Below are 57,671 nucleotides of genomic sequence, written 5' to 3' on the forward strand. Positions count from 1 at the left end.
TGTATGTGCCGCCGCCTTCGCTGGCAAGCCAGCTCCTACACAGGTATGCGTTGCCCCTGTAGGAGCTGGCTTGCCAGCGAAGGCGCCAGTTCAGGCACCGCCTAACAACAACCCCTGCTCCCGCTCACACAACTGCACCACATAATCCCACAACACCCGCAACCGCACCGATTTGTGCAACTCGCGGCGAGTACTGATCCAGTAGCTGCGCTGGATGCTCTCGTCTGGCAGCAGCGGCACCAGGTCCGGGTCGGCACTGGCCATGTAGCACGGCAGCACGGCAATCCCCAGGCCTGAGCGCGCGGCCTGATGCTGGGCGATCACGCTGGTGCTGTGAAACACCACCCGCGGGTTGCGGCAGAAGCTGTTGAGGAACATCAGTTCCTGGCTGAACAGCAAATCATCGACATAGCCAATCCACCCATGACGCCCCAGGTCCTCACGACTGCGCAACGGCGGTGAGCGATCGAGGTAGTCCTGGCTGGCATACAACGCCAGGCGATAGTCGGTGAGCTTGCGGGTGACCAGCATGTCGGCGGCCGGGCGCTCGAGGTGGATGCTGATCTCCGCCTCGCGGTTGAGGATGCTGACAAAACGTGGCACCGCCACCAGTTCCACTTCCAGCCCCGGGTAGCGTTCGAACAAGCCGTTCATGCGACTGGCGAGGAACATGATGCCCAGCCCTTCGGTCACCCCGACGCGGATCTTGCCCAGCGGCGCGCTGGACTGGGTGATTTCCTCCTGGGCCAGCAACGCCACGTTCTCCATCGCCTCGGCGTGTTTAAGCAACGCCTCGCCCGCCGGGGTCATCTCATAGCCCTGGGCATGTTGAACGAACAACGCCGTGCCGAGGCTCTTTTCGATGGCCTCGATGTGCCGCGCCACGGTGGCATGGGTGGTGTTCAGGCGGCGGGCGGCCGTGAGCAAGCGCCCGCTGCGTTGCAATTCGAGAAAAAACCGCAGGTCATTCCAGTCGAACATGAATCGTCCTTGTTCTTTGGCGTTCGGGATGCTGTTTAAAAACGCACAGCGGCTGCGCAAAAACTAACATTCTTTTGACGAAAGCTAACAACTAGGATGACAGACAACAAGAACAACAAAACGAGATCAGGGATGCAGACTTCTCTGGATGAATACGATTACATCGTGGTCGGGGCCGGGCCGGCCGGGTGTCTGTTGGCCAATCGACTGTCGGCCAACCCGCAACATCGCGTGTTGCTGCTCGAAGCCGGTGGCCGCGACAACTATGCGTGGATTCACATCCCCGTGGGTTACCTGTTCTGCATCGGCAACCCGCGCACCGACTGGTGCTTGAAGACCGAAGCGCAACCGGGCCTGCAAGGGCGCGCCCTGAGCTACCCGCGCGGCAAGGTGCTGGGTGGCTGCTCATCGATCAATGGCATGATCTACATGCGCGGCCAGGCCGCTGACTACGACCGCTGGGCCGCCGACGGCAACCCTGGCTGGAGCTGGCAGGACGTGTTGCCGCTGTTTAAACAGAGTGAAAACCACTTTGCCGGCGCCGCCGAATTTCACGGTGCCGCGGGCGAATGGCGAGTCGAGCGTCAGCGCCTGTCGTGGCCGATTCTCGACGCCTTCCGCAGCGCCGCCGAACAAAGCGGCATCGCCAGCATCGATGACTTCAACCAGGGCGACAACGAAGGCTGTGGTTACTTCCAGGTCAATCAGAAGGCCGGCATCCGCTGGAACGCGTCCAAGGCCTTTCTCAAACCCATTCGCCAGCGTCCCAATCTGACCGTGCTGACCGGTGTCGAAGTCGACCGCGTGCTGCTGGACAATGGCCGCGCCTCGGCGGTCAGCGCCCGCTGGCAAGGCCAGGCGAAAACCTTCAAGGCGCGCAAGGAGATCGTCCTGTGTGCCGGCGCGGTCGGCTCGCCCGGCATCCTGCAACGCTCCGGCATCGGCCCGCGTGCGCTGCTGGAACGGCTGGGCATTGGCGTCGCCCATGAGCTACCCGGTGTGGGTGGCAACCTGCAGGATCACCTGCAACTGCGGCTGATCTACAAGCTGGAAAATGCCCGCACCCTGAACCAAATTGCCGGCAGCCTGTGGGGCAAGCTGGGCATGGGCCTGCGCTACCTGTATGACCGCAGCGGCCCACTGTCCATGGCGCCGAGCCAGTTGGGCGCCTTTGCCCGCTCGGGGCCGGAGCAGACTTCAGCCAACCTCGAATATCACGTACAACCGCTGTCGCTGGAGCGCTTTGGCGAACCGTTGCACGCTTTCCCGGCGTTCACTGCTTCGGTCTGCGATCTGCGCCCGCAAAGCCGTGGCCGGGTGGACATCCGCTCGGCCAACCCGCAAGAAGCACCGCTGATTCAACCCAATTACCTGAGCCATCCGCAAGACCTGCGGGTCGCCGCCGACGCCATCCGCCTGACCCGGCGCATCGTCGCCGCACCGGCCCTGCGCCCCTTCAATCCCGTGGAATACCTGCCCGGCGCCAGCCTGCAAAGCGAAGAACAGCTGCATGAAGCCGCCGCGCGGATCGGCACCACGATTTTCCATCCGGTGGGCACCTGCCGTATGGGCAACGACGCCGACGCCGTGGTCGATGCGCAGCTCAAGGTCCATGGCATCCCCGGCCTGCGCATCGCCGATGCCTCGATCATGCCGCGCATCACCTCGGGCAACACCTGCTCGCCGACGCTGATGATTGCCGAGAAGGCGGCACAGATGATTCTCACTTCTCCGGTAAGCACGCCCTCTGTGGGAGCGGGCTTGCCCGCGATGACGGTATGACATTCAACATTAACTTTGACTGATCCGCCGCCATCGCGAGCAAGCTCGCTCCCACAGGACTCGCATCAGCTTCACGGACACTGAGCATCACCCCTGAAATGGAACACGCAACACCAGTGGAACAACAAAAACAATCACTGTGAGGGATACCGGTATGTCAGAACACGTTCAGTCCCTGGAAGCCGTGCGCAGCGCGGGCACCAGTCAGGAAACCCAGAAAGTCATCTTTGCCTCGTCCCTCGGGACGGTCTTCGAGTGGTACGACTTTTTCCTCTATGGCGCCCTCGCGGCGGTGATCAGCAAGCAGTTCTTCGCCGGGGTCAACGACACCACGGCGTTTATCTTCGCGCTGATGGCCTTCGCCGCCGGCTTCATCGTCCGGCCGTTCGGTGCGCTGGTGTTCGGTCGGCTGGGGGACATGATCGGGCGCAAGTACACCTTCCTCGCCACCATCATTCTCATGGGCCTGGCAACGTTCTGCGTCGGATTGCTGCCGACCTACGCCAGCATCGGCATCGCTGCGCCGATCATCCTGGTGGTGTTGCGCATGCTCCAGGGCCTGGCCCTGGGCGGTGAATACGGCGGCGCCGCGACCTATGTCGCCGAGCACGCGCCCATCGGCAAGCGCGGCTTTCACACCAGCTGGATTCAATCCACCGCGACCCTGGGCCTGCTGCTCTCGCTGCTGGTGGTGTTGGGCTGCCGCTACTTCACCGGCGATCAGTTCGAAGTCTGGGGCTGGCGCATTCCGTTCCTGTTTTCCATCGTGCTGCTGGGCATCTCGACCTGGATTCGCCTGAGCCTGCACGAGTCGCCGGCCTTCGTGAAAATGAAATCGGAAGGCAAGTTGTGCAAACAGCCGATTCGCGACTCCTTCGGTAAATGGGAAAACCTCAAAGTGGTGTTGATCGCGCTGTTCAGCATCAATGCCGGGCAAGCGGTGACCTTCTACGCCGCGCAATTCTATGTGCTGTTCTTCCTCACCCAGTTCCTGAAAATGGACCCGGCCGTGGCCAACGGTTTGCTGATTGTCAGCGTGATCATTGGCGCGCCCTTCTTCATCTTCTTTGGCTGGCTGTCGGACAAGGTCGGGCGCAAACCGGTGCTGATGATCGGCCTGCTGCTGGCCACTGCGCTGTATTTCCCGATCTTCAAGACCCTGGCCCACTACGCCAACCCGGCCATTGACCAGGCCAGCCGCCAGGCACCGATCACCGTGATGGCCGACCCGGCCACCTGCACCTTCCAGTTCGACCCAGTGGGCAAGGCGAAATTCGACAGCCCGTGCGACAAGGTCAAGACCTTCCTGGTCAAGCAAGGCCTGCCGTACCAGAGCGCGCCGGCCCCGGCCGGCAGCGGTGTGCAGGTCAGCGTCGGTGACGTGAAGATCGAGGGTTTCGACGAAGCTGCCCTGCGCGGCGCCGTGACCCTCGCCGGCTACCCGCAACAGGCGGACATGCAGCAGATCAACAAGCCAATGATCGTGGCGCTGATCGTCGCACTGATCATTATCTCCGCGATGTGCTACGGCCCGCTGGCGGCGTTGATGGTCGAACTGTTCCCGACCCGCATCCGCTACACCTCGATGTCGCTGCCCTACCACATCGGCAACGGCTGGTTCGGCGGCTTTTTACCGACCGTGTCGTTTGCGCTGGTGGTGTACACCGGAGACATCTTCTACGGGCTGTGGTATCCGGTGGTGATCACCGGGGTGAGCCTGGTGGTGGGGATGCTGTGCTTGCGTGAGACACGCAACGTCGATCTCGACAAGAACTGAGGTCATTGCTCGCGACGAGGGAGCGCCTCCCTCGTCGCGGCGATCAGCCCCAATCACACTTCGGCATCGAGCAGTTCGAACTTCACCTGATCCGGATAGAACGCCACATACTCACGAATCTGTTCGACAGACACCTTGGGATTCTCGTAACTCCACGCCGCGTTGGCAGCCTCATGCCCTGGTACCTGCAAACTGAAATAGCTGGCATCGCCCTTGTACGGGCAATAACTGGTGTGGTCGGTGCGGGCGAAATACTTCTCGTCGATGTCCTCTCGCGGCACGTAGTACACCGGCGGATAGTTGGCTTCCAGCAACACCAGGGCCCGCGCCGAGGCGGCCACTTGAATACCGTGAAACCTTACCAGCAGGCAGCCAGGCTGCTCGGCGATGGTGATGACAGGGCTAGGACCGGAGCTTTTCATGGAATGCGTTCCTCATGACGGTGATGGACCTGCAAATCGATGATGTGGGAGCGTGGCTTGCCCGCGATGGGCCGCGCAGCAGCCCCAAAACCCGAGACCACGATTCATCAGGTATAACCCAAGTTTCCCCCTCGCGACGGCTTCGCAGCCGAACGGGGCGACACACCAGGCTGTACATCCATACAGATAAAGATTGCTCCATCGCCCATCAACCGCCATTCTGTGCACCCCTGGCACATTGATCGACGATGGTGGTTATGCGGTTGTACCTCTGTGAAAAACCTTCCCAGGCCAAAGACATTGCGGCAGTCCTCGGCGCCCGGCGCCGGGGCGATGGCTGTTGGCTGGGAACGGACGTCACGGTGACCTGGTGCATCGGCCATCTGCTGGAAACCGCACCGCCGGATGCCTACGACGCACGCTACAAGCGCTGGGTGCTGGCGGACCTGCCGATCATTCCCGAAAAGTGGAAAATGACCGTCAAGCCGCGCACCGCCAGCCAGTACAAGGCGGTCAAGCGTTTGCTCGGTGAAGCATCCGAACTGATCATTGCCACCGACGCCGACCGCGAGGGCGAGATGATCGCCCGGGAACTGGTGGAGCATTGCCGCTATCGCGGGCCGATCCGCCGACTCTGGTTGTCGGCCCTGGACGATGCGTCCATCCGCAAGGCCCTGGCGGCACTTAAACCAGGGAACGAAACCTTCAGCCTCTATCACTCGGCCCTGGGGCGTTCCCGGGCCGACTGGCTGATCGGCATGAACATGAGTCGGCTGTTCACCTTGCTGGGGCGCCAGTCCGGCTATCAGGGCGTGTTGCCGGTCGGCCGGGTGCAAACGCCGACCTTGCGCCTGGTGGTGGATCGCGATCGCAGCATCGCCGACTTTGTGCCCGTCCCCTATTGGGCCATCGACGTGCAACTGCTGCACAACGGCACCGTGTTCACCGCGCAATGGCGCGCGCCATCGGAGCTTTGCGATGATCAGGACCGCTGCCTGAACCAGGCGCTGGCCCAACAGGCGGCGGCCGCCATGCGCGGCGCAGCCAGTGCGCGGGTGATCAAGTTGCGCACCGAGCGAATGCGCGAAGTGGCCCCGCTGCCGTTCGATCTGGGCACCCTGCAGGAGGTCTGCTCGAAGAAACTCGGCCTCGGCGCCCAGGAAACCCTGGACATCGCCCAGGCGCTGTACGAAACCTACAAAGTCATTACCTATCCGCGCAGTGATTGCGGCTACTTGCCCCTCAGCCAGCACAGCGAGGCTCCAGCCATTCTGGCGGCGTTACGCCAGGCCGATCCGGCGTTGAACGCCTTGCACGATCACCTGGATCCGCAACGGCGTTCACGGGCCTGGAACGATGCGAAGGTCAGCGCCCACCACGGCATCATCCCCACCGCTGCAGCGAAGAATCTCGACAAGCTGGCGGGTAAACAACGTGCGGTCTACACCCTGATCCGCGCGCGGTATCTGGCGCAGTTCCTGCCCAATCACGAATACGACCGCACCCAGGCCGACTTCGACTGCGCAGGCGAGGCCTTGCGCGCTGTCGGCAAGCAGATCATCGAGCCTGGCTGGAAACGCGCCCTGCCCGAAGCGCTGGCGCAGGCCAAGGGGCGCGAAGCTCCCGCGCCGCAGACCCTGCCCAACCTGGCCGAAGGCATCGATTGCGCAGTGGCCGGCGTGCAACTCAAGGACCTCTGGACCCAGCCGCCGAAGCCGTTCACTGAAGGCGATCTGATCAAGGCGATGAAGAATGTCGCCAAACTGGTGGAAGACCCGTTGCTCAAGCAAAAACTCAAGGACACCACCGGCATCGGCACCGAAGCGACTCGCGCGTCGATCATCCAGGGCCTGCTCGACCGTGGTTATCTGGTCAAGCACGGCAAGGCGCTGGCCGCCACTCCCGCCGCATTCAGCCTGATCGACGCCGTACCGCGGGCCATCGCCGATCCGGGCACCACGGCGATCTGGGAACAGGCCCTGGACATGGTGCAAAGCGGGGAAATGAGCCTGGAAGAGTTCGTCACCAAACAGGCGGCGTGGATGAGCAAGCAAGTCAGCCGTTGCGCCGGGCTGAGCCTGACCATCAGCGGCCCGCCGCCCACCGGTTCCGCCGCAACCCCCTGGAAGAAAAAACGCAAAGGCACTCCGCGCAAACCAGCGAGCGGCACCAAGCGCAGGTCAAAACCGGCAAGCAATACCTGAACCCGCCACCGAACCCTGTGGCGAGGGAGCTTGCTCCCGCTGGACTGCGCAGCAGGCCCAATGATTTTGTTTGAAAGCGAGAGCCGCTTCGCGACTCAACGGGACGGTGCGGCGATCCGACAAGCTCCCTCGCCACGGATCGTGCGACGCCGGCCATAATCAATTGTGTCCCTTGGCCTGTCAGGAGCCACTTCAAATGTCCTCGATAGAACTGCACGCCGCCCAACGCGATGAGCTGGAAACCATCGAGAACCTGATGCAGTTCTACGCCTACGACTTCAGCGAATGGTTGCCGTTGAAACTGGGCGAATACGGTTTGTTCAACATCCTGCCCATGCCCGACTACTGGCGAAATCCGGCCACCCGGCCCTTCCTGATCAAGGTCGACGGTGAACTGGCCGGTTTTGTGACCGTGGATAACCAGGTCCATCTACCCGGTGCCGAGTACAACATCGGCTATCTGTTTGTCAGTCGACGCTTCCGTGGCCGGGGTGTCGCACGATTTGTCGTTTCCACTCTCTTGAGCCGATTCCCCGGTCAATGGCAGATTTTCCACATCGAGGCCAACCAGCCGGCACGCCTGTTCTGGGCCGCCGTGATGCCAGGGCTCGCCATTGGCGGATTCACCTTGCATCAGCAGTTGGTGGACCGCCATCCCTGCACTTTTTACCGCTTTGAGTGTCCGCCTTTGTCGTCCTGACCGACACGTCCTCGGCTGCGCCTGCTAATTCCGAACAGCTTTGTCCGACAATATGTAGTGACCAAAAATAATCACTACAAAACCGTTGACGCCTTCGATTTGCCCTTGCATGATGCAGATGTCTCCCCGATCGGGAGTACAGGCAACACGTTTGAGCAAGCTCGTCTGACCGCCGAGCTGTTTTTCCCGGTTACACGCTGCCCACAAGGCAGATTGAAGAAGCTGACCTGGCCTGAACGTCCAGTACAAGGGCGAGAAGTCTTGGCGAGCAATCCTCATGATGCTTGTGGCCGACCCTGAAAACGTCGGCAGTGGCCTTAAGGTTTTCGCCGCTTCTCTTCGTTGTGACGCTATTGCGTAGCAGTTATTCAACACGACTACATGCAACAGACGCAGGACCCCGCCCGATAAGGCGGTCGAACGCTGACGTCCTGGTTTCGGTGCCAGGGATCAACTAACCGATGGGCTACCTGTACTAGCGAATCAACTTTGAAAGATCACCAATTGGTCAAGGGGCTTTATGATGAATCTGAACAATCAACCAACTATCGATGAACTGGCTCGTATCTTCGCTGCAAAGAAAGACAGCCACGACAGCCATATTCTCTGGATCAGCAAGTGTGGCCAGGTTCATATCGACTGCCTGTCGCCGCATGCCCATGAAGCAGAGTTCGACCAGAACAACCAGAACCTGCTCGCCCGACTGAAGATGTACCGTCGCGGCCAGGGCTATGTCGGCAAGAAGGCCGCGGCCGACAAGGACTTCATCGGTAATGTTCTGCAAACCCTGAAACAGGCCTGGGCCTCGATGCAGGATCAGAACGAAGTTCGGGTGATTGACCGGTTCTACTAATTGAAATGAGTCATCACTGACTTATTGATAAACAAGACCTGCTCCCGATAAGGAGCAGGTTTTTTTTCGACCAGACGCGGCCTCTTGTAGGAGCTGGCTTGCCAGCGATGGTCGTCAACGATAACGCGTGTAAACCGGATAAACGCGGCGTACTTGAGTCCATCGCCGGCAAGCCGGCTCCTACAGGGTTTTGTGGTGTTCAGGAAAAATCGGTGCCTGACACCAGCTCCACAAATGCCAACGCCGCCGCACTGTGGTAGTTGTTCTTGCGTCGCAGCAACGCGGCGCCGCGTTCAGGCGCTGCGCCCAGCATTGAAAGTTTGCGCAATGCCCGATCCTCAGTAGCAATGGGGTCCGGCAGGATGGTGGCGATGGCGCAATGGCGGATGACTTCCAGCAGCGTATTGACCGAATTCACTTCAATCACAACCTTGGGCGTGATGTGCGCCTGAGCGAAATACGCATCGATGCACGTGCGGGTGATGTAGTCGGGGGTCAGCAGGGCGAACTCAAGGCGGGCGATCTCTTCAGCAGACAACGCCGCCTGATGCTCATATAGCGGATGATCGCGCCCAACCATCAACCCCAGGGTTTCGGTAAAGGCCGGGATCGATTCGATGTCGGTGCTTCTCGCCTGATCGAACGCAATCGCGATGTCCAGCGAATCATCCGCCAGCCCCACCTCGATCTCGTCCATCGACAGCTCGAAAATCTCCAGATGGATATTCGGGTAACGCGCCATGTAGTCGCGCACCAGCGGCCCTACCAGATAGGCCATGAAGGTCGGTGTCATGGCCAGGCGCAGGTTCCCGCGGGACAGATCCTTCACGTCGTGCAACGCACGCTTGCCCGCCTCCAGCTCCACCAGTACCCGCCGCGCGCATTCAATGTAAGCCTCGCCGGCATCGGTGGGTTTGACCGTGCGCGAGGTGCGGTCGAACAGGCTCACACCGAGGGACTCTTCCAGCTGGCGGATCTGCTGCGACAAGGTCGGCTGGGACACATGCAGCACCTCGGCGGCGCGGGTGAAACCACCCTGGTCGGCCACCGCCAGCAGATAACGCAGATGTCGAAGCAACATGGGACTCTCCATCTATAGGCAGTGCTTATGGCTTGCATTGTATATCGGTCTTGGACGCTATGGATTGATCGGCAGAAGATGGCCCCACACCCAAGCGACACCCCTTCCGATAGGAGAATCACCATGCAACAGTCCCATGCCTACAACGACCCAAGCCTGGCCCTGACCACTTCTGTCCTGGACGCCAAGGCGCGCAAAAACCTGTCGTGGCAGGACCTGGCCGACGGCACCGGCTTGAGCCTGGCCTACGTCACCGCCGCCCTGCTCGGTCAACACCCGCTGCCGCAAAGCGCTGCCAAAGTGATTGGCGACAAACTCGAACTGGAAGCCGACGCTGTCGCCCAACTGCAGATCATCCCACTGCGCGGCAGCCTCTCGGGCGTGCCGACCGACCCGACCATCTACCGCTTCTACGAAATGATCCAGATCTACGGCACCACCCTCAAAGCCCTGGTTCATGAGCAGTTCGGCGACGGCATCATCAGCGCGATCAACTTCAAGCTCGACATGAAGAAAGTCGACGATCCGGAAGGCGGCTCCCGCGCCGTCATCACCCTCGACGGCAAGTTCCTGCCCCTGCGTCCTTTCTAAGTTGATACCGGCCCGCACACCCTGTGCGGGCCGAACCCTGCTCATCCATGAGGAAGCGATCATGAAAGCGCTCATCGACGGTTTTTTGAAGTTCCAGAAAGAAGCCTTTCCACAACGCACCGACCTGTTCAAACATCTGGCCACCACCCAACATCCCGGCACGCTGTTCATCACCTGCTCCGACAGCCGTGTCGTGCCGGAACTGCTGACCCAACAAGAACCCGGTGAACTGTTCGTGATCCGTAACGCCGGCAACATTGTGCCGTCCTACAGTCCGCATCCGGGTGGTGTGTCGGCCACGGTCGAATACGCCGTCGCGGTGCTCGGCGTGACTGACATCGTGATCTGCGGCCATTCGGACTGCGGCGCCATGACGGCCGTGGCCAAGTGCACCTGCATGGATCACCTGCCCGCCGTCAGCGGCTGGCTGCAACATGCCGAGTCGGCGAAAGTGATCAACGAAGCCCGGCCACACACCAGTGAGGCGGCCAAGGTCAGTTCGATGGTTCGGGAAAATGTCATCGCCCAACTGGCCAACATCCAGACACACCCGAGTGTGCGACTGGCCCAGGAAAAGGGCCTGTTGAACCTGCATGGCTGGGTGTACGACATCGAGACCGGTTCGATCGACGCACTGGATGCCGGCAGCCGGAGCTTCGTGTCGCTGGTCAAGCATCCGGGCACTTGTGCCGTATCGGCCAAGACGATCAAAGCCGCGTGATCAGAACCGCGCTCTGATCAAGAAAGTGACCGCCCTTGCAGCGGTCACTGGTTCCGTCAGCTCAGCGTTTGACGCCCAGATCGACCTGGGTCATGCGGCTGCGAATGGTGAACACGCCATCGCCCGAGAGAATCGCACTGCGTGCAAACAGACGCCCGCTTTCCCAGTTCGAAAGCCCCAGTTCCGGCTTGTTCAACGCGTACTGGCCGTCGACCCAACGGGTAATGCCATTGCCGACAAAGGGCGCGTTGACCGCGTGATAGAAACGCTCCTGGGCCTCGGCACTTTCACTGATCAAGGACACGGTGAATTGCGGGCTGTAGCGATTGAACAAGGCAATGGCGCTGTCCAGGTCGTCGACGATTTTCAGGCTGACTTCCGGGGTTTCTTCCCACTCCCACTCGCGGCCCAATTGGTCTTGCGCCAACGGCTCGGCCTGCGCCTCGGTCTGATAGCCTTCGGCGCGGTACACCTGGACCGTTGCAGCCAGCCAGTCTTGTGGCAAATGCGACTCGCTGCCTTCAACGATGTGCAGTTTGCACCCCTGCCCCCGTGCGGTGCCGGCCTGTTTGAGTGCGTCGAGGAACAGCGGCACCAGTTCGGCGGCACGGTCGCGGTGAATCAGGCAGACGTTCAGGGTGTTGCAGACCTTGCGGTCCAGGGAGTTGCGCACCACGGCGGCAAAACGCGGGGCGTCGGCATCGGCGTTGGCGATCAGCCACGCACCACCGGTGCCGTGCAGGCTGACCGCCGTGCCGGCCTGCTGCGCGATGCTGCCCAACTGGCTGACGGCGCGCCCCGAACCACGGGCCACTGCCAGTGAAAGGCGCCGGTCAGCGAACATCGCCCATCCGGCAGCGTGGTTGACACTTTCCACCAGCGACACCGCACCGGCCGGCAAGCCGGCGTCGCTCAGTGCAGGGTTCAGTGCATGGGTGACGATCGCCTGGGCCGTGCCCAACGCATCACTGCCGATGCGCAGTACCGCGGTGTTGCCGGTGCGCAATACTCCGGCCGCATCGGCAAACACATTCGGCCGGCCTTCGAAGACAAATGCGACGATGCCCAGCGGCGAAACCACTTGCTCGACTTTCCAGCCATCATGTTCGACGCAACTGATCACCTTGCCACGGCTGGCCGCGGCATCACGCCAGGCGCGCAGGCCGGCGATCATGTCGCGACGCATGCGCTCATCGGCCAGCAAGCGGGTGGTCGAGCGACCGCGCGCCTTGGCCCGTTCGATGTCAGCCAGGTTGGCGGCTTCGATCAAGGCCCAGCACTCCGGGGCTTCCAGGCGTTGGGCAAACAGATCGAAGAAGGCGCTGATGGCTTGATCGGACACCGCCGACAGCGCGGTGAATGCCGCCTCGGCGCGCTCGATCGCGACGCTGGCCGCTTGCTGGTCCGCCACGGGGATCAGCAGCAACTCGCCGCTGACCTGCTCCACCAGCAGGTGGTCACCGGGCTGGAAGCGCTGCGCCAGTTCGGGGCTGACGACAGTGACACGATTACCGGCGAAAGGGATGGGCGTGCCAGCGACTAGACGTTCGAGCGCAAGAGACATGAAGCGGTTACACCATGCTGTGGGCGGTTGGAAAATGTATAGCAATTTCCCTGTGGGTGCGAGCTGTGGCGAGGGGGCTTGTCGGAGCGCCCCGTTTGAATGCGCAGCGACTCGATTCGCGGCAGCTATCAGTACCCCTCTGCTCTCGCCCGGTTTCCGGAACATGAGTGATTTGCCGACGCTACGACACAGGATCATGACAACTCGAAGTTGATCCTGGCTATATCGAGTTGCTCCAGGGCCTGAGTTGAATAGTTCTGCGGACTCGATCGGTCTTATCCACCATGCGGGACTCCTCACCGTTGAGTGACATCGTCATTGCGTCCTCTCCCCCGTCGCTCTTGCAGCAACGTTCTCGGCAACACAAACCCTTCAAAGCTGCGCTGTGTAATCGGGTTGTTAGCCTTCTCCGCCCCAATCCGATAACGCATCAACCCCTCGGCGACAGAAAAGGTCAGGTCAACGCTGGTGTCGGTGCGGCCATTGAGGTGCCCCCGACTGAGCAGGCGGAACAACGACCACGGCCCGCGATAGCTCAGGCTGGCGGTGTTGCCGGTGCTGTGCACCAGGGTCAGTTGGCTGCCATTGGTGTTGCCCAAACTGTTGGGCCACACCAGCCCGGTGCGTTGCGGTGCGCCGTGTTGGTAAGGGATGAGTTGGCCATCAACGCTGAGCATGCTGCTCAGGCGGGTGGCGCTCAGGGCCAGGGGTTCGATGGTGAGTTGCACGGCCAGGTGGCCGTCTGGGCTGAAGAAGGTTTCGCGTATGCGCTCAGCCTTTTCAAGTTGCTCAAGCACTTCCTGACGCACCCAGTGGCCGCTCTTGTCCCCGGTGGACAGACTGTCCAGATTGTCCTTAAGGAACACATTCAAGTACTGGTCCTGGAACTGTTGAAGACGTCCTTTCGGTCCGAAGAAGGCGATGAAGTCCTCCAGCGAGGCATCCTCGCCACTGGCCTTGAACGGATAGCGTCCGGCCAGGCGGTCACGATAGAAGCTGTAAATCTCACTGTCCCAACGTTTTTCCAGTTCGCGCAATGCGGTGATAACCAGCACTTGAACGCTCTGTGCGGCCAATCGGTTGACGTGCCGGTTCAATGGCTCGGGCAGACCCGAAGCGATGCGTTGCAAGTTGCGGATCGGGTCAGGATCGGACCGGGAAAACCGGGTAAGCACCACGCCCAGTGCCGCCTTGCCAGGGCTCGGCTGATCCTGCACACCTTTGACATAGTCGTAGACGGCATTGATCGCGCCCAAGGTTTCTTCGTAGTAGGACGGCTTGTCCTGCTGAGCATTGAGCAGCCCGGACAACCCGGCAAACGCCCGGTGAATGCCCAGCGCCTGGTTGCGCCCTGCTTCATCGCCGTCGGACAGCTCCTCCTTGCCGGTGACCGGCGGGTAGATCAGCGTGTTGTCGCGCACGGTTTCCAACAGGCGGCGCAACGGCGCGGCCGGGCCGGTGACCTGCCCCAGCACTTCGAGGGTTTGGGCCAGATCGGTGAAATCGGTGACGGCGAACTGGTTCAGCGCGCGGCGCCAACTGTCGACATAGTCGGCGCTGTACAAGGCCCGCAGCCGTTCGGTCAGCACCCGGCGGTCGGCGTTGGAATAGTCCAGGCTGCGGCGCTCGCCCAATACCCATTGGTCGATCAACGCCAACTCGGTAACGTTCTGGCTGTTGGGTTCGAAGTAGTCACGAAAGCCCCGCGCGGTCAGGAGTGGCGGCAGCGTCAGGTGCTCATCCAGCGCCGCGCCGCTGTCGCGTTCACTCAAGGGGCGGTATACCACGTCGAAGGCCGGGCCGATCTCGTTGCGCAGGTCCAGTTCGCCATGCAGGCGATCCTGCGCCTGTTGCCGCAGGGTCATGTACACCCGCTGTGCCATGGGCAGCTTGCGCAGTTGTTGTTGGGTTTGTGCGATCAGTTCGCGGTGCTCGGGCAGCTCGACGTCGGCATAGGTCAGCGCGTAGGTCAGGTGACGCATCAAGGCCGCCTGCCGCTGGCCCTGCCCCGGATAAGCCTGTTGCCATTGCTGGGCCATCCATTGCGCGACGATGTCCGGGCGGCGGTTGTTGCGGTCCTCGATCATGCGGTACACACGCAAGGCGGCGAGCTGTTCGTCGCTGCCCGGTTCGGCACGGCGGATGACCTCCACTGCGCCCTCGGCGATTGCTGGCAGGAAGCGCCGGGACAACAGGCTGAGGTAGGCCTGATCGACCATCGGCCCGATGGCCTGACCTTGGTACAAGCCCATGTCGGCCAGCTGCGGCCAGGTGGCCCGGTAGTCGCCGTACACCGTGACGGCGGCACGGATCTCGTCCAGGGGCACCAGCAGGTTCAGCCCGGTGGGGTCGGCCTGCAGGCCACTGGCCTTGGTGCTGAAGGCCTGGCTTTGGCTCAAGACCTGGTCGGCCTTGTCGCGGTTGATGCCGTAGTAATACCACCAGCCGCCGACCAGCAACGCACTGCCCAGCCCGGCCAGCAGCGAACCACTGAGCAGCAGGCGACGTTTGCGCCGCGCCACCTTGAAGTTGTCGCCGGCCAACCCAGCCTCCGGGTAAACCACCCGCTGCAACAGGTGCTGGGCGAAGTACACCACCGAATGCCCTTGCGGCTTGGCCGAACTGACCGGTGCGGGGAACCCGTAGGCCCGCGCCGAGGCCTCGACAAACAGGTTGGCCACCACACCGCGCTGGTACACCGACGACAGGTACACGCCACGGACCAGCGCGGGGGTGGTGTAGCGGTCACTGCCCAGCACATCGCCAAGAAAGCGCAACAGAATTTCCCGTGAGCCGCTGAGCTGGCGCATCAGGCAGAACAGCCGCTCACGCACCTCGGCCGGCTCGGGATCCCCCATGGCCCGCATGACCTGCATGTTCAACGCAGCGACGAAGCGGTCATACGCAACCGCCAATTCGCCCAGCCACGCATCGAAATCCTCGACGGCATCCAGGCTGAAGGTAAAGCCCTGCACCTCTTCCCGTGCCGATGCAGGGAGCTTGGCGAACAGCTCTTCAAAGCCGTCGAGCAAATCGAACTTGCTCAGCACCACGTACAACGGCAGGCGCGTGCCCAGTTCATGGCCCAGCTCATTCAGGCGTGCACGCAGCAGATAAGCCAGGTTGCGACGTTCATTGGGTGGGCGCTCGAACAGGCTGACCATGTCGACCATCAGCACCACGCCGTTGAGCGGGCGTCGGCTGCGGCTGCGCGCCAGCCAGTCGATCAGGTGGTGCCACAGGCGTTTTTCGGCGCCAACCGGCAGCCCAGTGGGCTGTTCGACCGGGGCGACCATGGGCTCGACGACGGTTTCAGTGTCCGCTGCCTCATTCTCGATGGGTGCGACGGGAGCCGGCGTAGATGGCGGTTGCCGCTCAGGCTGGCTGATGAACTCGCCGGGCGGGTCGATCAGCACCGCCTCATCGCCGATCCACCAGTCGATGTCGAACGCCAGATCCGGGTCTGCGGCCACCCGCGCCGCGCCACTGCGCGCGGTGCGGGTCAAGGCAAAACTCTGGCTGGAGCGGCTGATAAAACTGGACTTTCCCGCGTTCTCCTCCCCCAGCACCAGGTACCAAGGGATCTGGTGCAGGCTCCGGCCCTGATGGTTGTCCCGCACCCGCGCCAGGTTTTTTTGCAGTGATCGCTCCTGGGCTTGCAGATATACCAAGCAAGGATCCTGCACCCGTTGTGCCTGTTGGTCGCGTTCCTGCTGCAACCGGCGCTGGCGACGGTGCACAAGCCAGGTCCACACCAACAGCGGCAGCACTACCAGCACCACGCTGATTGCCAGGCGCAGCGGCCAGGGTGCCAGCGGTTGCGTGTCGCGCCAGGTCCAGTTCGGCCCCAGCCACCAGAGCCAACCCAACACCACAACCATCGCCAATATCCCGGCCGTGATGACAATCAGCGTCCCATGGCGCTGAAGAGCGGAAAACCCGCGCGCCAACGCACCCGGCCTCTTGTTCATTACTGTTCGCCCCTGAACTTTCCCAAGATAAAAATCGTCCCCGCGCCGCATATGAAAACGCTATTTACTTTGAAGCATTTCATTCGTAATGCCGGGTAGACAGTAACAGCGCCCACAACTAACGATCAATGTTAAATCCAAAAGAAACATAATTTTACATCTACACCATTAATTAGCTTGACGAAGCCGCCCCGCCACTAGAAGTATCCGCACATATTTATTAATTGGCACTCAACCAAGACAACACACAACTTCCTACAGAACTTTCCTACAACTAATCATTACAACTTAAACCCACTCGACGGACGAAACCATGTCACTTAAAGCTCGCTTTTCAGAAGAACTCCGCTACCTGCAAGAGTTGGGGCGTGAGTTCGCTGAAGACGATCCGCGCCTGGCACCGTTCCTGGGCGATCAGGCCTCAGATCCAGGCGCCGCGCATCTGCTTGAGGGCTTCGCCTTTCTAACCGCCAAGCTGGTCCTGAAGATCGAGGACGATCTGCCGCAGCTTACCCACCCGCTCCTGCAGCAGCTGTACCCCAACTACCTGCGCCCGTTGCCCAGCCTGACCCAGGTGCGCTTTGACCCGGTGCTGCACGCCCTCAGCGGTCCACAGGTGATTGCCAAAGGCACGCCGTTGTTTTCGCAGCCGGTGGACGGCGTCAGCTGCACCTTTCGCACCTGTACCGATGTAACCCTTTATCCCTTGCAGATCAGCGACGCCAGCGTCTCCCACAGCGTGCAAAAGTCGATACTGAGCATCGAGCTGCAGGCCCTGTCGGACCAGCCGTTGAGCGAGATCAACGGTGATCGTCTGGACTTCCACCTCGGTGGCGGCGACCTCAACGCGCTGACGCTCTACCAATGGCTGGCCCAACATCTGCACAAGATGGTGCTGTGCCTTGACGACAAACGCTTGGCCCTGCCTCCGGATGCGTTGGGCTTTCCCGGCTTCGAGCCCCACGACGCACTGCTGCCCGGCCTGGAGCAGCAACTGGAGGGCTACCGCCTGCTCCAGGAGTATTTCTACTTCCCCCAGCGGTTTCACGGCTTCAGTGTCAGTGGGTTACGCCGCCTTTGGCCCCAGGCAACAGTGGGCCCGATTCGCCTGGAGCTGCACTTTTCCACCCCGCTGCCGGCCTTCGTCCAGGTCAACCCCGATACGCTCTGCCTGTACTGCACCCCTGCCATCAACCTGTTCGACTACCCGGCCGAACCGATCCAGCTGGATGGCGAAGCACTGCACGCGCTCGTGCAACCACGCGGCCCACGCCCCCACGCCTATGAAATCTTCAGCATCGACCAGGTCAGCGCCCGGCGGCGCAAACCGCAAACCCCGGCAGACAACTACCGCGTCGACTTCGCCCCCTATGAGTCATTGCAGCATCAGGTGGAACCGGCCGGCGAGCGCACGGCCCGCTATTACAGCCACATCATTGAACCGGAGCTGCTCAAGAACGGTGCCAAACACAGCCTGCGCCTGATCCATGCCGATCAGCGCCCGTACCTGGGCGAGCGTGAAGTGCTCAACATCCAACTGACCTGCAGCAATGGCGACCTGCCTCGTCAGTTGCAAGTGGGCGAACTCAACCGCACCACCCAGACCACGCCCTCGTTCGCCACCTACCGCAACCTCACTCGCCCGACCCGCACCTATCCGCCAATGCTCGACGGCCAGGTGCTGTGGGCGCTGATCTCCAACCTGGCCTTGAACAACCTGTCGCTGTCGTCGCCGGCGGCGCTCAAGGCGGTGTTGCAGGTGTATGACTTCATCGCCCCTCATGACCTGCCCCACCACCGCGCCACCCAACACCGTCTGGAAGGCATTCGCCAAGTCAGCACCGCTCCGGTCGACTGGTTGATCAAGGGCGTACCTGTACGCGGCAGCCGCACCACCCTGACCATCGACCCCGCAGCCTTCAGCAACGCCGGTGATCTGCACCTGTTTGGCAGCGTGCTCTCGCATTTTATGGCGCTGTATGCCAGCACCAACTCGTTCCAGCAGCTGGAAATCGTCAACGCTGCCGACCACACCGCCTTCACCTGGCCGATGCGCACCGGCCAGCAACCCATCATTTAATCCGCGGAGACCGGCATGCCGACCCTGCCCCCCACCACTAGCTTCTCCAGCACCCACGGTGACGCCCGCGAAGGCCGGCCCGAAAGCGAACTGTTCTGCCATCACGATCCGCTGGAATTCCAGTTGCGCGGGCACAGCCTCAACCCGCTGGTGGATGTCGCCATGCCGCTGTTCGGGCTGGTGATGCGCTTGCGCAGGACCGAGGTCTACCAGCCGGTGGAACAGCTACAGGGGCACCTCACCAACCAGATCAAGGTGATGCTGGAAGAACTGCGCCAGCAGGGCTACAGCGAAGCCGAACGGCGGGTGTTCTCCTACGTGCTGTGCGTATTTGTCGATGAGGCGGTACTGGCCACGCCTTGGGGCACTGGGTCGGTGTGGCAGGCCAAATCGTTGCTGAGCACCTTTCACCAGGAAACCTGGGGCGGCGAGACCTTCTTCACCCTGCTGACCCGCCTGCAGGAAACCCCGGAACAATACCGCGATGTGCTGCTGCTCATGTACCTGTGCCTGTGTCTGGGTTTCAAAGGCCAGTGCAGCGTGCAGACCCAGGGCGACCAAACCTTGCAGCAGCTGATCAGCCGATTACAGGGCGTGATCGGCGCGCTGCACGATCCGGTGCCTGCGCATCTGACCCGGCCGTTGGACAACGTTGCGCCGCGCCACTACCAGATGAACCGGCAATGGCCGTGGTGGACCCCTTGGGCGGCCGCCGGGGCGGTTTGCCTGGGTGCGTATGGGTTCTTTGCCATCCGCCTGAACACCATGACCCAGCAAGTCATGCAATCACTGGAAGCCATATTGCTACGTTAGTGGCTGTAGGCAATTTCATTGTTTTTCGTAGTGCCCGTGCAGTTTGACGCTCGATAAAAATCAGCCTCACGTACAACTAAGGAAATTTCCCACAACAAATACGGAAAGCATGAAGGCGACAGCCAGATAACGCCTCTTTAAAGTTCAAGGCCTCTGAAAACCTGCCCCAGGGATTGCCCGCAGGAGTTGCGATGCCTAACTTGCGCGAAGTGCGCTTTACCTTCAGCTCAACCGCCAACATCGACTTCGATGTGGTCTCGTTTGAACTCACCGAGGGACTGTGCGAACTCTATTGCCTGACCGTGAACCTGGTCAGCACCTCGGCCACTGCCGACTTCGCGCAACTGCTGGATCAACCCGCCGCACTCACGATCTGGCAAGGCGAACAACCGGTGCGCCACGTGCACGGCCTGATCAGCCGCTTCGAGCAGGGCAAGACCGGCTTTCGTCGCACCGCCTACCGCGCCGTGATCGAACCGCAACTGGCCCGCGCCACCCTGCAATCGGACTGGCACATCTTCCAGCAACGCAGCGTGCCGCAGATCCTCGAACAGCTGGCCACCGAACGCCGCTGGGGCGCCTGCACCCAACGCCTGACCGAAGCCCACCTGCCCCGCGAGTATTGCGTGCAGGCCGGCGAGCTGGATTGGGACTTCTACCAGCGCCTGGCCGCCGAAGAAGGCCTGCTGTCGACCTTCCAGCACAGCGAGGGCGGACATCAGCTGATCCAGGCCGACCATATCGCCAGTTTTGGTGTGATCGAGGGCGAGCCGCTGGTGTACGAGCCCAACCCCGGTGGCGATCAGGCGCAACCGGCGCTACACAGCTTCACCTACCGCGAGCAGGTGCGCAGTGCCCAACAGACCCAGCGCGATTACACCTTCACCCACCCACGCTACAACCTGGAGCAGCACGAACAGGCACGCCAGCTGGAACACCAAAACCCCGGCTACGAACGCTACGACTACCCCGGCCGCTACAAACACGACGACGCCGGCAAGCCCTTCACCCAAACCCGCTTGCAAGGCCTGCGTGGCGATGCGCGCACCGCCGAAGTCAGCGGCGACGATGCGCGGCTGGTGCCGGGGCTGGCGTTCGACCTGACCGGGCACCCGCGTGACGATCTCAACATCGGCTGGCGCGCCGTCGCCATCAAACACATCGGCCGCCAACACACGTCGATGGAGGAAGAAGCGTCCGGCAGCGAAGTGGGCACCCACTACAGCTTCACCGCCACACTGATTCCCGACAGCGTCGAATGGCAAGCGCCACCACGCCCCAAACCCTGCGTCGAAGGCCCGCAGATCGCCACCGTGGTCGGCCCGCCCGGCGAAGAGATCTACTGCGACGAGCACGGCCGTGTGCGCCTGCAATTTCCCTGGGACCGCCAAGGCCAGGACGACGACCGCAGCTCCTGCTGGGTGCGCGTCACCCACAACTGGGCCGGTGCCGGCTGGGGTCACGTCGCCCTGCCCCGGGTCGGCCAGGAAGTACTGGTCGGTTTTCTGCAAGGTGATCCGGACCAGCCGATGATCATCGGCCGCAGCTACCACGCCATCAACCGCTCGCCGTACAAACTGCCGGAGTTCAAGGCGCTGAGCCCGATCCGCAGCAAGGAGCTGCACGGCGAACGCCACAACGAATTGCGCCTCGACGACACCACCGGGCAGATTAGCGCCAGCCTGATGAGCGACCATGCCGCCAGCGCCCTTACCCTCGGCTACCTGACCCACCCACGCCCCGGCGGCGGCATACCGCGCGGCGAAGGCTTTGAGTTGCGCACTGACGCCCACGGCGTGCTGCGCGCCGGCGGCGGTTTACTACTCACCACCCAACCGCGCCCGCGCGCCGCCGAACACCACACCGACCTGCCGGAAACCGCCGAACACCTCGACACCGCCCGCCAACACCACGCCACCTTCGCCAGCGAAGCCCGCGACCACCTGGCCCAGGAAGGCGGCGACCAGGACGAAGTCGCCGACGCGCTCAAGGCCCAGCACAACGCCATCCGTGGCACCGGTGGCAACCCCAACACCAACCAATACCCCGAACTGGCCGAGCCACATCTGGTACTGCACAGCCCCGCCGGCATCGCCAGCAGCACCCCGCAGTCCACCCACATCGCCAGCGGCGAACACCTGGCCCTGAGCAGCGGCGGCCACACCAGCCTGGCCATCGGCAAACGCCTGCTGGTCAGCGCCAGCCGTGGCATGCGCACCTTTGTGCAGAGCCTGGGTTGGCGGTTGGTGGCCGCCTCCGGCGATATCGATATTCGCGCGCTGAAAGACAACATCCACCTGCTGGCCAAACTCAAGGTCACCGTCACCGCCGAACGCATCACGCTGAGTGCCAAGGAAGAAATCGTGATTCAGGCGGCGGGGAGCAGCACCACTTACAACGCGGGCGGGATTACCCATGCCACCGGCGGGTTGTACACCGGGCATGCCGTGGATTTTATCTATGACACTTCGAAGAGTAAGAAGGGGGCGTTTCCGGAGGAGCCCAAGGCGGAGAAAGGGAATTTGGAACTGCTTCAACAGTATGCCAATGGCCATGCGTTCAAGGGCGCGGAGTATCAGGTGGAGGATGCACTGGGCAAGGTCTTAAAAGGTTCATTGGATGCGAACGGATTTGCAGCGGTGGCCGGTGTTGCGCCAGGCCCGGCCAAAGTGCTTTTCAGCAAAGACCCGGTCGATGTCTGGACTGATCCCGGCTTTCCCGGTCCCCATGAGCAGATAAAAGCAAAGGCCGCTGATGCCTCCAACCAACCACTGCCTGCACAAGCGCAAGCCCTGCTGGACAAGGTGCTCAACGCCACCAGACAAGCGCCAGCGAGCCTTGCCACCGACCTGCTGAAAAAGACCGTGCCTAGGCCAAACGCCGCCACTGCCCTTGCCTCTCAGTTACCTCAGACACTCGTGAAAAACGCCGAGACGCTCGGATTGCCACGCAAGCTCTCGGAGAAAACACAATGACCGCAGCCACTGCGCGCCCGCCCCAGTCAGCCACCGCCCCGCTCAATACCACGTCAAAAAATGACATCGATGCGGGCAAGGAAAAACTCGACAAGTGGCTGCGCAAACTCACCAACGATGCCATTGGCTGGAATGCGGTACAGACCGCCGGCGCGGTGATTCCCGGTGTCGGCACCGTCTTTGCCGCCATTGATGCCATCGGTGATCTGCTCACCCTGATCGACGGTGATCAAAACGACTTCCTGACTTGGGTCAGCTTTGGCGTCAACGTCGTCGGCCTGATCTCCTTTCCCGGTGTCGGGCCGGCACGGCTGGCAGTGCGCACCACGCTTTCAGCGGTCAGGCGCAACGGCCTGCCCGCCATTTCGGCGGCCATGCTCAGTGCATTGGAAGAGAACCTTAACGACAAAACCCGCGGCGCCCTGGAAGACTTTGCCAACGCCATCCAAGCGCGTCTGAGCGAACTGCTCACCAAAATTGCCGCAGAAATCAGAAAAGCCTGTGCCGCCTTCGCCCGCATGCTCAGGAGTATCGCCAGTGAGCAAGGGCAACAGGCGCTGGCCAAGCAAGCCAAGGTCGGCTCTTTTTTCTTCGGCCCGGTGGTCGGTATTGCCGCCCAGTTCATGATCGACGACAGGCTGCTGTCCAAAGCCGTTTGCCAGAAACTGCTCACCGTCGCCAGTGCCGCCGACAGCATCGGCCTGACGGTAGCGCAGAAAGTTCAGGGACTAGGGGATCCGAAAAGAATCGGCAGCATCGGCAACCTGATCATGGAATTGGTCAGCGCATTGGCCGCCCGCAAGCGCCGCGGCGCTCAGTCGACCAATGCGTCCAGCCACCAGAACAATCGAGCTCAGGCGACTCACGGCCAAGGCCCACTAGTCACCCAGTCAACTCAGCGAAAAGGTACCAATGATCCCAATGCTTGTAAGAACTGTAGCCTTGGCGTCCCTTCAGGCACTGGCCGCAGCATCAGCTTCGCCACCGGCAGTGAAACGCTGGAACACACCGATTTCTCGCTGCCCGGCCCCTTCCCGATCGAGTGGACACGAACCTACCGCTCCAGCCTTTCGGCGTTTGATCAGGGAAGCCTTGGCGCACGGTGGATCACGCCGTTCTCGATTCGCATTGACCAACATGAAGATGGCCTGAGCTATCACGGTTACGACGGACGCAGCCAGCGTTACCCTGACCCCGAGATCAGCAAGCATCACTACGACCCGATCGAGGAAGTGCTGCTGATTCGCACCACGGCCAACACGTTGGTCATCGTGCGCGGCCACGACAGCCAGGAGACGTTTCAAAAGCAAGGTGATCGCTACCTGCTCAGCGGCATTACCTTGCGTGGCGGCGCTCGCATCGCTCTGCATTACGAACACCAGCACGCCGGCCAGGCCGTACTTTCAGACCTGCTGACCTATCAGGATGACACTCAGCACCAGCACATTCAGACCCGTCTCGACGAACACGGTCACATCAATGCTCTGTGGTCAATGCAGGAAGGCCAGCCCCAGCGCGAACTGGCCAGCTACGACTACAACGAGCACAGCGACCTGATCGCCGCCCGCGACGAACACGCCGCGCAGTGGAACTACGAATATAAGCACCACCTGATCACCCGTTATACCGACCGCACCGGGCGCGGTATCAACCTGCAATGGCAAGGCGAAAGTGTCGACGCCAAAGCTGTACGCGAATGGGCCGACGATGGCACCTACGACACCCGCCTGGAGTGGGACGAGAATATCCGCCTGACCTACGTGACCGACGCGTTGGGCCAGGAGACCTGGTACTACTACGACATCCTCGGCTACACCTACCGCGTCATCTACCCCGACGGTAATGAAGAGTGGTTCTACCGGGACGATGCCAAGAATGTTGTCCGCCATATCCACACCGACGGCAGTACCGACAGCTACGCCTACGATGACCGGGGCAACCTGCTCCAGCACACCCGCCCGGATGGCAGCAGTGTTCATCACGCCTACGATGATCAGGATCAACGTTTTAAAACCCGCGACGCCGAAGGCGGCCTGTGGAAGTACGACTACGATCAGCGCGGCAACATCATCGAAACCATCGACCCGCTGGAGAACAAAACCCAGTACACCTACAACAGCGACAACCTGCCCATCCTCATCACCGACGCCAACGGCGGTGCCAAACAACTGGCCTACAACGCTGACGGCCAACTGGTCCGCTACATCGACTGTTCGGGAAAGATCAGCCAGTGGCAGTACGATTCTTCGTTGCAGCTCACCAGCTTTACCGATGCCGAAGGGAACACTACTGCCTATGAGTACCGCACCGGGCAACTGGTGCGACTGATCCACCCGGACAAGACCGAAGAACTTTTCGAGCGCGACGCCGAGGGCCGCCTGCTCACCCACACCGACGCGCTGCGCCAGCGCACCACCTGGCACTACGACGAAGCCGGATTGATCCGGCAGCGCCAGGACGCCAATGACACAACCCTCGACTACCGCTGGGACCGCCTCGGCCAACTGATCGAACTGCGCAACGAAAACAACAGCAGCGCCGGCTTCAAGTACGACCCGGCCGGGCGCCTGCTCAAGGAAACCGGTTTCGACCAGCAGACCACCCACTACCTGTACGACCACGGCAGCAACCAACCGACCCGCCGCCTCGATGGCGACCGCGTTACCGAGTTCGAGTACGACCCGCTCGGCCGCCTGATCGCCCGCCACGCCGGGCACAAGGAAGGCCTGGAATGGCAGAGCGAAACCTTCGCCTATGACGGCAACGGCAACCTGCTGCTGGCCGAAAACGCCGCCTGCAAACTGCAATGGTTCTACGACCGAGCGGGCAACAACACCCGCGAGCATCAATACCTGCGTTATTTGCAGGAACCGCATGTAGCGGTGTGGAAACATGAATACGATGCCCTCAACCAACGCATCGCCACCACCCGCCCGGATGGGCATCGGGTCAGTTGGCTAACGTACGGCAGCGGCCATCTGCTGGCGCTGAAAGTAGATGACCAAGAACTACTGAGCTACCAACGCGACAACCTGCACCGCGAAATCGCCCGCGACCAGGGCAACGGCCTGCAACAGCGCCAGGCCTGGACGCCCAATGGCCAGTTGCGGGAACAAGCCATCGGCAAGCGCGGTGACGCTCAACGTCTGGTGGTGCGCAACTACCGGCACGACGCTGCCGGCCAACTGACCCGCATCGACGACACCCGGCGCGGCGCACTCAGCTATCGCTACGACCCGCTCGGTCGCCTGCTCGCCGCCCAGACCATCAGCGACGAAGAGACCTTTGCTTTTGACCCGGCCAGCAACCTGCTGGATCCGCAGACACCGCGCCGTCCCAATCAATACGGCCCATCCAAGCTGCTGGACAACCTGCTGCGCGACTACGTCGGTACCCACTACCGCTACGACGAACGCGGCAACCTCAAGGAACGCCTGCACAACGGCAAAAAATCCCACTTTACCTGGGATCTGTACGACCGCCTGATCGGCTACGCAGACGACAGGCTGACTGCCACTTTTGCCTACGATGCGCTAGGCCGGCGACTGTTCAAACTGTCCAAGGCCAAGTACCACGAACGTCGCGAAGCCGGGCCGATGTGGAACAAGCTGGAGCGGGCCAAGCTCGATGAACAGTACGGTTGTGGCTACACCCTCTATGGTTGGGATGGGGATGTGCTGGCCTTTGAAAGCCGCAACAACGACAAAAGCGAACGCCTGACCCACTACTTTTTCGAACCGGATAGTTTTGTGCCAGTGGCGCAGGCCGTGGAGCAACGCAGCATCCAACTGCTGCCCGAGCCGGTCTATGAGGGTGCTTACGACATCGACCGCGATCCAGTGTGGCAGCACAAGCCTAAGCCAGTGAGTTTCAGCGCCGTCGCCTGGTACCAATGCGACCACCTCGGCACGCCGATGGAGCTGACCGATGAACAGGGCGACATCGCCTGGAGTGGGGTCTACAAGGCCTGGGGCTTGGCCAAGGAGCAACGCAGCGAGACTGCCAAGCGCGCGGATGTGCGCAATCCACTGCGCTTTCAGGGGCAGTACTTCGATGTGGAAACCGGGCTGCACTACAACCGCTATCGGTACTATGATCCGCAGGTGGGGCGGTTTATTGGCAAGGATCCGATTGGGTTTGCGGGTGGGCTGAATATCTATGCCTATGCGCCAAATCCGGTGGACTGGATTGATCCGCTTGGTCTAGCCAAACGCGGCCCAATACCTGGAGGCGCAGGCCCGCACAATGCAACTATCGCTCAATGGGGGAGAGAAGCTGTAGAGGCTGGAGGCATAGTAATAGCCGGAGGTGGCGTCCGAAAAGAGACACTAATTCCAACCCCGGGCGGCCAAAGGCAAGGAAGAAGACCAGATATTATTATTGAACAAAAAGATGGGAAAATAGTTTATGGCAATGTTGGGCGGACCAAGGCTGACGGAACCCCAGTCGCTCGCGAAGTGAATGCAATGGACGATTTACGGACAAAAACCACCGGCAGCGATGTTCCTGACGATATCCAATATAGATCCTATTGCCCATGCCAAACTAGAAGAGGAAAATAATATGGACAGATATATATTCATGACCTTTGACGACTTTTTACTGATCAACACAAAACTACTTTCAAATACCAAGCTTGAGTTATATCGATCAGAAAGCTACGACCACCCATATATTAAAGTTGATGCTAACGACCCCACCTCCTGGGGGGGCAGCGCATTGAAATCACTCTCCTTATTGGTGGGAAACCCCTCGGATGAAGATAAGATTCTACGAGATAAACAGATAAATATTCCTCGAACACAACGAGTAGGATTTGTAGACATACAGTATGGTGGGGATGATGAGGACGCAATCGGAGCAACTCATTACGGAGCAGATACTTCCGAAACTGCCGACCTACTAAATCGCGAATTAAATAAACTACTCAAGCATTTTGCACACAAAAATCTAGTCGACTGCAAAGGAAACGAAATCAAAGGGTACTATTGGACTGATGCAGCACTGTCCACCGGGAAAAACTGGCACCGTTATCTAAGCAAAGATGAGAAAAAACACATCAATAAGAATCCAGGATATCGACCGGTCCCACCCAGGTAGAATTTATGAAATCTATAGTTAGACTCGACGATACCACTAACCCCGCCTACCCACGAGCGCCAGTTTGACCACATCAATCCTGACTCACTGGGAGGTGCAAATGACGAAAGCAACACTCAACTCCTTTGCAGAAAGTGCAACAGAGATTTCTCCAACTCCCCCGAACCGGACTTCAGAATTATCAACCGTTCAGGCCGCCGACCATGAAAACCGATAGCACTAACAAAAACATCTTCAAAAAACTGATCTTCGAAACCATCAAAGATCAAGATGGCTACCCCCCCGTGGAATTTGAGTCCATCTGGGGAATTCAAATCACCGCCAATACTTTTGGATAGACAACACGCCGTACTACATCTACGGACTTAGCAAAGGAGATACAGCTCTAGCAACAATGAGAAACAACGAACTCTTTGGATCAGAAATAGTTTCAAAGGGAGGCCATTCCACTCTTCGCGTTTTTGTCGAACAATCAGACATAAGGCAGAACGTCCGGGATGAAATTATTAAGCTTGGTGCCGACTGCAACAGCGTGGCAGGCAGTTCCTTACTCGCCATTGATATTCCACCAGTTGCAGACTTCGATCGTATTGATAAATTTTTGTCATCAATTTCAAACGATGACACTATTGCCTATTCTGAAGTTAAAAATGCTCTAGATGGAACATCTCCCTACGATTTTTCTGCCCAGTGCGCGGAAGTAAATGCAATCTCCCGAGCAAGAAATAAAGAAATAGACTTGAAGGGAGCCACAATTTCAGTAGCAAATGTGCGTGGAAAGAAAAGCAGCAGCGGCATTCACGGAACCAGCAAACCTCCATGTTCGGTTTGCAATCCACTTTTAAATAAATTTGACATGAACCTATTGGAGAGATGCAACAAAAATGGATAAGTCAAAGATACTATTGAAATTCAAGAACCTCCCCATCCAAGACATCCAGCTGTACGGATCTCTATGCCTCAAAGCATATTGTGAACAAAAAGAACTGTCGCATCCTGCCATTTTCGAGCTACTCAATCATCTTGAGATGATGCACTCAAGTAAAAACCTACCTGAATGGGATAGCAAAGGCGCTTTATTAGCACTGAATGGAAGAGGAGATGACATACCAACAGACCTAGAAGACATGTTAATACAGAAAAAAGCCACCGACTTCACCTCTATTATTGACAACGTAGTGGAGATAGGAATCGTGGATCTGTATGGAGGAAAAACAAACCTCCCTATCCAGTTCCTAGAACGAGCATTGGAAATATTGGAAAAGAACAACACCCCATTACCATTACCCAACAAATAATTAATAAACCAGAGTAAACATAGCGAAATGAAGACGATAGTTCGACTTGGCGACGCCACCGACCACGGTGGCGTTGTCACTGAATCCATCCCCCACACCAACCTCAACGGCAAGCCGATGGCCGGCAAAGGCCACATAGTGATGTGCCCCTTATGCAAAGGCCCCTTCCCGATTGCCGAAGGCAGCAGCACCTATTCCGTCAACGGCATTCCCGTAGCCTTGGATGGCATGAAGACCACCTGCGGTGCCACCCTGATCGCCAGCGGCTCCCATGGTGCTGTGCACCGCTAATCGGCGCCCCGCTCTTTAACAACCGGACGTCACTGGCACTAGCTTGGTCGCGCCAGTGCCCCTGCCTGCTTCAAAATCCGCCACGCCGAAGGCCGCCTGCTTACGCACACCGATGCCCTGCGCCAGCGCACCACCTGGCACTACAACGAAGCCGGACTGATCCGGCAGCGCCAGGACGCCAACGACACAACCCTCGACTACCGCTGGGACCGCCTCGGCCAACTGATCGAACTGCGCAACGAAAACAACAGCAGCGCCAGCTTCAAGTACGACCCGGCCGGGCGCCTGCTCAAGGAAACCGGTTTCGACCAGCAGACCACCCACTACCTGTACGACCACGGCAGCAACCAACCGACCCGCCGCCTCGATGGCGACCGCGTTACCGAGTTCGAGTACGACCCGCTCGGCCGCCTGATCGCCCGCCACGCCGGGCACAAGGAAGGCCTGGAATGGCAGAGCGAAACCTTCGCCTATGACGGCAACGGCAACCTGCTGCTGGCCGAAAACGCCGCCTGCAAACTGCAATGGTTCTACGACCGCGCGGGCAACAACACCCGTGAGCATCAATACCTGCGTTATTTGCAGGAACCGCATGTAGCCATCTGGAAGCACGAATACGACACCCTTAACCAGCGCATCGCCACCACCCGCCCGGATGGTCATCGGGTCAGTTGGCTGACCTATGGCAGCGGCCATCTGCTGGCGCTGAAAGTAGATGACCAAGAACTACTGAGCTACCAACGCGACAACCTGCACCGCGAAATCGCCCGCGATCAGGGCAACGGTCTACAGCAGCGGCAAGCCTGGACGCCCAACGGCCAGTTGCAGGAACAAGCCATCGGAAAGCTCGGTGACGCTCAACGTCTGGTGGTGCGCAACTACCGGCACGACGCTGCCGGCCAACTGACCCGCATCGACGACACCCGTCGCGGCGCACTCAGCTATCGCTACGACCCGCTCGGTCGCCTGCTCGCCGCGCAAACCATCAGCGGCGAAGAGGCCTTCGCCTTCGACCCGGCCAGCAACCTGCTGGATCCGCAGACACCGCGCCGTCCCAATCAATACGGCCCATCCAAGCTGCTGGACAACCTGTTGCGCGACTACGTCGGTACCCACTACAGCTACGACGAACGCGGCAACCTCAAGGAACGCCTGCACAACGGCAAAAAATCCCACTTTACCTGGGACCTGCACGACCGCCTGATCGGCTACGCAGACGACCGACTCACCGTCACCTTCGCCTACGACGCACTGGGCCGACGGCTGTTCAAACTGTCCAAAGCCAAATACCACGACCGCCGCGAAGCCGGGCCGATGTGGAACAAGCTGGAGCGGGCCAAGCTCGATGAACAGTACGGTTGTGGCTACACCCTCTATGGTTGGGACGGGGATGTGCTGGCCTTCGAAAGCCGCAACAACGACAAGAACGAACGCCTGACCCACTACTTTTTCGAACCGGGCAGTTTTGTGCCGGTGGCGCAGGCGGTGGAGCAATGCAGCATCCAACTGCTGCCTGAGCCGGTCTATGAGGGCGCTTACGACATCGACCGTGACCCGGTGTGGCAGCACAAACCTAAAGTGGTGACGTTCAGCACCCTCGCCTGGTACCAGTGCGATCACCTCGGCACGCCGATGGAGCTGACCGACGAACAGGGTGATATCGCCTGGAGTGGGGTCTACAAGGTCTGGGGCTTGGCCAAGGAGCAACGCAGCGAGACCGCCAAGCGCGCGGATGTGCGCAATCCACTGCGCTTTCAGGGGCAGTACTTCGATGTGGAAACCGGGCTGCACTACAACCGTCATCGGTACTATGATCCGCAGACCGGGCGGTTTATCGGCAAGGATCCGATTGGGTTTGCGGGTGGGCTGAATATCTATGCCTATGCGCCAAATCCAGTTGGGTGGATTGACCCGCTCGGGCTGGCAGCCAACAGAGGAAGAATCCAAGCTCAAGGGACAAAACTTGAACAGTCGGTAAGTTGGAACCAAGACTCACCACTTACCGCTGCTGATGCAAAACTAAAACTGGATGAACTCAAGGGAAAACTAGGCCGTCAAGATTTGAGAGCTCGGGAAGAAGCCTTCGGCAAAACCGAGCGTTTTATTGATAATGCTTGCGCCTGTGGTGGTGTTAGCGCCCCCGTGAGCAAGACATTTATGGTGAGAGATACCGCACACGAACGTGTGGATATAGAAGTCACCTCTGGAACAGCATTTACGGATAAATAATATGTTTAACGACTACCTATCCACTCCAAGCACATACAAAAAACTTGAAAAACACATCAAAGAAACCTTTGTCGAGCTTGCATTTTCATACAACATAAATATGGAGAGCTTTATTACTCCTTTTTATAACACAACCTTTTCCAACGGAACTCCCTTTATGGACGCCAACCCCATATTTTCGGTCAAACACAAAAAAACAGGAAACATATTAAAAATAGTTCTGGATGAAGACCTCAGCAAAACCATTCTTACCACTAAAAAATCAGGACTAGGGTATGAAACATCCATCATTTCCGCTCAAAAGAACCTCATCTCAATTAAAAATGAAATATCTAAATGGCTCAACACACTTACCACTTAAATTGGTCATTCTCTATCGACAGTGCCCACACACTAGCCTAATCATCAGTAACCACCACAATCCTTCAATCTAAAAAACGAGACGAGTCAGTATGAATAACCTCCCATTGTGCAAAGAAATGGAGCGTTGAGCGATACGATAGAAAATGTAACAGATATATTCCGGGAGTAGGAATATGTGACTCTATTTAGAGACACTAAAGATGGTTCCTGGTACTCCGCAGACAAAACAGAACATGGAGGAAGTTCATGGAAATTATTTTCAGAGTCAAGGAGCACTGAAGCTCTTGAGTGGATCGCGGACCTCAATGATCAAGGAGAGATAATGAAAGAAAAACACAAAGGCTCGACAGGACGCTCCATTGATCTTAAAAACTAAAGTGCCAGGATAAAAAATGATCAACTCGGCAAAAGAGTTTATTGACCTTCTTAACAGCGGCATTGAAATGGACAGAGAGAGAGCCGTCACCGACAAGGCAAGTGATTCTGTGTGGGAGGATGTAATTTTAAATTATCCAGATTATGAAATTTTCATACTACAAAACGAAACCATTTCACCGTCAACCATAAAAACCCTGTCAAAAAGCCTAAATTGGAAAACAAGGCATGGAGTCGCAAAAAAAAGAAAGTCAGGGACTGAAATACTAACCTATCTCTCAAATGACGAAGACCCCATCGTCAGACAGGCAATTGCGTCAAACCAAAAAACACCCTATGCGATACTAAAAAAATTATGTTTTGATAACGATGACAGGGTTAGTCGTGTCGCTAATTACAACATCAAACTTCGCCCACGACAGCAGACATCCGACGGCTAAAAATATAACTAACCACGCCCAAAGTCTTTGAGGGTCGCAAACCTTATACCAGTGCGATCACCTCGGCACGCCGATGGAGCTGACCGACGAACAGGGTGATATCGCCTGGAGTGGGGTCTACAAGGCCTGGGGCTTGGCCAAGGAGCAGCGCAGCGAGGCTGCCAAGCGCGCGGATGTGCGCAATCCACTGCGCTTTCAAGGCCAGTACTTCGATGTGGAAACCGGGCTGCACTACAACCGCTATCGGTACTATGATCCGCAGGTCGGGCGGTTTATCGGCAAGGATCCGATTGGGTTTGCGGGTGATCTAAATGTCTATGCCTATGCGCCGAATCCGGTTGACTGGATTGATCCGATTGGCCTCGCCAAAAAGAAAGGCGGATCAGGCGGAACCCCAAAGCAAGCTCAAACCAAAGTTAAAAGAGATCAAGCACCGCCTGAGATTGTACGAATTGACGCACCGGAACAGAGCGTACCCAACAGTCAGTGGCATGCACATTGCCAGTGCGGGTCAGGCTACAATCTTGATGGGACAATTCATGACAAAGGCAAGGGCGATGTAATCTTTTCCAATAAAACAATCGACTGGCTAAACAATCACGGCTGGGGAATACCGAAAAAATGAAACTTACAGACCTATATAACTCCATAATCAGCCAAGAGCCATATAACGACTTGGATATATTTTTTGAGAACCACGATAGCTTTGAAGAAATCCCACTCATATCAAGATACAGCAGAGCAGACCTGCTTTCAGAGTTGCTGGGAAAAAGTAATACTCTAGATTTCCTGATCGGATTTTCCGTATTCCTGCTAAACACAATAAATACTTTAGCGCGAGCAAGAAATATAAAAAAAGACGAGCTATTCATTGCAATAACATTCACAGACTTTGGCGACGCCTGCGAAAATCAATGCATTATTCCAAACATATTCATCTATCCAAATCAAAACGAAGCCAACGACTTGAAAATGCACTTAAAGCAAAACCACCCCGACAAAAAATCTATCGAACTCACAACAATTCAAGAGCACTTCTCAACATGCAATTTTAAAGATAGCTTCATATTTTATGAAAGTAGGTTTTTTGACCAAGCTTGCAATGAGGATATCGTAAGGATATATGCCATCCCTAAACAATTTCATGAAAGATAACGGTATAGCTATTGTTGGAGACCGTATGAGAACCATCATCCGCCTCGGCGACACCACCGACCACGGTGGAGTTGTCACCGAATCCATCCCCCACACCAACCTCAACGGCAAGCCCATGGCCGGCAAAGGCCACATAGTGATGTGCCCCTTATGCAAAGGCCCTTTCCCGATTGCCGAAGGCAGCAGCACCTATTCCGTCAACGGAATACCCGTGGCTTTAGATGGCATGAAGACTACCTGTGGTGCCACCCTGATCGCCAGCGGCTCGCGCGGTGCCGTGCATCGCTGACCGGCGCCCCGCTCTTTAACAACTGGACGACCCCGGCATTAGCTTGATCGCGCTAAGGCCTTTGCCTGCGAAGAGTGGCAGACCGAATCCTTCGCCTACGACGGCAATGGCAACCTGCTACTGGCCGAAAACGCCGCCTGCAAACCACAAGATCTTCGATACATCGGAAATTTTGGGGTTGCTTCGCAGCCCAACGGGGCAGCGCGGCGTTCCGACAAGCCCCCTCGTCACAGCTTGCTCCCACAAAGGTACCGGTTACGTATCTCAATGTGTACAGCCCCGCCCCCGACACACCCCGCACTCAAAACTCCGCCACAACGACACACCGCAGATACACCCCATTGATGAAATACGCCTGTCGATTGGCCATGCCGGTCAAACGCTCAACTCACCGGGCACGCCGTTGCGCCGTCTCCCTGACCTGAAAGAGATCAACGTCCATGAGCACCTCCATTTCTTCGGCCGTCAAAGGCCTGCACCTGAATCTCGACCGTGCCGGCGACTGGGTTGCGCCTTTGGCGTTGCGGGTGTTCCTCGCCTGGGAGTTCTTCGAGTCGGGCCTTGAGAAATTCAACGGCCAGAACTGGTTCACCGATATCCAGGAGCGCTTTCCGTTTCCGTTCGACCACCTTCCGGCGACGTTGAACTGGGATCTGTCGATGTGGGCCGAACTGATCTTTTCCATGACCTTGCTGCTGGGCCTGGGCACGCGTTTTTCGGCGTTGAGCCTGATGGTGGTGACCCTCGTCGCAACCGCCGCCATCCATTGGCCCGCCGACTGGCACACCCTGAGCGAACTTGCCCAAGGGTATGCCATCAGCAACAAGGGTTACGGCAACTTCAAGCTGCCATTGATCTACCTGGTGGCCTTCACGCCGCTGCTGCTGTCGGGTGGCGGCAAGCTCAGCATCGATGCGCTGCTGGCTCGTTGCTTCTGGCGCCGCTGAAACGAAACCTGCAACGCAGGCACCAGGGTGCTTACTTGACCAGCCTGGTTTCCCTGGACGGCCGATAACCAAAATAGGAGCTGTAGCACTTGCTGAAATGGCTGGGAGAAACGAAACCACAGGCGACCGAGACTTCGACGATGGTCAGTGTGGTGTGCTGCAGCAAACGCCGCGCCTCGGTGATGCGCAAGTCCATGTAATAGCGTTGCGGTGTGCTACCCAGTTGCTCCTTGAACAGACGCTCGATCTGCCGGCGAGAGCGCCCTGCGTAGAGGCACAGCGTCTCCATTTCCAGGGGCTCCTCCAGATTGGCGTCCATCAGGTTGACCACCTCTCTGAGCGGACCACTGACTGATACGTTCAGCGACGGCTTGATGCGCCGGTAGCGTGAAGCCTCGAACGCCAGAATGTCCTCGATACCATCGGTCAGTGCCTTGTCGTACAACCCCCGGATCCACTCCAGGGCCATGTAGAACGTACCGGTCGGGCTCGACGCTGTCAGGCGGTCACGGTCCACCACGTAGGCTTCGCTGGTGACCTGGGTCAGCCTGGCAATTTCCGCCAGTGCCGGGCGGTGTTCCGGGTGAATCGCACAGCGATAACCATCGAGCAACCCGGCGCGCCCGAGAAACCATGCACCGTTCCATACACCAGCCAGGGTAACGCCCTGCTCCGCCGCGTCTTGCAGAAGGCCGATCAATGCCTCGTCGGCGTGCAGATGGGTGCGGTACCCGCCACAGACCACCAGCAGGTCGAGGTTCTGGATCTCGGCATGACTGAGGCAGGCGTCGGGACGGATGACCAGGCCCAGATCACTGATCACCTCGGCGTTCTTCAGGCCGAAGGTTTTCGTTGAAAACAGCTCGGGCCTTAACAGGTTGGCCGTTACGACCGTATCCAGCGCCTGGGTAAACGCCGGCAACGAGAAATGCTCCAGCAACAGGAAACCCGCACGCGCCTGCAAAACGGGTTGGCCTTCATGCTCTTTGAGGAAGCGAAGGTTTTTGCCTTTCATCGCTCCACTGAACTGACGTCGCTCTACCAACACTCGCCTCGCTTCGTCCTGTCGACGAACCCGTGAATATCCCCTGGCGCCGAACATTCGGCGCCTGCACTGTTTACGCAAATTGAGAGCCTTGAGCAAGCCAGTCTTTTGCCGCGCCCCTTAAACCAGTTTGCGCGGGGAATGGTGCTGAAAGGCAATCGCCACGGAAATCTGCACCGCCATGCAGACCAGGGCAATGGTCTGCATGGACGCGACCCACCTGACGAGCCGCCTCGCGCCGACGCGAACCCCGGTCGATACTGCACAGGCCTCCCCTTCACCGAGGAAACAAACATGTCACTGACTCTTTACTTCCACCCGCTCTCGTCCTTCTGCCACAAAGCGCTGATCGCGCTCTATGAACTGAACATCGCGTTTGAAAAAAGGATTATCGACCTGGGCAACGATGCCGACCGGGCCGAACTTCAGGCGCTGTGGCCGATTGGCAAATTCCCGGTGCTGCGCGATCACGCCCGGCAAAAGGTTGTACCGGAGTCGAGTGTGATCATTGAGTACCTGGACCGGATTCATCCCGGCCGGGCGCAGCTGATGGCGCACGATTGGGAAGCAGCCCTGGAAGTACGCCTGTGGGATCGTTTTTTTGACCTGCACATCCAGGTGCCGATGCAGAAAATCGTCGCTGACCGAATCAATGCCACCAACGGCGACCTGACCCGCGAACGCACCGCGCTGACAACGGCGTACGGCATGCTTGAACGTCAACTGGCAACAAGAACCTGGGTGGCCAGCCCGGCGTTCAGCATGGCCGATTGCGCCGCCGCCCCGGCGCTGTTCTACGCCAGCACCCTCGTGCCGTTTCCCGACGATTACCAACACTTGAGTGCTTATTTCGACAGGTTGGTCCAGAGGCCCTCGGTCACGCGCGTGATCGACGAGGCAAGGCCGTATTTTTCCTGGTATCCGTTTGCCGAGGCCATCCCGGAGCGCTTTCGGTAGAGGCGGACAACCGGCGCAAAAACGCAAAAACCGACGAATATTAACCGCCGGTCGGGTGTTATCTTATTACGCAGGAATAAAAATGGCAGGGGCGGCTGGATTCGAACCAACGCATGGCAGGATCAAAACCTGCTGCCTTACCGCTTGGCGACGCCCCTGTATCTGTTGCGATGAGTGCCTGGCACTCGCTTTCTTGAGTGGCAACAAGAGCTGTTGCCTGCTTGCGCTGAAGGTTCCCTGAGGGCCTTTGCAAGAGTGGGCGCAATTTACCAACTTTTTCCTCGTCTGGGAAGCCCCAACAAAACAATTTGTTTTTTTAAAACAGACGCTTAGTGTCGAACCGAATCTCGGCGGGTGGTCGACACAGGTTCAGCCCGACCAGGTCTGCTACGCTTTTCCTTACCCGAATGGAATCGGGAATTGTTTGCGCACCACCCTTCCCCTTGCCATCTGAGGGCGCCAATGTGAAAGGCAAATTCATGACTCCCGCTGCAACCCTCCTGGTGGTCGGGGCCGCGATCTATGGGCTGAACACCTGGGAACACATCCAGAGCCAGCGACAGGAAACGGTCTGCAAGGCCGCTCGGGAGCATCTCAATCGCCTGGAAACCCAGACGCGGGCCTTGGCCTCCGGGTTGACGGTCGAAGCCTATGCCGAAGCCGAAAAAGCCGAAGCCGGCCAGTTGGTTTTAGCGCTCGATACCGCAAAAGATGCAGCCGAGATCGATGCCGTCATCGACAAGCACGCTGCGGCCATCCAGGCGCAGATAACGGCCGAGGACGCAGAGGTCCAGTCCAAGGGCGAGCAACCCTTCCTCGGTCAGGAACTGAAAAAGCAACGCATCCCCACCGACGTCAAACAGGAATACAAACGAGCTGAAAAAGCCGTCGCCGAAACCTGCGGATAGTTTCAACCACCAGCTCCAGGTTTGTCGCCAGCGTCTAGACTTCAGCAAAAGCAGGTTGCAATCAGACTCCGCGTTTATAACAAGATCCTGTAAAAAACGAGGGGGTCTCGACCTTGAAAATATCAACCCTCTGCGCTATCGCGAGCCTGCTGGTGTCGGTCGCGGTGTCTGCCAACGGCGTCATTCCTGTCCTCGAAATGGACTTCACACGGTCCGCGATGGAGACCCTGAAAAACATCGGTATCGACGACGCGTGCATCATCGGCGCTTCGAGCCCCGCTACGTTCACCTTCTGCCGGGAAGGATCGATGACACTCTGGAAATATCAGGCACTGGACCTGGAACAAATGGCGGCGATACACAGTGATGCACAGCGGCCCACAACGGCTTACCAGCCGATTTCTGTCCTGGAGTTCGAGAGCGCGGCCTGTGAACACGAGTACAGCCTGTCCGCCACCAAAAAACCGGCAACGATACGTTGGCTGATCCTTGGCCTGATGGCTATTTCGCTGCTGACCGGATTGGGTTACACCTATCTGGCCATTGTGCAGCGCCGCCATGACGCCATCGCATACTCGCAACCCCATGAGCAAGCGTCGGGCGATTTACAGGCAACCGCACAAACAAAAGCCCTGGCGGCGTTTGGTCTGGCCCTTGCCGTGGCATTCGTTTACTTCAAATACGCAGGGTATTGAACAACCGGTGAGCGCGCCGTTGCGGCGCGCTCACCGGTCACTCAGTGCGGCGCGCGCGGGATGGTCTTGAGCAGGTCTTCGGGGCTGATGTGCCCTACCACGCTGCCCGGTTGCGGCAGGTTGAGGATGTGGCCCTTCATCTTGCCGATGATGTGCATTTCACAAGGCTTGCAGTCGAACTTCAGCGTCAGCACTTCATCGCCGTGGATCAGTTGCATCGGTGCAACCTTGGTGCGCACGCCGGTCACGCCCTTGGCCTGTTTCGGGCACAGGTTGAAGGAAAAGCGCAGGCAATGCTTGGTGATCATCACCGGTACCTCGCCGGTCTCCTCGTGGGCCTCGTAGGCCGCATCGATCAGCTTGACGCCATGACGGTGATAAAAGTCGCGAGCTTTCTGGTTGTAGACATTGGCCAGGAACGACAGGTGCGACTCCGGGTACACCGGCGGCGGGCTGGTTTCGGCTTTACGGCTGCCACGTGGGTGGGCGGCGACCCGCGCGTCGGTCAGGGCTTCAATCACTTCACGGCGCAAGGCCTTGAGCTGCGAGTTCGGGATGAAGTACGCCTGCGGCGCGTCCAGCTTGATGTCGATGGCGTGGTACTGCGTAGTGCCCAGTTGACCGAGCAGATCCTGCAATTGCTCCAGCGCCTGCTCCGGTTTGTTGGCGGCGCCGAACGGGCCGTTCAGGGTGACACTGGCACTGATGCCTTCTTCGCTGGTAGCGGTCAGCTCCAGCTGTTCTTCACGCAGGCGAGCGACCCAGCTCAGGGCGATACGACGCTCGGCAGAGGTCTTTTGCAGCGCCTGTTGCCAGTTGTGATCGAGGTTTCGATTCAGCGGATGGTTGGGGCGCAGCTTGTACATCCCCTCCGGCATCTCGTTGGGCTCGACGCGATAGCGATAGCGCTTCTCGCCGTCCTCCTCGAACTCGCCTTTGGGTTCGGCGATATTGGCGCGAAAACCCACCACTTCACGCTTGACCAGCACGTTGAGGCCGTCGCCGTTGGACAGTGGCTCGTGCGTCACGACCTGCATGTCACGCTTGGCGACTTTCTCGACCACGCCCACTGGCAGACCGGTGAAGGTCGGCGAGTCAAAGGCGCCGATATCGATCTTGCGGTCAGTGACGAAGTAATCGGTGCTGCCACGGTGGAAGGTTTTTTCCGGGTCGGGCAGGAAGAAGTGCGCGGTGCGGCCGCTGGAGGCGCGGGCCAGGTCCGGACGGTCTTCGAGCACGGCGTCGAGGCGCTGGCGGTAGTAGGCGGTGATGTTTTTCACATAGCCCATGTCCTTGTAGCGACCCTCGATCTTGAACGAACGCACGCCGGCCTCGACCAGGGCGCGGATGTTGGCGCTCTGGTTGTTGTCCTTCATCGACAGCAGGTGCTTTTCGTAGGCGATCACGCCACCCTTTTCGTCCTTGAGGGTGTACGGCAGACGGCAGGCTTGCGAGCAGTCGCCACGGTTGGCGCTGCGCCCGGTCTGGGCGTGGGAAATATTGCACTGACCGGAAAACGCCACGCACAACGCGCCATGGATAAAGAACTCGATGGCCGCGTCGGTTTCGTCGGCGATGGCACGGATCTCCTGGAGGTTCAGCTCGCGGGCCAGCACCAACTGTGAGAAGCCAGCCTGATCGAGGAACTTCGCCCGCTCCAGGGTACGAATGTCGGTCTGGGTACTGGCGTGCAGTTCGATTGGCGGAATGTCCAGTTCCATCACCCCCAGATCCTGGACGATCAGCGCATCGACGCCGGCATCGTACAACTGATGGATCAGCTGGCGGGCCGGTTCCAGTTCGTTGTCGTGCAGAATCGTGTTGATGGTGGTGAACACCCGGGCGTGATAGCGACGGGCGAATTCCACCAATTGGGCGATATCGCTCACTTCGTTGCAGGCATTGTGGCGGGCGCCGAAGCTCGGGCCACCGATGTACACGGCATCGGCACCATGCAGGATGGCCTCGCGGGCGATGCTCACATCGCGGGCAGGGCTGAGCAATTCCAGGTGATGTTTGGGCAAAGACATAGTTTTTTTAGTCAGGCTTGTCACGGTCGAGGCGTGCATTGTAGCGGCGAAACGCCTGACCGGCACCCGTATGCTGCCGGGTGGCGTTTCGGGCAGGCCTGGTGTACCTCAACCCCTGTAGGAGCGAGCCTGCTCGCTCCTACATTTGATCGGCGTCGACCACAAATCCAGCCAACAACCAAAATTCCCTGTGGGAGCGAGCTTGCTCGCGATAGCGGCAGGACATCCAGAATTGATGTCGACTGACACACCGCCATCGCGAGCAAGCTCGCTCCCACATTTGTTCGGCATCGACCACAAATCCAGCCCATGCCCAGGTTTTTTTTGTTGCTGTATTTAGGCCTTGGCCGCCATCGCGGTCACTTCCACGCGCATGCCTTCAACCGCCAGGGAGGCCACGCCAACGGCGGCGCGTACCGGCCATGGTTTGGCAAAGTAGCGTTTGTAGACCTCGTTGAACGCGGCGCGGTCGGCCATGTCGGTGAGGTAGATGGTCAGGTGCATCACACGGTCCATGGAACTGCCGGCACGCTCCAGCGCAACCTTCAGCGCTTGCAGGGTGCATTCGCTTTGCAGGGTGATGTCACCCAGTTCCAGGCTGCCGTCGGCGCGGGTGGGGATCTGGGTGGAGACCAGCACACCGCCGAAACCTGCGACGTCGGAGGAAATCGAATCGGCATCGGGATCGGGGGTAAAGGTCAGGTCGTGGTTTGCCATTGCAGGTTCTCTTGCTTGAAAGGGTAAGGCGAGCGCCTTTTACGCGGCCAGTTTACAGGGCGATCCCTGGCGCGTCGCTAATCCAGGCCGGCTGCTCGTGGCCGGTGGCCTGGCGGTACTGGCGCGGGGTTAAACGTCCATCACTTGAAAAAATCACTCGGCGTCTTGCCGAACTGCTTCTTGAACATGGTCGTGAACGCGCTCGGGCTGTCGTATCCCAGCTCTCCGGCAATGTCGATGATCTTCTCGCCGACGGCGATGCGTTCCAGCGCCAGCAGCAGTCGCGCTTGCTGGCGCCATTGGCCGAAGGTCATGCCGGTTTCCTTGCGAAACCTGCGCTGGATGGTTTTGGCGTCGAGGCTCAACCGGGCGCTCCAGTCCGACAACGTCGAGCCATCCCCGGGGTCACGCTGCAACGCGCCACAGATCAGGTTGATCCGTGGATCGGCGGGCTGTGGCAGGTTCAACGGCAAGATCGGCAGGATCGTCAGTTCATCCAGAATCAGGCGCAGCACCCGGGCTTCCCGCGAGTCCGGATCGCAGTTGAAATCGAAATCGACCGAGACCTTGATCAGCTCACTGAGCAATGCGGACACACTCACTGCCCGGGTTTGGGCGGGTAGATCCGGGCTTGCGTCGGGGCGCACGAACACGCTGCGCATCTTGATCGCCCCCACACAGCGAATCGAGTGCACCTCACCACTGGGCATCCAGATGCCACGGCTCGGTGGCACCGTCCATTGGCTGGTGGCGGTGTGCACCACCATCACACCTTCGATGGCATAGATCAGTTGATGTTTTTCATGGGAATGCGGCGCGATAAACCAGTTTTCCGGGTAGTCGGTCGCGCTGCTGCGGACGCTCCAGCCGCCCTGGTCGATCTCTGCCAGAAATGTCTTTAATGGTTTGATCATGACGCCCTTTTTTAGATAGTCCATGCCCGAGTTGCGCGAGACGGGCATCTTCAGGGCCCATAGCATAACGCCGAACCCTGAAATGGGCTGCGCCTTGCGTGCGCAGTTCACGTTTTTTATCCGGAAGATCGCCCATGTCGACCACCACCCTCAGTTCACCGTCACCCATCGCTTCGGTGGCCAGCCAGGCCAGCCCCCTGGTCATGCGCGTCATCGGCGCCTGCGCGCTGGCGCACCTGATCAATGACTTGATCCAGGCTGTGCTGCCGTCGATCTACCCGATGCTCAAGACCAGTTATGGCCTGAGTTTCACCCAGGTCGGGCTGATCACCCTGACCTTCCAGCTCACGGCTTCACTGCTGCAACCGTGGATCGGTTTCTACACCGACCGTCATCCCAAGCCGTGGCTGTTGCCGGCCGGCATGGTCTGCACCCTGATCGGTATTCTGATGCTGTCGATGGTCGGCAGTTTCCCGGCCATTCTCGTGGCCTCGGCGCTGGTGGGCGTCGGCTCGTCGACCTTTCACCCGGAGACCTCGCGGGTGGCGCGCCTGGCCTCGGGCGGTCGCTACGGCCTGGCGCAGTCGACCTTTCAGGTCGGTGGCAACGCCGGCAGCGCCTTCGGCCCATTGCTGGCCGCCGCGATCGTCATTCCCTATGGCCAGGGCAACGTCGCCTGGTTCGGTCTGTTCGCGGTGTTCGCCATCCTCGTGCAGTACGGACTGAGCCGCTGGTACCGCCATCACCTGAATCTGTTCAAACTCAAGCAAGGCAGCAAGGCCACCCACGGCCTGTCCAAGCGGCGGGTAACGTTCGCCCTGGTGGTGCTGGCGCTACTGGTGTTCTCCAAATACTTCTACATGGCCAGCTTCACCAGTTACTTCACCTTCTACCTGATCGAGAAATTCGACCTGTCGGTGGCCAGCTCGCAGTTGTACCTGTTCCTGTTCCTGGGTGCCGTCGCCGCGGGCACCTTCTTCGGTGGCCCGATCGGTGACCGCATCGGCCGTAAACAGGTGATCTGGTTTTCAATTCTCGGTGCCGCACCCTTCACCCTCGCCCTGCCCTACGTCGACCTGTTCTGGACGGGCGTGCTGAGCATGATCATCGGCTTCATCCTCGCCTCGGCGTTCTCGGCCATCGTGGTCTTCGCCCAGGAACTGGTGCCCGGCAACGTCGGGATGATCGCCGGGGTGTTCTTCGGCCTGATGTTCGGTTTCGGCGGGATTGGCGCGGCGCTGCTCGGACATCTGGCGGATATCCATGGCATCGAGTATGTCTACACGCTGTGTTCGTACCTGCCGTTGCTCGGAATTCTCACCATACTGTTGCCGTCTACTGGACAACGCCCGTCGAGAGCGTGAATAGCCATCAGGAGGAACCCCCATGAAAATCGTAGTCACCAGCGTGTTTGTCGATGATCAGGCCAAGGCGCTGGCCTTCTACCGGGATGTGCTGGGTTTTGAACTCAAGCACGACATTCCCATGGGCGAACATCGCTGGCTGACACTGACATCCCCCGGCGACCCCAATGGCGTCGAGCTGCTGCTGGAGCCCAATGCCCACACCGCAGCAAAAACCTACCAGAGCGCGATCAAGCAGGACGGCATACCCTGCACCTTTTTCGGCGTCGAAGACGTGCACGCCGAATATGCCCGGCTCAGCGCCGCGGGCGTTCAATTCACCCGCCCGCCGACGGTGACGGGACCGGTCACCCTCGCGGTACTGGACGACACCTGCGGCAATCTCATCCAGATCGTCCAGCACAACTCGACTGCCTGATCATTTCTGCTACCAGTCCTGTAGCACTCGGTAACACCCGGCCCCAATGCGGTGCGTCTTTTAAACGCCTTGCCGTCCGCCACCCCGCGCCACACGGGGCCACCCGCCATGGCGTACTTTGTGCATCCAAAGGCCATCTTCCGCTGCCTGTAGCCGCCATGCGCCCCAAGGAACTGAAACTCTGGACCACCGGAGTCGCCCACCTGCTCGACCTGCCTGCCGGGCATGGGCGGCTGTCGGGGTTGAGCCACTGGATCCGGCAAATCTGCCCGGTCGATCACTTCGTGTTGTTTGTCTACGAAGGCAATCACCGGCCACTGGCGTTGTTCGATACGTTCTCGGCGGACAAACGCGCGGTGTATGTCGACGACTATCAGTGCGGGCCTTACCTGCTCGATCCGTTCTACCTGGCGTGTACCCGTGGGCAGGCGCCGGGGCTGTGGCGTCTGCGCCAGTTCGCCCCCGACCACTTCTACCTCGGCGAGTACTTCCTGACCTATTACCAGCAGACGGGTCTGGCCGAAGAAGTGGCGTTTTTCGTCGACCTCGGCGACGGTGCCACGGCGGTGTTGTCGTTGATGCGTTCCAGCGCCAGCTGTGCATTCAGCCGGGACGAAATGCAGTTGGTCGAATGCGCGCAAGCGGTGGTCGAACAGGTCATCAACGAAGCCTGGCGCTTGCGTCAGGCCCAGCAACCGCGACCGGCGCAGGACCTGGACTTCAAGATCCGCGAAGCCTTCGACCATTTCGGCGCGCACATCCTCACCGGCCGCGAGCAGGAGATTGTCCAACTGTTGCTGCGCGGCCACTCCAGTGCCTCGGTGGCCGAACAACTGAACATCAGCCCCGGCACGGTGAAGATTCACCGCAAGAACATCTACGCCAAGCTGGGGATTGGCAGCCAGTCGGAATTGCTGGGGTTGTTTATTCGGGAGTTGACGGAGGATCCGTTGCAGGCGCCCGGCCTCAAGCTGCAAGCCTGAAAAACAGACCACCACCTCCCCTCGGTAGGAGCTGCCGCAGGCTGCGATCTTTTGATCTTCGGCATTTAAGACCGGATCAGGATCAAAAGATCGCAGCCTGCGGCAGCTCCTACAGGGGATAGCGATTAATCCGTTGGGTCGAGCTGATCCAGCACGCGGTTCACCGCCAACTCCCCTAGCATGATCACCTGCGCAATCCCCAACAGCGCATTGCGGCTTGTCCCCTCCAGATGATCCACCAGATCGTTGGCCATGACATTGGCCGACGCCAGCGACTCACAGGCGTGCACCAACAAGGTTTCGGTATTGAGTTCGGGATTGACGATGAACATCGTGCTGGGCTTGCGCGGCGTCGCCATGATGTGGGGGCCGGGGTTGAGGTCGAGGCTTTCGCACGGAGATGCCGGATCGGTGTCCGGCGGGTTGGGTGTGACTTTGAACATAGTGAAACTCCTTGTACCGTAAAAAGGAGCCATCACTCTCACGCTACCAAACGTAGGGTGGTGGCCATACGCAGGTTGGTAGACCGGGTACAAGGAAACCGGCGCGCCCGAAGGCACCCTGTGCATGGCCACCATGTAGCAGAGCAAAAAATGCTGCTGATAGTGACGCATTGCACCTTGTAACACCGGGCTACCAAACCCGATCACTGTTGTTATTCAGCGACCGGCAAACGATAAAACCCAGCCCCAAGGCGCACAAGCCGGCGGATTCTGGCGTACCTGTAGGCAACGACGCAAGGTGGTGTAGCCTTCGCGAAGTAACTCCGGGTGTCTTTAAACACGCATCTGCATTTTGTAGGAGCGAGCTTGCTCGCGATGGGCTCAAGAGCGCTGCGTTAAGCCAGTCATCACGCGTATTCGTTAACGTCCATCGCGAGCAAGCTCGCTCCTACAACAAGCTGCTCCTATCCCCCAAGGGATATATACACCGCAAAACCCCGATTGCTAGTTTGGCCCCCGACGCACTGACTCATCACTGCAAGGGAGCCCGCCTCGTGAACAACAGCGTGAACGACACCCCGCCAAGCGATATCGAATTCTGCAATGTGGTCAAACGCTATGGCGAGGTGCAGGCCGTCAGCGGTCTGGATTTTGCGGTGCGGCGTGGCTCGTTTCATTCCTTTCTCGGTGGTTCGGGGTGTGGCAAGACCACCACCTTGCGCATGATTGCAGGCTTCGAACAGCCCACCAGCGGTGAGGTGCGGTTGGCCGGCAAAAGTGTGGCTGGGGTGCCGGCGTTCGAGCGACCGGTGAACATGGTGTTCCAGCATTACGCGCTGTTCCCGCACCTGACCGTGGCGCAGAACATTGCCTACGGCCTGCGCTACCGCACCCCGCGCCCGGACAAAAAACAGCAACTGCGCATGGCCGATGAAGCGCTGGAGATGGTGCGTCTGAGCGGTTTTGGCCAGCGCAAACCGAGTGAATTATCCGGCGGCCAGCAACAGCGTGTCGCCCTCGCCCGCGCCTTGGTCAACAAGCCTACGGTGTTGCTGCTCGACGAGCCGCTGGCCGCGCTGGACCGCAAGCTGCGCAAGGAGATGCAATCGGAATTGCTGCGCCTGCAACGGGAGGTCGGCATCACCTTCGTGCTGGTCACCCACGACCAGGAGGAGGCCCTGTCGATGAGCGACAGCATCAGCGTGATGCACAACGGTTCGATCATCCAGACCGCCACCCCGGAACAACTCTACGAAGCTCCGGCCAGCCGTTACGTGGCTGACTTTATCGGCGAGTCCAACCTGTTCGACGGCACCGTGCGCCAGCTCAACGGCCACTCGGTGGTGCTGCGCACCGAGCAAGGACTGGAACTGACCAGCCCGCTGACACCTACCGGCAAGGGCCTGAGCGCCAACGCCGCCGGTTGCATCGCCGTGCGCCCGGAGCTGATCAGCATCGCCGGCGCCAATGCCGAGATGAGCCGCGAAGTGAAGCTGCCGGGCTGCGTCGAAGACCGCATCTACCTGGGCAATTGCACCGAATACCGCGTGCGCACCCAGGTATTCGGGGTGGTGTGCGTGCGGGTGCCTCGCCAGCAGGATCACGGCGCCAATGCATTCGAACACGGCGCGTCAGTGCGCGTCGGCTGGGATCACGCCAATGGTCTGGCCATGGCGTTGTAAATCACCGATTCGTTTCATCAACCGGATATGGAGCGTGCTATGGACCAGAAGACTTTTATAAAAACCCTGCGCAGCTGGCAGAACGGCTCGATCAGCCGCCGCGACTTCCTGGGCCGCACCGGCCTTGGGATCGCCGCAGCCGTGGTCGCCACCAACATGCCCGGCCTGTTGACCTCCACCGCCGAGGCTGCCGAGCAGACCAGACTCGGTGATCGCCTGTCGCTGGCAACCTGGCCGAACTACCACAGCCAGGAAAACCTCGACGCTTTCGCCAAGACCACCGGCGCCCGGGTGTCGATGAGCGTATTCGGTTCCAACGAAGAAATGCTCGCCAAATTGCAGGCCGGCGGCAGTGGCTGGGACGTGCTGGTGCCGACCAACTACACCATCAGCACCTACGTCGGCCTGGGCCTGATCGAACCGCTGGACCTGTCGCGCATTCCCAACTTCGACGCCTCGGCGTTCCAGCAGAAATTCATGGCCCAGGGCACGGTAGACGGCAAGGTCTACGCGGTGCCGAAAAACTGGGGCACCACCGGCATGCTCTACGACACCGGCAAACTGAAAAACGGCCCGACCAGTTGGAAGGAATTCTGGGTCGCTGCCCAAGGCCCGGCCAGTGGCCGCACGATGGTCCACGACTACCAGTTGACCGCCATCGGCAACGCGCTGAAGAGCTTCGGCTACAGCTTCAATTCCCTGGACCCGAAGGAACTGGCCGATGCGGAAAAACTGCTGATCGAGGTCAAGCCGCACCTGTTTGCGATCAACTCCGACATCCAGCCATCGATGCGCAGCGGTGATGCGTGGCTGGCGATGTCCTGGACCGGCGACGCCTCGCAGCTGCACCGCGACAACGCGCAAATGCAGTTCGAACTGGGCAAGGAAGGCGGCGAGCTGTGGAGCGACTTCTTCGCGATTCCAAAAAGCTCGGAGCACAAGGACGCCGCCTACGCGTTCATCAACTACCTGCTCGACCCGCAGCACAACAAGCTCGAAGTGCTGAGCCACGGCTACCCGAGCGGCGACAAGCGTGTCGACGCGCTGCTGCCGGTGGCGATGCTCGACGATCCGATCATGTACCCGGCCGCCGAGGCCCTGAGCCCGCTGGAGTTCGGTGCCGCCGCGACGCTGACCAGCCCGGCGCGCGCCGAACTGATGGCGCGTTTCAAGTCCGCCTGATCGCCTGACCATGGCCAATGAGGAGTTACCCATGAATGCCGCCGCCCACCCGCAAACGGTGCAGCCGGACCGTGCCCTGCCGGTCGAGGTTCGCCAACGGCGCAGCCTGGGCCGGCGCATCACCCTGCTGATGCTCTTGCCCTCGACCCTGTGGTTCTTGCTGCTGTTGTTGATGCCGCTGGTGATCATCCTGGTCTTCAGTTTCGGCGAGCGCAGCGCGGTGGGCGGTTACGCCGGCGGCTTCACCCTGGCCAACTACCTGAACCTCGGTTCGCGCGGCGCAGCGTTCAGCAACACGCTGATGCTCGCGCCGCTGGGCACCCTGGTGTGCCTGGTGGCGGCGTATCCTCTGGCGTATTTCCTCGCGGTCAAGGTCACACGGAACCGCTCGCTATTGCTGACCCTGGTGATCGTGCCGTTCTGGACCAGTTTCCTGATCCGCACCTATGCATGGATTTTCATCCTCAGCGGCAAAGGCATTCCGGCACTGCTGGCCAGCCTGGGGCTTGAGGATGTGCGGCTGATCAATACGCCGTGGGCGGTGCTGATCGGCATCGTCTACGGCTACCTGCCGCTGATGGTGTTCCCGATCTACGTCAGCCTGGAAAAACTCGACAAGCGCCTGCTCGAAGCCTCGGCGGATTTGGGTGCCAGCGCTTTCGAAAGCTTGCGGCGGATCACCCTGCCGCTGTCCGCGCCGGGGATCATTACCGGGGTGATGCTGGTGTTCATCCTGTTGATGGGCGAGTTCCTGATCCCGGCCATTCTCGGCGGCGGCAAGGTGTTTTTTGTCGGCAATGCGCTGGTCGACCTGTTCCTGCAGTCGCGCAACTGGCCGTTCGGCAGCGCGCTGGCCATGACGCTGGTGGCGATGATGCTGCTGATCATCGGCGTGTATCTGAAACTGGTGGCGCGCTACGGCGGCCGCCCTGCCGACGGAGGTCTGTGACATGTGGCTGCGCAGCTATTCCACTTCGCTGTACCTGTTCCTCTACGCACCGATTGCCTTGATCGTACTGTTCAGCTTCAACGCCGGGCGCAGTGGCCTGGCGTTCCAGTGCTGCTCGGTGCAATGGTTCGGCACCGCGTTCGGCAACCCGTTCATCATGGAAGCCCTGGGCAACAGCGCGCTGATTGCCGCAAGTTCGGCGGTGATTGCCACGCTGTTCGGCACCCTGGCGGTGTTCGGCTTACAGCGCTGCGGCGCCAAGGTACGCCTGCTGTTCGATGCCCTGACCTACTGCGCGATCATCGTGCCGGGCATCGTCATCGGCATCTCGACGCTGATAGCCTTCATCAGCCTGTTCGACCTGATCAACCCGTTGCTGGCGAGCTGGTTGCCGACGGTGCCGAAGTTGAGCATGGGGTTCTTCACCGTGATCGCCGCGCATTCGCTGTTCACCATGGCCCTGGTGATGGTGATCGTGCGCAGCCGCGTCGATTCGCTGGACAAGGCCTTGCTGGAAGCCTCGGCGGACCTGTACGCGCCACCGATGGACACCTTCTGGCGGGTGACCCTGCCGCAGATCAGCCCGGCGATCATGGCCGGGTTCCTGCTGGCGTTCACCTTCAGCTTCGACGATTTCATCATCGCGTTCTTCGTCGCCGGTTCCGAAACGACGTTGCCGATCTATATCTTTTCCTCCATCCGCCGCGGCGTGACGCCAGAGATCAACGCGATTTCCACGGTGATCATCTGCGTGTCGCTGGCCCTGCTGTTCACTTCCCGCCATCTGCAAAACCGCCGTACCGGCGTCCAGGAGTCTCACCATGCGTGATCAGCTTTACATCAACGGCGAATGGGTCAACCCGGACCTGGGCGGCTATCTGGACGTGATCGACCCGGCCACCGAACAGGCCTTCCACCGCGTGGCGGCGGGTACCGAAGAGGACGTCGACCATGCCGTGCGCGCGGCCCGGCGCGCCTTTGACAATGGCTGGAGCCAGACCAGCGGCGCCGAACGTGCGCAATGGCTGGAGGCATTGGCCGATGAATTGGAAAGCAGCAAACAGGCATTGTCGGAGCTGGAAGTGCGCGACAACGGCAAACCGCTGCCCGAAGCACAGTGGGACATCGGCGATGCGATTGGTTGCTTTCGCTACTACGCCGGTTTGGCCCGCGAACTGGACCAGCAACAGGACCAGCCACTGGCCTTGCCGGATGAGCGTTTTCGCTGCCGCATCCGCCACGAGCCGATTGGCGTCGCCGGGCAGATCATCCCGTGGAATTACCCACTGTTGATGGCCGCGTGGAAAGTCGCTCCAGCCTTGGCCGCCGGGGCCACGGTGGTGTTGAAACCGTCCGAACTGACGCCGCTGACCGCTCTGGAACTGGCCGCCGCCGCTGACCGTATCGGCCTGCCAGCCGGGGTGCTGAACGTGGTCACCGGCCTCGGCGCCGACGCCGGCAGCCCGCTCACCGAACACCCGGGTGTGGACAAACTGGCCTTCACCGGCAGCGTGCCCACCGGGGCGAAAATCATGTCGGCGGCGTCGCGGGACATCAAGAACATCAGCCTGGAACTGGGTGGCAAGTCTGCCTTCATCGTGTTCGATGACGCTGATGTCGACGCAGCCGTGGAGTGGATTCTGTTCGGGATTTTCTGGAACCAGGGTCAGGTGTGCAGCGCCACGTCACGCCTGCTGGTGCAGGAAACCATCGCCCCGCGCCTGATCGAGCGGCTGGTGGAAGAAACCCGCAAGATCAGCATTGGCCCTGGCATGCAGCCCGGCGTGCTGCTGGGGCCGCTGGTCAGCCAGGGTCAGTACGACAAGGTGCTCGGCTTCATCGACCAGGGCCTGGCCAGCGGCGCCCGTTTGCTCACGGGTGGACGGCGCCCTGCTGATTTAAACGAAGGTTATTTCATCGAACCCGCCATCTTCGACGAACCCGGCCACAGCAGCATCTTGTGGCGCGAAGAAGTGTTCGGCCCGGTGCTGTGCATCAAGCGCTTCAAGACCGAAGAGCAAGCGGTGCAAATGGCCAACGCCAGCCGCTTCGGCCTGGCCGCCGCCGTGATGAGCGCTGACTTGCAACGCACCGCCCGGGTCGCCAACCAGTTGCGCGCCGGGATCGTCTGGGTCAACTGCTCGCAACCGACCTTCGTCGAAGCGCCCTGGGGCGGCATGAAGCACAGCGGCATCGGCCGCGAACTGGGCCAATGGGGGTTGCACAATTATCTGGAGGTCAAGCAGGTGACCGAGTACGTCAGTGACCAGCCTTGGGGGTGGTATTTGAAGTAAACGGGTCGACTGTAGGAGCGAGCCTGCCCGCGATAGCGGTGGGTCAGTCGACATCTCTGTTGAATGTACTGGCCTCATCGCGGGCAAGCCCGCTCCCACAGGATTAGCGGGTGTATGCAAAATCTGCGACCGACCGAAATTACTGTGGGAGCGAGCTTGCTCGCGATGACGGCATGACAGACACCCACAAAGTGACTGCCAGACCGCCATCGCGAGCAAGCTCGCTCCCACATTTGTATTGCGGTGTGGCGCAACTTTTTGTGCAACACCCGGTGCCCGGCAGGCTTGTGACAACGGGTTATCAACGCGTAACTTGATTGACCTGCCCTTCGAGAAACGCCGGAGTTGATCCATGCGCATCGCCTTGCTGTCCGACATGCACCTGTCCGTCAACGCGATCCCCTTTCCCGCCGTGGATGCCGATATTGTCGTGCTCGCCGGGGACATCGCCCGCCCGGCCAAGGCCATCGAGTGGGCCAGGGCGTGCCCGGTTCCGCTGCTGTACGTGGCGGGCAATCACGAGTTTTATGGCAGTGACCTGGTTTCCACCCATGAACAGTTGAACAGCCTGGCGCAAGGTACACAGATCCACATTCTGGAACGTTCGGAGTACCTCCACGACGGCGTACGTTTTCTCGGTTGCACGCTGTGGTCTGACTATCGCCTTCTCGACAGCCCCGAGGCTCGGGCGTTGGGCATCGATCTGGCGACCCAACTGATCCGCGACTTCAGCCACATCAGGATCGCCCCCGATTTTCCCGACCTGTTCACGCCAGCCATTTCCCAACTGGTGTTTCTGCAGACCGTCGCCTGGCTGGAAGACTGTTTCACCCGCGACAGCAGCACGCCCACGGTGGTGGTCTCGCATTTCGCCCCGACCCGGTCGAGCATCAGCCCGACCTTTGCCGGCTCGCCGATCAACTCAAGTTTTGTCTCGGACCTCCAAGCGCGGATCCAAGACTGGCAGCCGACACTGTGGCTGCATGGCCACACCCATGGCAGCTTCGATTATCGGGTGGGCAACACCCGCGTGGTGTGCAACCCCCGGGGCTATGCCAAAAATGGCATCAATGAAAACCCTGATTTCGATGAGGCCTTCGTGATCGATCTGGAGTTCTGAGGTAACGCTCGGATCGACAGTCCGCACCCGATGGAACGCCAGCAACCCGCTACACTTTCCTCGCTCCGCCGCTGCACCCCAGCGGCCCAAACCCCTGACATCTGATCTGGAGGTATCCCATGAGCGACAGCAGCGAACTCACCACCTTTACCGGCTGGGCCGCCACGGCAGCGGGCGCGCCACTGGAACCCTTCAGCTACGATCCCGGTCCGCTGGGTAGCGATGAGGTGGAAGTCGCCGTGGAATATTGCGGTGTCTGCCACTCCGACCAGTCGCTGATCGACAACGACTGGGGCATCAGCAGCTACCCCTTTATTCCCGGTCACGAGGTGGTCGGCCGTATCGTGCGGGTGGGCGACCAGGTGCGTGGCCTGGAAATGGGTCAACGAGTGGGCATCGGTTGGTACAAGGGCAGTTGCATGCATTGCACTTCCTGTATCGAAGGCTCGCATAACCTGTGTCGCACCGTGCAACCGACCATCATCGGCAGCAACGGCGGTTTTGCCGACCGCATTCGCTCCCACTGGGCCTGGGCCCTGCCGATCCCGGCGGGGCTCGATCCGGCGATGGCCGGGCCGTTGTTCTGTGCCGGCTCGACCGTGTTCAACCCGCTGGTGGAGTTCGGCATCAAGCCCACTGACCGGGTTGGCGTGGAGGGCATCGGCGGCCTCGGTCACCTGGCGCTGCGCTTCCTGAACGCCTGGGGCTGCGAAGTCACCGCCTTCACCTCATCGCTGAGCAAGCAGGACGAAGCCAGGCGCCTGGGTGCGCACAAGGTGGTCGCCTCGACCGATACCGATGCGCTCAATGCCATTGCCGGCACCCTGGATTTTCTCCTGGTCACCGCCAACGCCAACCTCGACTGGACCGCCATGCTCGCCACCCTGCGCGGCAAGGGTCGCCTGCACTTTGTCGGCGTCGTGCCCGATGCCATCCCGGTGCACGTGTTCAACCTGATTCCCCAGCAAAAAGTCTTGTCCGCCTCACCGGTCGGCTCACCGGCCAACACCGCGATGATGCTGGAGTTCTGCGCTCGTCATCAGATCCTGCCGCAGGTCGAGATGTTTCCCATGAGCCGGATCAACGAAGCCATCGATCATTTGCGCAACGGCAAGGCGCGCTACCGCGTGGTGCTGGATGCCAGTCAGTGACAGGAGACGAACGAAGACTGGTTTGGAAGTCACTTCATTTTCGACTCAAACGCGGTCTCTTGTAGGAGCTGGCTTGCCAGCGATGGTCGTTAACGATAACGCGCGTAAGCTGGATAAACGCGGCACATTTGAGTCCATCGCCGGCAAGCCGGCTCCTACAAGTCCCCTCAGGGATTAGCCACCTGCGCAGGCAACGCTGGCATGTGCGGGTCATTCCAGGCGAACCGATAGGCTTTGCCGGCCTCTTGCGGCAGGCATTTGCCGTTGTCGGCCTCCGCCCCCACGATCGACCAGTTCGCCCGGGAGTTTTCGCCCAGTTCACGGGCCGCTTCGGGTTTGAAGCACTGGTTCAGCACGTCATCCGGCACCAGGGCGTAGGCCTTGGGGTGTTCGCGCAGGTATTGCGCAGCCTTCTCGATGGAGGAGTAGTCCATGCCGAAATGCACGATCGGTTGACGGGCGAACAACCAGTGCCCCTCCTCCCAGTTGACCAGCACCAGATCGGCGCCCTGGGTCATGGTCGCCGCCTGCGCCATGAGCACCTGATCAACGTTGGTGCCTTCCTTGAGCGGTTCGATGAAACCACGGGCGAACCACAACGCGAACCAGATCGCCACCAGTGCCGGGAACACCCGACGCAAACGCGGGTGCCTTTTGAACCAGCGCTTGAGCAGCCACGGGATCAACGGTGCGGCGACCAGCACCAGCCCGGGCAGCGCCGGGTAGATGTATAACTTGCGCTTGCCAGTGCTGATGCAGAAAAACAGCACCACCAGCACCACCCAACCGAGCAATACCAGGACCCGGCCGTCACGTTTTTGCAACTGCCGGCGCCAGGCGGGGACCAACCATGGCAGCACCAGCACCAGCGGTAGCCAGTACTGCGGAATCACGTTGGTGAAGAAGTACCAGAACGGTTCGCGGTGATGCCACGCAGCGGCATAGCGGCCCGCGGTCTGGTGCAGGAGGATTTCCCGCGCATAGGCAATTTCGTCAGCGCTGCCATTGACGATGATCGACAAGGCCAACGGCAACAGCCAGATCGCAATCGCTGCCAGCATCACCACCAACCCCAGCAACCACTTGCGCGCCTCGCCGGGCATGGCCACCACACCGGGCCAGTCTTTACGCACCGCATAGGCGTATGGAATCAGCAACAGCGCCGGCAGGAAACCCACGCCCTTGGTGATCACGCCAATGCCCATGGCCGCGCAGCCCGCGTAAAACCAGCGCCACGCAGGTCCCAGTAACAAGTGCCGCGCCAGACCGTAGAGGCCCAGGGAGGTGAACAGAATCAACAAGCTGTCGATCTGGCCAGTGCGCAGGATGCTGTAGGTCTGGTACGTCGCCAGGTACAACAGCGCAGCGTTGCGCCCGGTGCGCTGGGTCCACAAGCGACGGCCCAGGTCATAGACCATCGCCGTGACCGTCACGGCCGAAAACAGCCCCGGGATATACAGGGCGATGTTCGGCTTGCCGGTCAGCCAGGTGAAGAACGCCACCGTCCACATGAAAATCGGCGGCTTGTCGCCGTAGATCTCGGCGGCCCGGTGCGGGATCAGCCACGAGCCGTTTTGCAGCATCTCCAGGGCAACGCCAAGGAAACGCTCCTCATCCACATTCTGTGCCTGGCGCAACCCCAGCCCCGCGCCGATCAACAGCAGGGCAAGCAGCATCAGGCCCAGGCATTCGACCCTGGGCGACAGTGATCCACGCATGGTTTATTCCTTCACGCTTGTGCTTTTGGCAATCAATTGCAGGTTGCGAAAATAGACGAGGGAGCCAAACGCCTGCCCGGCGATGAACACCGGGTCCTGGCGATAAATGGCGTAGGCAAGCAACAAGGTGCTGCCGACGATGCTCAGGTACCAGAAGTTGGTCGGGATTACGCTGCGTTTCTTGTACTCGCTGTACAGCCACTGCAGGACAAACCGCCCGGTAAAGGCCACCTGCCCCGCAAAACCGACCAGCAGCCACAGGGTCTCACGAGTCAACGTCATCCTTCGATCTCCTGGGCAATGGTATTCAACCGCGTGCGCTTGATCAGCCACCAGACACCGAACAGATCGAGAATGCCCACCAGGGCACGGTCGAGGTTGCCGTATTTCGACACCCCGGCCGTACGCGGCCGGTGGTTGACCGGGTGCACGATCATGCGCCCGTTATGCCGCTGGATCAGCGCCGGAATGTAGCGATGCATGTGGTCGAAGTACGGCAGGCGCAAGAACGCCGCGCGCTCGATCAGCTTCAGGCCGCAACCGGTGTCCGGGGTGGCGTCCTTGAGCAGGCGGCGGCGCAGGTTGTTGGCGAACCGCGAGGCGTAGCGCTTGCTCGCGGTGTCACGGCGGTTGACCCGGTGCCCGGCGACCAGTTGCACATCGACCTGGCCCGGTTCGCCGCGCACCAGCGCCAGCATGCCGGGGATGTCCGCCGGGTCGTTCTGGCCGTCGCCATCGAGGGTCGCCAGCCATTGGCCACGGGCCTCTTGCGCGGCGTGGTACAGCGAAGTGCTCTGCCCCAGCGAGCGCTCGTGATGCAGGATGCGCAAAGTGTTCAAGCCGTCGTGGCGCATCTGCCGCAGTTCCTGCAGGGTCGAATCGGTGCTGCCATCGTCGACGACGATGATTTCGTACGATTCAGCGGCCAACGCGACGCGGATTTCCTCGAGCAATGGCTTGAGGTTGTTCGCTTCGTTCTTGGCGGGAATCAGTACGGATACAAAAATGTCTTGGCTCATGGGGTCTCTCTCGCCTTTTTGATTGTTTCGAGATCAGAGGCGAACGCTTCAAATCTGATAGAACTGCCGATACCACTTCACAAACTCGCCAACGCCGGTTTCGAGCGTCACTTGCGGGCTGAAGCCCACCCACTCGGCCAGTGCCGAGACATCGGCCCAGGTCTTGACCACATCACCGGCCTGCATCGGCATGTAGTTGCGCCGGGCTTGCAAGCCCAGGGCGGACTCCAGGCAGTCGACGAAATCCAGCAACGCCACCGGCATGCCACGCCCGATGTTGAAGAGCCGGTTTACCCCGGTGGCGGAGCCTTGCGGCACCGGAGGCCGTGGGCGTAGTCGGGCGATACCTTCGACAATGTCGTCGACGTAGGTAAAGTCGCGCGACATCTGCCCCTGGTTGTAAATGTCGATGGGCAGGCCTTTGAGGATGGCGTCGGTAAACTTGAACAACGCCATGTCCGGGCGACCCCATGGACCGTAGACGGTAAAAAAGCGCAGGCCACTGGCTTTCAGGCCATACAAATGGCAGTAACTTTCGGCCAGCAGTTCATTGGCGCGCTTGCTGGCGGCGTACAGCGAAACGGGATGTTCGACAGGGTCCTCGACACTGAACGGCATCTTGCTGTTGGTGCCGTACACCGAACTGCTCGAGGCGTAGATCAGATGCTCGGGGCGATGGTGTCGACAGGCTTCCAGGACATTGAGGAACCCCACCAGGTTCGATTGCCCATAGACATCCGGATTGTCCAGCGAGTAGCGCACCCCGGCCTGAGCGGCCAGATGCACCACCTCGGTAAATGCGTGTTCTTGAAACAGGCTCATCAGGGCCGGTTTATCGACGATATCCATTTTCCGGAAACGAAAACCCGGCAAAGTCTCCAGCACCTTGAGACGAGCATGCTTGAGCTCCACGTCGTAGTAGTCGTTGAGGTTGTCGATACCGACAACGTCCTGACCCTCGTGGCACAAGCGCTGGACCGTATGAAAACCAATGAAGCCGGCTGCACCGGTGACCAGAACGGTCATTGGACGCACGCCTGCGACTGCGCCGCGATCGGCGCGAGATTACTGATCCAGACC

Annotated in this window: 51 protein-coding genes, 1 tRNA gene and 1 pseudogene; 37 read left to right on the top strand and 16 right to left on the bottom strand. The window is 59.8% G+C overall.

All coding sequences use genetic code 11. The features are described from left to right. Positions 1–90: 90 nt before the first annotated feature. On the bottom strand, positions 91–981 hold the full coding sequence (locus tag KGA81_RS16415; protein ID WP_223547238.1) for a LysR family transcriptional regulator: 891 nt from the start codon (positions 979–981) through the stop codon (positions 91–93). A 132-nt stretch (positions 982–1,113) separates the two neighbouring features. Here KGA81_RS16415 and KGA81_RS16420 point away from each other — a divergent pair, with 132 nt between their 5' ends. Then, on the top strand, positions 1,114–2,763 hold the full coding sequence (locus KGA81_RS16420) for a GMC family oxidoreductase (RefSeq protein ID WP_223547239.1): 1,650 nt from the start codon (positions 1,114–1,116) through the stop codon (positions 2,761–2,763). Between the two features lie 154 nt (positions 2,764–2,917). Next, positions 2,918–4,540: an MFS transporter gene (locus KGA81_RS16425; protein ID WP_223547240.1), complete on the top strand. Its 1,623-nt coding sequence runs from the start codon at positions 2,918–2,920 to the stop codon at positions 4,538–4,540. Between the two features lie 53 nt (positions 4,541–4,593). On the opposite strand, the gene KGA81_RS16430 is transcribed toward KGA81_RS16425, so the two are convergent. After that, entirely contained in the window at positions 4,594–4,962 is a 369-nt protein-coding gene (locus KGA81_RS16430; RefSeq protein ID WP_218428694.1) for a DUF427 domain-containing protein, read from the bottom strand. A 257-nt stretch (positions 4,963–5,219) separates the two neighbouring features. On the opposite strand from KGA81_RS16430, the gene KGA81_RS16435 reads away from it, so the two are divergent. The 3 genes from KGA81_RS16435 to KGA81_RS16445 all read left to right on the top strand — a co-directional run bounded on the left by KGA81_RS16435 (position 5,220) and on the right by KGA81_RS16445 (position 8,719). Further along, on the top strand, positions 5,220–7,166 hold the full coding sequence (locus KGA81_RS16435) for a DNA topoisomerase III (RefSeq protein WP_263293359.1): 1,947 nt from the start codon (positions 5,220–5,222) through the stop codon (positions 7,164–7,166). A gap of 196 nt (positions 7,167–7,362) precedes the next feature. Continuing rightward, positions 7,363–7,866: a GNAT family N-acetyltransferase gene (locus KGA81_RS16440; protein WP_223547242.1), complete on the top strand. Its 504-nt coding sequence runs from the start codon at positions 7,363–7,365 to the stop codon at positions 7,864–7,866. A gap of 523 nt (positions 7,867–8,389) precedes the next feature. Beyond that, on the top strand, positions 8,390–8,719 hold the full coding sequence (locus tag KGA81_RS16445) for a hypothetical protein (RefSeq protein WP_223547243.1): 330 nt from the start codon (positions 8,390–8,392) through the stop codon (positions 8,717–8,719). Positions 8,720–8,918: 199 nt separating this feature from the next. On the opposite strand, the gene cynR is transcribed toward KGA81_RS16445, so the two are convergent. After that, complete coding sequence (gene cynR / locus KGA81_RS16450) at positions 8,919–9,800, bottom strand: transcriptional regulator CynR (RefSeq protein ID WP_223547244.1); 882 nt, start codon at positions 9,798–9,800, stop codon at positions 8,919–8,921. 123 nt (positions 9,801–9,923) lie between these two features. Between cynR and cynS the strand changes: the two genes are divergently transcribed. Beyond that, a complete protein-coding gene (gene cynS, locus KGA81_RS16455; RefSeq protein ID WP_223547245.1) occupies positions 9,924–10,391 on the top strand; it encodes a cyanase in 468 nt (155 codons plus the stop codon). 61 nt (positions 10,392–10,452) lie between these two features. Then, a complete protein-coding gene (locus KGA81_RS16460; RefSeq protein ID WP_223547246.1) occupies positions 10,453–11,112 on the top strand; it encodes a carbonic anhydrase in 660 nt (219 codons plus the stop codon). 61 nt (positions 11,113–11,173) lie between these two features. Here KGA81_RS16460 and KGA81_RS16465 read toward each other — a convergent pair whose 3' ends face one another. Continuing rightward, positions 11,174–12,676, bottom strand: a complete 1,503-nt coding sequence (locus KGA81_RS16465; protein WP_223547247.1) for an aldehyde dehydrogenase family protein — start codon at positions 12,674–12,676, stop codon at positions 11,174–11,176. 296 nt (positions 12,677–12,972) lie between these two features. Beyond that, entirely contained in the window at positions 12,973–16,647 is a 3,675-nt protein-coding gene (gene tssM / locus KGA81_RS16470) for a type VI secretion system membrane subunit TssM (RefSeq protein WP_223547248.1), read from the bottom strand. A gap of 313 nt (positions 16,648–16,960) precedes the next feature. Here tssM and tssF point away from each other — a divergent pair, with 313 nt between their 5' ends. The 10 genes from tssF (at position 16,961) to KGA81_RS16515 (ending at position 29,204) form a co-directional block, all read left to right on the top strand. Further along, positions 16,961–18,727, top strand: coding sequence for a type VI secretion system baseplate subunit TssF (gene tssF, locus KGA81_RS16475; RefSeq protein WP_223547249.1), 1,767 nt, complete (start codon positions 16,961–16,963; stop codon positions 18,725–18,727). A 15-nt stretch (positions 18,728–18,742) separates the two neighbouring features. Continuing rightward, positions 18,743–19,540, top strand: a complete 798-nt coding sequence (icmH, locus tag KGA81_RS16480; RefSeq protein WP_223547250.1) for a type IVB secretion system protein IcmH/DotU — start codon at positions 18,743–18,745, stop codon at positions 19,538–19,540. Positions 19,541–19,731: 191 nt separating this feature from the next. Then, entirely contained in the window at positions 19,732–22,515 is a 2,784-nt protein-coding gene (locus KGA81_RS16485; RefSeq protein ID WP_223547251.1) for a type VI secretion system Vgr family protein, read from the top strand. Beyond that, the gene (locus KGA81_RS16490; protein ID WP_223547252.1) at positions 22,512–27,077 is read left to right on the top strand and encodes an RHS repeat-associated core domain-containing protein; all 4,566 of its coding nucleotides are present in this window, start codon (positions 22,512–22,514) and stop codon (positions 27,075–27,077) included. Before KGA81_RS16485 ends, KGA81_RS16490 begins: the two co-directional genes overlap by 4 nt. Positions 27,078–27,096: 19 nt before the next feature. Further along, on the top strand, positions 27,097–27,615 hold the full coding sequence (locus KGA81_RS16495) for a hypothetical protein (RefSeq protein ID WP_223547253.1): 519 nt from the start codon (positions 27,097–27,099) through the stop codon (positions 27,613–27,615). 30 nt (positions 27,616–27,645) lie between these two features. Next, a complete protein-coding gene (locus KGA81_RS30225) occupies positions 27,646–27,822 on the top strand; it encodes an HNH endonuclease (RefSeq protein ID WP_223547287.1) in 177 nt (58 codons plus the stop codon). Next, on the top strand, positions 27,819–27,953 hold the full coding sequence (locus KGA81_RS30000) for a hypothetical protein (RefSeq protein WP_263293360.1): 135 nt from the start codon (positions 27,819–27,821) through the stop codon (positions 27,951–27,953). The genes KGA81_RS30225 and KGA81_RS30000 overlap by 4 nt, the downstream gene beginning before the upstream one ends. 17 nt (positions 27,954–27,970) lie before the next feature. Next, positions 27,971–28,507, top strand: coding sequence for a DUF4265 domain-containing protein (locus tag KGA81_RS16505; RefSeq protein WP_317850793.1), 537 nt, complete (start codon positions 27,971–27,973; stop codon positions 28,505–28,507). Then, a complete protein-coding gene (locus KGA81_RS16510; RefSeq protein WP_223547254.1) occupies positions 28,500–28,913 on the top strand; it encodes a hypothetical protein in 414 nt (137 codons plus the stop codon). The genes KGA81_RS16505 and KGA81_RS16510 overlap by 8 nt, the downstream gene beginning before the upstream one ends. Before the next feature lie 27 nt (positions 28,914–28,940). Further along, the gene (locus KGA81_RS16515) at positions 28,941–29,204 is read left to right on the top strand and encodes a PAAR domain-containing protein (RefSeq protein ID WP_223547255.1); all 264 of its coding nucleotides are present in this window, start codon (positions 28,941–28,943) and stop codon (positions 29,202–29,204) included. A gap of 15 nt (positions 29,205–29,219) precedes the next feature. Here the strand turns inward: KGA81_RS16515 and KGA81_RS30230 are convergent, their stop codons facing one another. Beyond that, a complete protein-coding gene (locus KGA81_RS30230) occupies positions 29,220–29,798 on the bottom strand; it encodes a hypothetical protein (protein ID WP_411736560.1) in 579 nt (192 codons plus the stop codon). Between KGA81_RS30230 and KGA81_RS16525 the strand changes: the two genes are divergently transcribed. From KGA81_RS16525 to KGA81_RS16555, 7 genes and pseudogenes are all read left to right on the top strand, one after another. Beyond that, the gene (locus KGA81_RS16525) at positions 29,784–31,433 is read left to right on the top strand and encodes an RHS repeat-associated core domain-containing protein (protein WP_223547256.1); all 1,650 of its coding nucleotides are present in this window, start codon (positions 29,784–29,786) and stop codon (positions 31,431–31,433) included. The genes KGA81_RS30230 and KGA81_RS16525 overlap by 15 nt on opposite strands. Before the next feature lies 1 nt (position 31,434). Continuing rightward, positions 31,435–31,794: a hypothetical protein gene (locus KGA81_RS16530; RefSeq protein WP_223547257.1), complete on the top strand. Its 360-nt coding sequence runs from the start codon at positions 31,435–31,437 to the stop codon at positions 31,792–31,794. Positions 31,795–32,188: 394 nt separating this feature from the next. Further along, positions 32,189–32,611: a hypothetical protein gene (locus tag KGA81_RS16535; RefSeq protein ID WP_223547258.1), complete on the top strand. Its 423-nt coding sequence runs from the start codon at positions 32,189–32,191 to the stop codon at positions 32,609–32,611. Positions 32,612–32,666: 55 nt separating this feature from the next. Then, positions 32,667–33,236, top strand: a pseudogene (locus tag KGA81_RS16540) (RHS repeat domain-containing protein); the annotation flags it as partial. Further along, entirely contained in the window at positions 33,233–33,766 is a 534-nt protein-coding gene (locus KGA81_RS16545) for an Imm15 family immunity protein (RefSeq protein ID WP_223547260.1), read from the top strand. The pseudogene KGA81_RS16540 and the gene KGA81_RS16545, both read left to right, overlap by 4 nt. Before the next feature lie 25 nt (positions 33,767–33,791). Continuing rightward, positions 33,792–34,055: a PAAR domain-containing protein gene (locus KGA81_RS16550; RefSeq protein ID WP_223547261.1), complete on the top strand. Its 264-nt coding sequence runs from the start codon at positions 33,792–33,794 to the stop codon at positions 34,053–34,055. 440 nt (positions 34,056–34,495) lie between these two features. Then, positions 34,496–35,002, top strand: a complete 507-nt coding sequence (locus tag KGA81_RS16555; RefSeq protein WP_223547262.1) for a DoxX family protein — start codon at positions 34,496–34,498, stop codon at positions 35,000–35,002. A 31-nt stretch (positions 35,003–35,033) separates the two neighbouring features. Here KGA81_RS16555 and KGA81_RS16560 read toward each other — a convergent pair whose 3' ends face one another. Continuing rightward, positions 35,034–36,047, bottom strand: a complete 1,014-nt coding sequence (locus KGA81_RS16560; protein WP_223547263.1) for a GlxA family transcriptional regulator — start codon at positions 36,045–36,047, stop codon at positions 35,034–35,036. A gap of 294 nt (positions 36,048–36,341) precedes the next feature. Here KGA81_RS16560 and KGA81_RS16565 point away from each other — a divergent pair, with 294 nt between their 5' ends. Beyond that, positions 36,342–37,004: a glutathione S-transferase family protein gene (locus tag KGA81_RS16565; protein ID WP_223547264.1), complete on the top strand. Its 663-nt coding sequence runs from the start codon at positions 36,342–36,344 to the stop codon at positions 37,002–37,004. A gap of 83 nt (positions 37,005–37,087) precedes the next feature. Here the strand turns inward: KGA81_RS16565 and KGA81_RS16570 are convergent. After that, positions 37,088–37,162, bottom strand: a tRNA-Gln gene (locus tag KGA81_RS16570). A 321-nt stretch (positions 37,163–37,483) separates the two neighbouring features. Between KGA81_RS16570 and KGA81_RS16575 the strand changes: the two genes are divergently transcribed. Both KGA81_RS16575 and KGA81_RS16580 read left to right on the top strand, forming a co-directional pair. Beyond that, complete coding sequence (locus KGA81_RS16575; RefSeq protein ID WP_223547265.1) at positions 37,484–37,912, top strand: hypothetical protein; 429 nt, start codon at positions 37,484–37,486, stop codon at positions 37,910–37,912. A gap of 113 nt (positions 37,913–38,025) precedes the next feature. Beyond that, entirely contained in the window at positions 38,026–38,607 is a 582-nt protein-coding gene (locus tag KGA81_RS16580; RefSeq protein WP_223547266.1) for a hypothetical protein, read from the top strand. A gap of 41 nt (positions 38,608–38,648) precedes the next feature. Here KGA81_RS16580 and KGA81_RS16585 read toward each other — a convergent pair whose 3' ends face one another. From KGA81_RS16585 to KGA81_RS16595, 3 genes are all read right to left on the bottom strand, one after another. Then, on the bottom strand, positions 38,649–40,637 hold the full coding sequence (locus KGA81_RS16585) for a peptidase U32 family protein (protein WP_223547267.1): 1,989 nt from the start codon (positions 40,635–40,637) through the stop codon (positions 38,649–38,651). Between the two features lie 336 nt (positions 40,638–40,973). Further along, positions 40,974–41,354 (bottom strand): RidA family protein, encoded by a 381-nt coding sequence (locus KGA81_RS16590; protein WP_223547268.1) that lies wholly within the window; start codon positions 41,352–41,354, stop codon positions 40,974–40,976. Between the two features lie 140 nt (positions 41,355–41,494). Then, the gene (locus tag KGA81_RS16595; RefSeq protein ID WP_223547269.1) at positions 41,495–42,268 is read right to left on the bottom strand and encodes an AraC family transcriptional regulator; all 774 of its coding nucleotides are present in this window, start codon (positions 42,266–42,268) and stop codon (positions 41,495–41,497) included. Positions 42,269–42,402: 134 nt separating this feature from the next. Between KGA81_RS16595 and KGA81_RS16600 the strand changes: the two genes are divergently transcribed. From KGA81_RS16600 to KGA81_RS16610, 3 genes are all read left to right on the top strand, one after another. Beyond that, on the top strand, positions 42,403–43,632 hold the full coding sequence (locus KGA81_RS16600; protein WP_317850791.1) for an MFS transporter: 1,230 nt from the start codon (positions 42,403–42,405) through the stop codon (positions 43,630–43,632). Between the two features lie 22 nt (positions 43,633–43,654). Further along, positions 43,655–44,050, top strand: coding sequence for a VOC family protein (locus KGA81_RS16605; RefSeq protein ID WP_223547270.1), 396 nt, complete (start codon positions 43,655–43,657; stop codon positions 44,048–44,050). A 158-nt stretch (positions 44,051–44,208) separates the two neighbouring features. Next, a complete protein-coding gene (locus KGA81_RS16610) occupies positions 44,209–45,033 on the top strand; it encodes a response regulator transcription factor (RefSeq protein WP_223547271.1) in 825 nt (274 codons plus the stop codon). A 125-nt stretch (positions 45,034–45,158) separates the two neighbouring features. Here KGA81_RS16610 and KGA81_RS16615 read toward each other — a convergent pair whose 3' ends face one another. Beyond that, entirely contained in the window at positions 45,159–45,476 is a 318-nt protein-coding gene (locus tag KGA81_RS16615) for a DUF6124 family protein (protein ID WP_223547272.1), read from the bottom strand. Positions 45,477–46,030: 554 nt separating this feature from the next. Between KGA81_RS16615 and KGA81_RS16620 the strand changes: the two genes are divergently transcribed. The 7 genes from KGA81_RS16620 to ahr all read left to right on the top strand — a co-directional run bounded on the left by KGA81_RS16620 (position 46,031) and on the right by ahr (position 53,854). Beyond that, the gene (locus KGA81_RS16620) at positions 46,031–47,158 is read left to right on the top strand and encodes an ABC transporter ATP-binding protein (RefSeq protein ID WP_223547273.1); all 1,128 of its coding nucleotides are present in this window, start codon (positions 46,031–46,033) and stop codon (positions 47,156–47,158) included. A gap of 39 nt (positions 47,159–47,197) precedes the next feature. Then, a complete protein-coding gene (locus KGA81_RS16625; RefSeq protein ID WP_223547274.1) occupies positions 47,198–48,340 on the top strand; it encodes a PotD/PotF family extracellular solute-binding protein in 1,143 nt (380 codons plus the stop codon). Positions 48,341–48,371: 31 nt separating this feature from the next. Continuing rightward, on the top strand, positions 48,372–49,289 hold the full coding sequence (locus tag KGA81_RS16630) for an ABC transporter permease (RefSeq protein ID WP_223547275.1): 918 nt from the start codon (positions 48,372–48,374) through the stop codon (positions 49,287–49,289). A 1-nt stretch (position 49,290) separates the two neighbouring features. Continuing rightward, positions 49,291–50,118 (top strand): ABC transporter permease, encoded by an 828-nt coding sequence (locus tag KGA81_RS16635; protein WP_223547276.1) that lies wholly within the window; start codon positions 49,291–49,293, stop codon positions 50,116–50,118. Next, positions 50,111–51,583 carry an aldehyde dehydrogenase family protein gene (locus KGA81_RS16640; protein ID WP_223547277.1) on the top strand — a complete coding sequence of 491 codons (1,473 nt, stop codon included), beginning with the start codon at positions 50,111–50,113 and terminating at the stop codon, positions 51,581–51,583. Before KGA81_RS16635 ends, KGA81_RS16640 begins: the two co-directional genes overlap by 8 nt. A gap of 352 nt (positions 51,584–51,935) precedes the next feature. After that, the gene (locus KGA81_RS16645) at positions 51,936–52,703 is read left to right on the top strand and encodes a metallophosphoesterase (RefSeq protein ID WP_223547278.1); all 768 of its coding nucleotides are present in this window, start codon (positions 51,936–51,938) and stop codon (positions 52,701–52,703) included. A gap of 119 nt (positions 52,704–52,822) precedes the next feature. After that, the gene (ahr, locus tag KGA81_RS16650; RefSeq protein WP_223547279.1) at positions 52,823–53,854 is read left to right on the top strand and encodes an NADPH-dependent aldehyde reductase Ahr; all 1,032 of its coding nucleotides are present in this window, start codon (positions 52,823–52,825) and stop codon (positions 53,852–53,854) included. Between the two features lie 167 nt (positions 53,855–54,021). Here the strand turns inward: ahr and KGA81_RS16655 are convergent, their stop codons facing one another. Genes KGA81_RS16655 through KGA81_RS16670 form a run of 4 tightly spaced genes read right to left on the bottom strand, consistent with a single transcriptional unit; the run spans position 54,022 to position 57,617 of the window. Beyond that, on the bottom strand, positions 54,022–55,572 hold the full coding sequence (locus tag KGA81_RS16655; protein WP_223547280.1) for an ArnT family glycosyltransferase: 1,551 nt from the start codon (positions 55,570–55,572) through the stop codon (positions 54,022–54,024). 3 nt (positions 55,573–55,575) lie between these two features. Continuing rightward, positions 55,576–55,854 carry a lipid-A-disaccharide synthase N-terminal domain-containing protein gene (locus KGA81_RS16660; protein WP_218428721.1) on the bottom strand — a complete coding sequence of 93 codons (279 nt, stop codon included), beginning with the start codon at positions 55,852–55,854 and terminating at the stop codon, positions 55,576–55,578. Next, a complete protein-coding gene (locus KGA81_RS16665) occupies positions 55,851–56,591 on the bottom strand; it encodes a glycosyltransferase family 2 protein (RefSeq protein WP_223547281.1) in 741 nt (246 codons plus the stop codon). The genes KGA81_RS16660 and KGA81_RS16665 overlap by 4 nt, the downstream gene beginning before the upstream one ends. A gap of 48 nt (positions 56,592–56,639) precedes the next feature. Further along, positions 56,640–57,617 carry an NAD-dependent epimerase gene (locus KGA81_RS16670; protein WP_223547282.1) on the bottom strand — a complete coding sequence of 326 codons (978 nt, stop codon included), beginning with the start codon at positions 57,615–57,617 and terminating at the stop codon, positions 56,640–56,642. Between the last annotated feature and the right edge of the window lie 54 nt (positions 57,618–57,671).

Origin of the sequence: Pseudomonas sp. A-B-19, assembly GCF_019947515.1 — a bacterium.
GTDB lineage: Bacteria > Pseudomonadota > Gammaproteobacteria > Pseudomonadales > Pseudomonadaceae > Aquipseudomonas.

Coding starts and splice junctions, on each gene's coding strand:
- cynR (WP_223547244.1), bottom strand. CDS start 9,800: ATGTTGCTTCGACATCTGCGTTATCTGCTGGCGGTGGCCGACCAGGGT.
- KGA81_RS16550 (WP_223547261.1), top strand. CDS start 33,792: ATGAGAACCATCATCCGCCTCGGCGACACCACCGACCACGGTGGAGTT.
- KGA81_RS30230 (WP_411736560.1), bottom strand. CDS start 29,798: ATGCGGTTCCTGCAAATAACGCAGGTATTGATGCTCACGGGTGTTGTT.
- KGA81_RS16535 (WP_223547258.1), top strand. CDS start 32,189: ATGATCAACTCGGCAAAAGAGTTTATTGACCTTCTTAACAGCGGCATT.
- KGA81_RS16445 (WP_223547243.1), top strand. CDS start 8,390: ATGAATCTGAACAATCAACCAACTATCGATGAACTGGCTCGTATCTTC.
- KGA81_RS16490 (WP_223547252.1), top strand. CDS start 22,512: ATGACCGCAGCCACTGCGCGCCCGCCCCAGTCAGCCACCGCCCCGCTC.
- KGA81_RS16565 (WP_223547264.1), top strand. CDS start 36,342: ATGTCACTGACTCTTTACTTCCACCCGCTCTCGTCCTTCTGCCACAAA.
- cynS (WP_223547245.1), top strand. CDS start 9,924: ATGCAACAGTCCCATGCCTACAACGACCCAAGCCTGGCCCTGACCACT.
- KGA81_RS16465 (WP_223547247.1), bottom strand. CDS start 12,676: ATGTCTCTTGCGCTCGAACGTCTAGTCGCTGGCACGCCCATCCCTTTC.
- KGA81_RS16440 (WP_223547242.1), top strand. CDS start 7,363: ATGTCCTCGATAGAACTGCACGCCGCCCAACGCGATGAGCTGGAAACC.
- KGA81_RS16625 (WP_223547274.1), top strand. CDS start 47,198: ATGGACCAGAAGACTTTTATAAAAACCCTGCGCAGCTGGCAGAACGGC.
- KGA81_RS16575 (WP_223547265.1), top strand. CDS start 37,484: ATGACTCCCGCTGCAACCCTCCTGGTGGTCGGGGCCGCGATCTATGGG.
- tssM (WP_223547248.1), bottom strand. CDS start 16,647: ATGAACAAGAGGCCGGGTGCGTTGGCGCGCGGGTTTTCCGCTCTTCAG.
- icmH (WP_223547250.1), top strand. CDS start 18,743: ATGCCGACCCTGCCCCCCACCACTAGCTTCTCCAGCACCCACGGTGAC.
- KGA81_RS16660 (WP_218428721.1), bottom strand. CDS start 55,854: ATGACGTTGACTCGTGAGACCCTGTGGCTGCTGGTCGGTTTTGCGGGG.
- KGA81_RS16430 (WP_218428694.1), bottom strand. CDS start 4,962: ATGAAAAGCTCCGGTCCTAGCCCTGTCATCACCATCGCCGAGCAGCCT.
- KGA81_RS16510 (WP_223547254.1), top strand. CDS start 28,500: ATGGATAAGTCAAAGATACTATTGAAATTCAAGAACCTCCCCATCCAA.
- KGA81_RS16615 (WP_223547272.1), bottom strand. CDS start 45,476: ATGTTCAAAGTCACACCCAACCCGCCGGACACCGATCCGGCATCTCCG.
- KGA81_RS16545 (WP_223547260.1), top strand. CDS start 33,233: ATGAAACTTACAGACCTATATAACTCCATAATCAGCCAAGAGCCATAT.
- KGA81_RS16640 (WP_223547277.1), top strand. CDS start 50,111: ATGCGTGATCAGCTTTACATCAACGGCGAATGGGTCAACCCGGACCTG.
- KGA81_RS16605 (WP_223547270.1), top strand. CDS start 43,655: ATGAAAATCGTAGTCACCAGCGTGTTTGTCGATGATCAGGCCAAGGCG.
- KGA81_RS16555 (WP_223547262.1), top strand. CDS start 34,496: ATGAGCACCTCCATTTCTTCGGCCGTCAAAGGCCTGCACCTGAATCTC.
- KGA81_RS16495 (WP_223547253.1), top strand. CDS start 27,097: ATGACCTTTGACGACTTTTTACTGATCAACACAAAACTACTTTCAAAT.
- KGA81_RS16655 (WP_223547280.1), bottom strand. CDS start 55,572: ATGCGTGGATCACTGTCGCCCAGGGTCGAATGCCTGGGCCTGATGCTG.
- KGA81_RS16425 (WP_223547240.1), top strand. CDS start 2,918: ATGTCAGAACACGTTCAGTCCCTGGAAGCCGTGCGCAGCGCGGGCACC.
- KGA81_RS16515 (WP_223547255.1), top strand. CDS start 28,941: ATGAAGACGATAGTTCGACTTGGCGACGCCACCGACCACGGTGGCGTT.
- KGA81_RS16420 (WP_223547239.1), top strand. CDS start 1,114: ATGCAGACTTCTCTGGATGAATACGATTACATCGTGGTCGGGGCCGGG.
- KGA81_RS16630 (WP_223547275.1), top strand. CDS start 48,372: ATGAATGCCGCCGCCCACCCGCAAACGGTGCAGCCGGACCGTGCCCTG.
- KGA81_RS16670 (WP_223547282.1), bottom strand. CDS start 57,617: ATGACCGTTCTGGTCACCGGTGCAGCCGGCTTCATTGGTTTTCATACG.
- KGA81_RS16435 (WP_263293359.1), top strand. CDS start 5,220: ATGCGGTTGTACCTCTGTGAAAAACCTTCCCAGGCCAAAGACATTGCG.
- KGA81_RS30000 (WP_263293360.1), top strand. CDS start 27,819: ATGAAAACCGATAGCACTAACAAAAACATCTTCAAAAAACTGATCTTC.
- KGA81_RS16635 (WP_223547276.1), top strand. CDS start 49,291: ATGTGGCTGCGCAGCTATTCCACTTCGCTGTACCTGTTCCTCTACGCA.
- KGA81_RS16415 (WP_223547238.1), bottom strand. CDS start 981: ATGTTCGACTGGAATGACCTGCGGTTTTTTCTCGAATTGCAACGCAGC.
- KGA81_RS16590 (WP_223547268.1), bottom strand. CDS start 41,354: ATGGCAAACCACGACCTGACCTTTACCCCCGATCCCGATGCCGATTCG.
- KGA81_RS16585 (WP_223547267.1), bottom strand. CDS start 40,637: ATGTCTTTGCCCAAACATCACCTGGAATTGCTCAGCCCTGCCCGCGAT.
- KGA81_RS16665 (WP_223547281.1), bottom strand. CDS start 56,591: ATGAGCCAAGACATTTTTGTATCCGTACTGATTCCCGCCAAGAACGAA.
- KGA81_RS16460 (WP_223547246.1), top strand. CDS start 10,453: ATGAAAGCGCTCATCGACGGTTTTTTGAAGTTCCAGAAAGAAGCCTTT.
- KGA81_RS16595 (WP_223547269.1), bottom strand. CDS start 42,268: ATGATCAAACCATTAAAGACATTTCTGGCAGAGATCGACCAGGGCGGC.
- ahr (WP_223547279.1), top strand. CDS start 52,823: ATGAGCGACAGCAGCGAACTCACCACCTTTACCGGCTGGGCCGCCACG.
- tssF (WP_223547249.1), top strand. CDS start 16,961: ATGTCACTTAAAGCTCGCTTTTCAGAAGAACTCCGCTACCTGCAAGAG.
- KGA81_RS16610 (WP_223547271.1), top strand. CDS start 44,209: ATGCGCCCCAAGGAACTGAAACTCTGGACCACCGGAGTCGCCCACCTG.
- KGA81_RS16530 (WP_223547257.1), top strand. CDS start 31,435: ATGTTTAACGACTACCTATCCACTCCAAGCACATACAAAAAACTTGAA.
- KGA81_RS16645 (WP_223547278.1), top strand. CDS start 51,936: ATGCGCATCGCCTTGCTGTCCGACATGCACCTGTCCGTCAACGCGATC.
- KGA81_RS16600 (WP_317850791.1), top strand. CDS start 42,403: ATGTCGACCACCACCCTCAGTTCACCGTCACCCATCGCTTCGGTGGCC.
- KGA81_RS16485 (WP_223547251.1), top strand. CDS start 19,732: ATGCCTAACTTGCGCGAAGTGCGCTTTACCTTCAGCTCAACCGCCAAC.